Consider the following 57671-nt stretch of genomic DNA (forward strand, 5'->3'; position numbering starts at 1 on the left):
TATCTGTTTGAGTATCAACTAGCGGATAACAGTGTAATTCATAAAGTAGGGAGGACATCGAGAGTGCCAGAACAACGCTTAAAAGAAACTGTGCTCGATTTAGAAAAAGCTACAGGCAAAGTCGTAATAAAAAGTACTGTCTTGCGTAAAGTTGCTAATTGTGGTCATGTTGAAAAGTATGTTTTTCATCGTTACAACAATCAGTTGGCTAACGTTGACTCGCACACTGAATACCTGACACTAAATGACAAATCATTGAAGCGATTAAAAGCGGAATTTACCAAGCTAACTAACAACTTTGAGCCCTTTAACAAAGCGGAACGTTTCATTGTGACAGGTCGTTGGAGGTATGAAGAAAAACGCCTAGCCGCATCTAAGCGTGGCATCGAGCTAACCCAACGCGAAAGTGGTAAGTTTGGTCGGCCTAAAGGTTCGACGGTTAGCACTGAAGACTTTTTAACTAAATATTCTGATATTGTCACCAGTTTAGAACTTGGGCGCTCTATCAATCAGACAGCGGATTATACAGGTAAGGGACGGTCAACCGTTAAGCGCGTAAAAGCAGCCATGAACAAATAAGGGGGGAAGTAGATTCTGGTTACTTATCCACCGTTTCTGTAGATAAGTCAGGGATAAGAATTGCTCATTGATATTTTAGATCAGGCTCGATTTTGGTTGCTATAAGCGAGCTTGTAGAACCAAACTGAGCAAGCAAGTCGATAGACGCGGTAGCACATGAACTAAGTAATTCGAACTTTCCATCAACTCTCGCCAGTAATAAGGATTAATCTGATTTAGACTTTATCGCTTTAGCTATCGTTGAGCGACTGCAACCTAAAAGTTCTTGAACTTGTGTCCAGCTTTTACCTTCACCAATTAGTAATATAATGTTTTCTCTTAGTTTTATATTCGGTTTTCGGCCTTGGTATTTACCGGCGGCTTTAGCCTTTGCAATGCCTTGAGCTTGGCGCTTTCTTCTCGTTTCGTAATCGTCCCTGGACATGGCAGCGGCTAGATCTATCATAAACTCAGTGAGTACTTTTGCTATCATTGTATTTTCTGAGCTATGGCTAAGAACACTATGAGTCATTGGCTGATCTACAACAACAATATGGATGCCGGCATCAACAAGTTGGCTTTTTAGTATTTTCCATTGTTCGTATGGTAATCGAGAGAGCCTATCCACCTTTTCGATAAGCAGTATATCTCCTTTGTGTGAATCTTGGATTAACCGTCCCAATTCAGGTCTATCTACTTTTGCACCAGATTGGTTTTCAATATAGTAACTTGCTATTCGTACACCTTTTTTATCAACAAAATGCATTAACTCTTCTTTTGCTCGATTTGCATCTTGTTCATCTGTCGATGCACGAAGGTAAGCTCTTATGAACATAAATATCTTAATTGGTTTGTATAGGGTGTGGTTTTCGATATTAGTTCGCGTAGGGTATCAAGTCAACTATTAACGAACCATTTTAGGCTGTGAATGAAGTGGTTTATAATAAGTATACTCTAATCGAACCATTGAAAAGGTATATTGCCAAATAATTTTTGGAAGAGTAATTCAGAACAGAAATACTTCTTATTTAGATATTTTTCCGTATGGCTCAATATAGCGATCGGTAATGTGCTCGCGAAAATGTCCAAGTTCCTGGCTAACGATTAGTTTGGCTTGCGAATATGGGATATTAAGCAGCTCATGGTCCATTCTTTGTTGAGCGTAACTAAAGCGAAGACCGTGTGCACCATGTGACCACCCAAGAGTCTTATATGAAGCGTGTGAAAATGCCTCTGAAAATCGTTTTCCACCTAGTATGTCGTAATGAACAAGAAATGGTTCACCTCTGTCATAAACAGTTTGAGGGGTATCTAAACGTTGAGATTCTAATCTTTGCGCCAACTCTTTATCGAACATGACTTCCCGTCTGAGACCGTTTTTGCCAGTAACAATATATCTAGTGCCTTCTTCTCTTCCGAGAAAACGCTGATCACTCCATTTTCGAGTTGTTGACACTGTTGCTTCATTTAATCGTTTTATAGTGAGAAGTTCTTCAACGCGTAAACCTGCGTGATAAGCTAATAGAGTAGAAAACTCAGCTGCAGGGGAGAGGTGTGTGATTATCTCCCGGATTTGATCATTAGTGTAAGCTCGGTCTCTATCGGTTAATGGTACCCACTTTCTAGGTAGTGCTATTACGTTATCTAATTTTTTTTCAGGCTCTTTTAGATAAACCGTTCGCTCTAGTGATCTTTTTATTGATGACAAATATTTTTGAGACAAACCACGATCACGACAATGTATTAAATATTGTTGCGCCATAGTCGGTGTAATATGTTTAATACGATTAACACCTAAATCATAAGCGGCTTTTGCTACTATTCTTGCCTGCTCTTTTAAAGTTCGTCTACCGTGAATTAAACGTGATCCTTTATTCTTTTTTTGTCCTAATCCAGAGTAATGACTTTTAAAAAAGCGTTGAGATTGACTAGATAGTTTGTCTTTTGTTTTGTCTCGCATGATCATGATTCTCTCCATTAGAAGTATTGCGCCAATAAAGAATACGATTTTGTATAGTTTGCTCTGTTACATCAATATTATGCTTGCTGCTCAACCATTTTTTAATAACAAATAAGCTGCGGTTTAAATCAAATCTTAAAATCAAAATTTCGTGTCTCAACGGATCAAGTTGTGAGTTGTATCGCCTTTTGACTTTATAAATATTTTTATCATTACTTTTGGGGATCAATTTGTCTATTAAGTTCTTTGGTGTTCTGGTCTCGATCATGATGACTCCATTTTTTTACCATATGAATAATTCCTGCATCAGTTATAGATACTGATTTAGTATTCAGTAGCCAGCTTGATATCTTATTATAACTAAGCCCAACCTTTCTTAGTAATAATATTTCATCTTTGTATAAGTCAAGTTTAGAACGTTTGTTTATAGAGCAGGATTTTTGTGATGTCTCTTTTTCTAACTGTGCGATTAAACTATTCATAATATACCTTACGCTGATGATTTTTACTAAGTATTGTATCCAAGTGTTAATCTGAAATTTTGGTGGAAGATCCTTTGTTTATTTTACTACATCCTATGGCGCAAGGGAATGGTGGCCCTCATCAGGGTAGAGAGAAATCGAACGACCCTGAGGAGGGCTTGTAGGAGACTAGATATATCTCCCTAATAATTGATCTTATATTCGATGGATGTGTTGGTACTATTAATTAATTATTGGATCGAATGATGTTAAGTGGATACATATAAAATATCATTTGTCCTTATGTTGTGCCGTATTAAATGGTTTTAATCTTAGCGTTGTTTTCATTGATTGTATGTTTAATGCAGAGCTTTATTTAGTATAACAGAAATAAAATGAAAATTGTGAATTAGAAAAATTTTATTTTTAGGGGTTCTAAATAGGATTTTTAAAGAAAAGATTTGTTACTGTGTTAAAGCATGTCTTACACAGGAGAAAATAACATGGCGAAAGGTATTTTTATTTTTGACGGCAATATTGGTGCAGCTCCAGAGTTGACGTTTCAACCGGGTAATGAACGTTCTGAAGGCAAGCCAAGACCTTTATTAAAATTTAATGTTAAGTACGATCGTCTGGTTAAAACTAATAATCAAGAGAATCCATATGAAGATAAAGGTGGATTTTGGATCATGATAGATTATTGGAAAAACGATTCAGAAGCACTCAGTAAATTATTGCAAAAAGGAATGCGTGTTCGTATTGAAGGAGAGTTACGATTAGATACATGGCCAGATAAAGAATATCCAGATCAAATAAATTCAGGCATGGCTCTCACAGCTTCTCTGATTTCAATTATGCCGCATCGTTTGCAGTCTGTTTCTTTAAAAGAGCGCTTGCCACATTCTGAAAAAATAATGTGAATAGTGGATCAATACCTGAATAATATAGGGAATATTGATTTGGAAGATATTAATTTAAATAATGCTATTATCGCGCTTCGCGAACGGGTACGTGCGCGGCATTGCGGTGACAGATGTGCACTTGCGAAGGCAGAGCGAGATATAAAAGCACAAGAGCCTTTTAGTTCTCAGGTTCAAAAAGCGTTAATCGGAAATAGTGAAGGGATAACGCTTGGTACTGTCACACCTGATTGGGTAAAAGAGCGTCTACAAGAGAAAAGTGGTCGATACAAAGCGTATCATCTGTTCAACCCTCTAGAATCAATCCACGAAGAAACGTTGATTATTCGTAATCGGGCGCAAGCGGTATCACATCCTATAAAGCCTGTCGTTTATATTCAAAACCAAGCTAAAACTCTTTTCGGCGTGCGTCTTAGCGCTCGTCGTATTGGCGAGCTTTTGGTGCAATTCTATGGCTTTGAAAGAGCGCAATGCCTCCGTGATGTTGAAAAAGTTGATTTGTATTCCGCCTTTCAAAAAGCAGATATCGAAAATATTGATCAAGATGAATCCCTAACTCGACCTGATCTCGTCAATGCTATTCGGCGATCTATACCTAGTGACGTTGTCACTATATCGGAAATGTTAGCAAGAGAGGGTGAGTAATGCGGCTATTCTTATGTGAAAAACCATCTCAAGGTCGCGATTTAGCGGCATTTCTGGGGTGTAACGAGAAGCTTGATGGTGCATTGAGAGGAGGGAATGATGTTGTCACCTGGGCGATTGGTCATCTCCTTTCTCAAGCTGATCCAGATGTTTATGATGATAAGTTAAAGGTCTGGTCAATGGATGCATTGCCCATTATTCCTGATGTTTGGAAGATGGTGGTACCGGCAGAAAAGAAAAAGCAATTTAACATTATTAAAAAATTATTGAATGAAGCGGATGAGGTCGTGATCGCTACCGATGCGGATCGAGAAGGAGAAGTTATTGCCCGAGAAATTTTAGAGTACGTTAATTATCAAGGACAGATACATCGACTGTGGTTGAGCGCTCTTGATGATGAGAGTATCCGTAAAGGATTTGAGTCACTTAAAACGGGTAGTGAAACGGAATCTTTGTATTTTGCAGGGCTTGCGCGAGGTCAGGCTGACTGGCTGCTCGGTATGAACTTGACGAGGCTCTGCTCCATTATTGGGCAAGATGCCGGTTACCGTGGCCTGATGTCTGTTGGACGTGTTCAAACGCCAACTCTTCGTCTTGTTGTTGAGCGTGATATTGCTATTTCATGTTTTGTCTCTAAACCGTTTTACGATGTAGTGGTAAACATAAATGATCAGTTTGATGCAAAGTGGCAGGTTCCTGATGATATTTCTGATGAATCAGGACGTTGTTTAAATAGAGAGCATACTGATCGAGTCATTCAGCAATGTCAGGGACAAGCCGCTTGCGTTACGGTATTTGAAAGAAAACGTCAGAAAGTAAAGCATCCTCAATTGTTTTATCTTGGTTATCTGCAAAAGAAAATGTCGTCGAAATACGGTTATACGGCGCAGCAAACGCTCGATACTGCGCAGTCACTCTATGAGAAACATAAAATAACAACATATCCCAGAAGTGATGGTTGTTATCTTCCTGAGAGCCAGCATTCTGAGGTTCGTCATATTGTTCAAACCTTATCGGTCATTGATGAATGTGCAAGCTGGTGCGGTGGTGTTGATCTTTCAATAAAAAGTGCTTGTTGGAATGATAAAAAAGTCGCTGAGAGTTCGCACCATGCGATCATTCCCACGAGTAAGAAAGTGGATTTTCAGGCGTTGAGTGAACGAGAACGACGGGTCTATCTTGCGATTGTTCAGCGCTATTTGGCTCAGTTTTATCCATGCGCGGAAGACGATGCCACTTTGGTTGAACTTCAGTGTGATTCACATCGTTTTAAGGTCAGCGGAAAAGTCGAACGAGTAAAGGGTTGGCGTATTGTAGTGAAAGATGAAGGGGATGATAAGAAAGAAGAAAAACTGGCTCTTCCTGTTTTGTCTGTTGGTCAGACAATGATGATTTGTCGGGGGACGATATTAACAAAGAAGACGACACCGCCTGCTCATTATAGTGAAGGCTCGCTCCTTGATGCGATGGCAAATATTGCACGAAACGACAATATTCCCGATCAATTTAAAAAAATTTTGAAAGAAACCGCAGGTCTTGGTACACAGGCTACGCGCGCTTCTATTTTGGAAGCGTTGAAAAAACGAGGATTTATCGAGAGCAGAGGTAAAAAGTTGCTAAGTACTGAGTCGGGAAAAGCGCTTATTGCTGCGCTACCGGATGAAATAAGTAATCCTGTGATGACAGCAATTTGGGAGCAAGCATTGGATGGTATTGAGAAAGGAACATACAGCCTGAGTGAGTTTATGTCTAAACAGGAAGGCTTTGTTCGGACAATCGTCGCTAAAGTAAAATCAGGAGACATGGAAATTCGGTTACCTGAGTTTGTTGAACCTTCTTTTCCTTGCCCATTGTGCAAAAAACGCATGTATTTACGTAAAGGCAAAACGCTTTTCTGGGCCTGTGAAAACAAAGAACAATGTGGCCTTATTTTGGATAATGTTAGAGGAAAGCCGGCAAAGTTTTTTCCTTGCTCTTGTCACCGAGGGGTTCTTGTCAGAAAAAAGGCGAAAGAAAAAGGAAGGTATTGGTGGGGATGCTCGGCATGGAAATCTGGCTGCAAAATACGCTGTTTTGATGATAAAGGAAAGCCTGGAAAAGAGATGAAAAATGAGAGATAAACAGGCTATAAAAAACACTTTACAAGCATAATTGAACTGTTAACCTAAGGCGGTCAAAAGTTGTACACTAACTTTATAGTGTAAAGCACACGAGACCTCTCTTAAATGGCTTTCTGAAACGTGTCGCGGCTTATCGAAGATAAGTGGGAAGCGTCTTAATCACTACTCAACAGTTATGTTGATGTCACCTACTTTTTACCACCCACACGGGAAAATTATTTCCCAGTGGGATGTGATTTTTTTCCGTGCCAATTTTTTGTCAGGAGAATAATTATGACTGGTAATAACAAAGCTCAATACTTCGATTTACACACAAATGGTTTTGGTTTTTTTAATCGAATTCGTCAGGTAACACCAAGAAAAGGTCACCCTTTTTGGTCTGTTACTGTTGCGGCTTGTCGCGGCGATGACAATGAAAAAACGTTCTTTGACTGCAACGTTGTTGGAAAAGAAGCGATCGCGCTTTTTGAACAACATCTTACCGATATAGGTAAAGATGACGTTGTAACTGCAAGTGTGGTCATGAGTGATCAGTATGTCGATACTTTTACTTATCCAAGCGATCATACGAAAGCAGGCCAGCAGGGGTATTCTCTAAAGGCGCGCTTAATTCGTATTAAGTATCTAAAGATCAATGATTCTGTTGTTTATAAAACAGAGCCTAAGTCTTTGGAAGCTGCTTGATAATTTACCGCCCTTACTTTACGTGAGGGCTCTTTTGTTACATTTATATACATTTCTACCTATCCGGCAGGAGATCCGTTTCCTGTCCGGGATTGGGGTCTCTTGTTTTTTTTGATAGTATAGAAACAGGAGATAAAGGACATGAACATGACTGATTCAAATGAATTTACTCAAAAAGATTTGATGGAACATTTGCTTCATAGGGCGATGCACACAGCAACGCATGAAAATCTGCAAGCAGTGGAATCTAACCTGAATCAAAGAATTGATCGGGTTGAGTCTAAAATCGATAAAGTTGAATCTAAAATCGATAGAATGCAATGGATTATTATTGCGGGAACTATCACTCTATTGCTTAAAGAGTACTTGCCTGCTGCTTTGTTTTAATTGCCTCCTTAAACCCAATACATATTAAAGCCTTGGTTCATTAGAACTGAGGCTTTTTCTTTTTAAGGGACACGATATTTCAACCAGCTCAACGCACTTTATCGATAATAAATATTTACATATCAAATCTTACACGGACGACCAGTTAGGGTAAGTTTATTACGTTGTGAATATCGAACAGCTGTCATTATTGTGGATGAGAAGGGTACCTGTCGATTAATAAATTCTTGGCTCGATTGAGGGGAGAATTTTGTTATATCGATAAGGTATGAAAGAGGTGAACATGACTGATTCAAATGAGTTTACTCAAAAAAATTTGATGGAACATCTGCTTGATACCGTGACACACATAGCTACGCGTGAAAATCTGCAAGCAGTGGAATCTAACCTAAATCAAAAAATTGATCGGGTTGAGTCTAAAATCGATAGAATGCAATGGGTTATTATTGCGGGAATTATAACTCTATTGCTTAAAGAGTACTTGCCCGCCGCTTTGTTTTAATTGCTTCCTTAAACCCAATACATATTAAAGCCTTGGTTCATTAGAACTGAGGCTTTTTCTTTTTAAGGGACACGATATTTCAACCAGCTCAACGCACTTTATCGATAATAAATATTTACATATCAAATCTTACACGGACGACCAGTTAGGGTAAGTTTATTACGTTGTGAATATCGAACAGCTGTCATTATTGTGGATGAGAAGGGTACCTGTCGATTAATAAATTCTTGGCTCGATTGAGAGGAGAATTTTGTTATATCGATAAGGTATGAAAGAGGTGAACATGACTGAATCAAATGAATTTACTCAAAAAGATTTGATTAAATTTTTGCTTGAGAGGGCAGAACAGAGTGTGACATGGGAAGAGTTGCGAGTAATGGAGTTAAGATTAGAGGAAAAGATGGCAGATTTGAATAAACGAATGGATAAGATTGATAAAAAGTAATTGGTTGTTTGTAGCACAATTGTCACGGGAGCTATGATTATATTGATTAAAGCGAACTTCTCGGCCGCTCTGCTTTAATTGCCTTCTTAACTAAAGCCTTGGTTCGTTAGAACTGAGGCTTTTTCTTTTTAAGAAACATGGTATTTCACCCTGCATGAACAATATTTATATCTCAACTTTAAAGTTGCTTTAACAAAAAAGTAATGTATGTAAACTAGCCAAAATAAAGTTAACGGTGCTAGGTTTTCTCAGTCAGGGCAATGAAGCACAATCACTTTACATTAATCAGGTACCTGATGGTTAAAGTATGATGTGTCACATGCTAGGTCTAGCCGAAAACCTTTACGACATTGAGCTAAAGTTCGATGCAAAAGGGGTCAATGAGGTCTTTATTGAACCAGTAACCATTTAAACAGAATTATAAGACATAAATAATGACGCAAGAACTACTCCCCTATTCTAAGTTAGTTAACAAACTTAGAATAGCTAACTTTGAAGAAGAAGGCTTTCGCTCTGAAGTATCATTTGCCCCGGAAGGCTTTGCCGAAACCATTGATTGGAACTGGCAACTTGAGAACCTCAAGCCAATAAACCTATTCATTGGCCCTAACAATTCAGGAAAAAGCCGTTTATTAAGATTTCTATTGGTTTCTGACTTATCTGAAATGGAGTTTGATGACTACCTATCTCATACGATAGTGGATAGTTTATTCCATCATGAATTTTCACCTAATCTATCTCAAGATTTAGTGTCGGGAGGTTTTAACAAAGGAATCAGTACATCGATTAGAACTGAGTTATACCGCAACCATGTATCGGGGTTAAGCTATAAAAACTTAGAGGTAATTATTCGCAACATCGCGTTAAAAGTTGTTCAAAATTCTAGACCCATTTTAAATAGTGAGCATGATCAACGATTCGCCAAAGAGATACTAGAGAATGCCTCAGACCCAGCCCTATTTTCTCAATTAGTTAGATATAGCGATACCACCTTTAAAAAAGTATATATTCCACTTCTGCGAGGCCTTCGTACACTTGCAGATGAAGATGTTTATCTGAATCGAACACTGCAAGATTACTTTAATAACAAAGGATTGAAACCTAACAATGGTGCAAATAAGCTTGATGAAGACGGCAAGGTAGATGACAAACTTGATGTGTTGAGCATATTCACCGGCCATACTCTTTATGAAGACTTAAAAAAGCACTGCTTGGAAATCACCAAGAGCGCCAAAGTGTTAAAGACTACGAAGATTTCCTTTCACAACACTTTTTTGATGCCCAAGAAATTGCTTTGGTACCAAGAATCTTAAAAGACCCGATTACCGGCCGAGAAAACAATGTTGTACATGTAAAGATCGGTGAACGAAATGAACGCCCAATCTATGATATGGGTGATGGCATTCAGACTATTGTTTTGTTGACTATCCAAGCCTTCTTGACCGAAGAGCCCACAATATTCTTCATCGAAGAACCTGAACAAAATGTGCATGCTGGCTTGCAACGAATCATTATTGATGCTTTTAGGCAACGACCTAAACACATGTACTTCATGACTACACACTCAAACCATTTTATCGACATGGCGCAAGAGTATGGTGATGTTTCACTTCAACGTGTTCATCAAGAAGTGGACAAAGATAGCGAAGTAACTGTTGTGGAAAGTTCTGATGCCAACATGCGTTTATTGCAAGGTTTAGGGGTAAGAGCTTCGTCAGTTTTAAATGCAAACTGTTCAATTTGGGTTGAGGGTATAACTGACAAATTATATCTAAAAGCTTATATGCAGAAGTACTTATCTCTAGACGAAACGCCCGCAGAGTACTTGCACTTTAAAGAAAACCTCCACTACATCTTTACCGAGTATCAAGGATCAAACATTACGCATTGGAACTTTGATGACCAGGAAACGAAGGATGAAACTCATGCCAAATCTTTAATAAGTAATATATTGCTCATCGCTGACAAAGATATTGACGCAAAAGGCACGCGTGTAGAAAGTCTGGAAAAAGCTTTAGGTGAAGGATTTGAACTTCTTGCTTATAAAGAAATTGAAAACTATTTACCGATTGAAGTATTGAAAGCTGCAGCTAAGAAAAGATGGGAATCTTTCAATAGTAAAGGAGAGTCGACAATAGACCTTACTTCGATTACTCAGGATAGCATTTCAGTTGAAGATGATGGTATTGGGAGCATCTTGGAACCTTGCATCACCCGAATCAATGCAAAAGAGGGACGTAAGTTTTATGAAGACAAATCCGGCACAATAAAGGACAAAGTTAAGTTTTGCGAAACTGCTGTTGAGTTGATGGCTTCTGAAGATGTCGAATGGGAACTTACCCAAGACCTAAAAGACCTATGTGAAAAAATATTCATGTTTATAAATATGCACAGTAACCTTTAGGGGAGCTTATGCATAAAATTATAGACCCTGAATTTACATCCAAAACCAAGGGGCTAATTACCTAATTCTGCATAGGATTTGCGTATACCGTTCTAGGTATCGAGATGAGTAGTTGGTGCGTCGCGTAGTCATTTTCAACTCTCCTTATTTTGTAGAGAGTTGATCTTATGATGATGTATGACTGATTAAAAGGCGAGGGTTATGACGCGCTTACGATAAAGCGTTAATCTCACACCTGTTTCTTAAATTCGAGTCAAGTGACCTAACTCAATAGAAAAAGGGGGGTATTTCCAAGCTGAAAATTGCCGATTTATAGCAAATACTCACTGACATACTAAGCCAGCTTGAATAACAAACTATTGTTTACATTTTTATACCAATAAACTCCGACAAGTGTCGGATTTCGCTGTATATTATTTATTATGAAACTTTATGACTACAATCATTGAATGAACCAATCAATATTGCTGCTTGATGTAAGTACTCACGCCTTATTGCACCTGCAATTTAAAGCACGAGAAAAGCGACTAACCGTGTCAGAAAGAAACCAACTGCTGGTTCATTTTTTAAAACGAAAAATAAAATCCAGTCGATATCGCAGTATAAAAAAACAGACGAAGCAATGGCTATTTCTAGCGCGCAAGCATGGTGTGAACTTTGAATCTATGCTTGCACAAGAGCAGAGCAAGCTCTTTCAACAATGTTCAACTGATATCCATCATTTTGTTGAATTGGTGAGTAAGATAGAGAGTAAACTTAGGACTAAGGTTCAGTACTCACTGGCGAAAGAACTGGATCTCAACTCTAGGTATGGGGATGTATTAATTTGCGTTATCGATAAAGATTTGTCATCAAGGTTTGACGAAGATGGTTTGATGCTAAAATCGACCCAGATACTATTAGTTGGTGATAGTGACCAACAAGCAGAGTTTTCTGACGTATTAGACTGTAGTGGTTATTTTCAGTCGGTAGTCGCGTATCAAGACGACTACCACCTACGCGTAGAAATGTTTCGGTTGTAGTTAATACTCTTTTCTTGTTTGACTATATGTTAAGTCGGTTTTGGACACAACTTTGTCAGTGATTTTACTAAGTTAGCTTTTAAGGGATTACCTGAAGTATTGCAAAATCTCCAGTCCGTTGGCCGAATTCACTATGCCATTACACTTTAAGCTTTACCTATGGGGCAAAGATCCAGACAGGTATCTATCACCGAATGGAATTTGATGTAGTGTGCGCACTCAATGAAGCCCTAGCTCATGTCGTGAGTTAGGACTTTCTTTTAAATTAAACATATTTAAACGGGGTTTAAGCATGGCATACTATTGGTTATCGATAAGGTTAATCAGTTTTTAGGCTATATGGAATTTGAGAAATATTTCAATCTAGGTGCTTTAGGGGAAGATACGTTAGCAAAATGGTGTCGCGAGGTTGGGATTGTCATAACTTCTTCTGCACATGAAGATGTAAATGGATGGGATAGCTTTCTTGAGTTTCCCTACCTGAAGACTGATTTACCGAGAGACCTACAAAGCACTCCTATTGAATGTAAAGTACAAGTAAAGTCCACACAGGGGAAAAGAGGAAAATGTGATATCAAGTTATCAGCACTCAAGCGACTCGTCAATTACAACTCTCCTGCCTTCATCCTTTTCCTAGAGTTCAGTGAAGATTCCCTACCACACCTAGAATCAGCCTATCTCGTTCATGTTGATGAATCACTGATCCATCGGGTGCTTAAAAAAGTCAGAAAAAATGACATATCAAAGGCTCCCAAAAAGCTAAACAAGCTAGTGATAACTGTCAATTATGATGAAAAAGTAAAGTTGAAAAACACCCATGCCAGTGAGTTTGTGGACAAAGTTCTAACACATATCCCGTCTGGTATGGAGAAATATCAAGAAAATAAAAAAGCCATTATTAAAACGACAGGCTACGGTAAGTCCGGATTCTTCTTTTCTTTTAAGGCTGAGCCATCAGAAATTCAGAACCATCTAAAAGATAGCTACCTTGGGTACCAACCTATCCCAATAAATGTCAGTGAAAGCATAACTAAAGATAACCGATTTGATTTATCAGAGGGGGCTGTAGTCATTGAAGAAAGTCAGAATGCACAAGTAACGATCACTCCCAACGTATCAGGCCAGTGCAACCTAAAAGTTCGAACTACACCATACTCACCGGCCATCACTTTCTTAACCGATATCGTACATAAGGTTTGCATCACTGCGCACGATACTGGTTTGTTCCTTCGTTCAGATCTGTTCTCAATAGAAATAAGCGTTAAAGAAGGCGAATTTCATATAATCCCTCATCTGACTACTGATAAGACAACTTCAATCCAAGGTGCTATCAATTTTTTAAGAGTATTTCACGCATCTCAGAGAAATAATGAGCAGTTGTGGGAAATGCACTTTCTCGAAGATGATAGAAAACTCAATGCAACTTGTACTGTTAGCCATCAAGACAATAAAGACGACTTAATTGATTCATTGATACTGATATACCAAAGCTACAATTTAGAACCTAGCAAATTAGTATCGCTAGATCAGTTAGCACGAGACGAAGAGCGCATTAACGTATTAGCAAAATTTTTGAGAAATGAGCCAGACGGAGTTTGTATCGAACCGCATCCAGACGACGTGATTGACGTATCTGACGACATACAAAATGTAATGCCTTTCGTTGTTCAAGTTGGTGAGTATGTGCTGGGCTCAGTGTTCCTAATGCACGCAAACGTTGAAGACTCAAAGTACGTAGTCCACACAATTGAAACTTTAGAACCATTTGTGTTTGAAAACCGCTCTCCCACTAACGACGAATTAGAAGAAATAACCCAAATACACATCAATAGATTAGAACAGTTAATTTCTCAGTCTTAATTAGACTCAACGAGTTAAGAAATGAGAGCCTTTACTAAAACTTCGGCTCTCACAAGGTGTAATCTTAGTCTGATTTGCTCAGATTTGGTCTACAGCCATGGGGTAGGTCTTGTCTTTTGCCTATCCATTAGATCATGTATGGCAACTGAGGGCTAACAAGGAATGGAGTTAGTGACGATACTACTAACTCGAAGATGGACAGAAATGAGTTTGTATCATTTCTGTAATACCGTTGCTATTGATTAAAATAAACAAGGCCATCTTCTAATTGATATGCTTCAGTATGTGTTAAATTGAGTATAAGTACCCACACACATCACGGAACCCTATGAGAACTGAGCAAGAAATTTTTGATGAACTAGAGGTAATTGCTGCCCAAGAAGGTTTCTGGGAAGTTATAGCTTTTTTCTGTTGGAAAGACACTTTTATTCATTTTTCTGGTGAAAAGTTGGACGCTGAAGCCTTCGCGCAGGCATTTGATAGAACTCGCTTATCCAGAACTGAGCTTTCAACACTCATTGGTTTAGCGTGTAAAAGCGGATTCAGCGATAAACAACTGAGCTTAGATGAATTAAAAGAAAGAGCGGAACATGTCTGGCATCTTCTCGATGAATTACATCATAGCTTTTATCCACCACTAGATTTTGCTGCCTTGTCTGAAAAATTTGGTTCCAAGGATGGTGATGATATCCCTAATTTTGGTGAGTTCATGAGAGAACTAGCCCCAACCAGAGATAAAAATCACTTTATGCGAGAAGCTATTTTTTACGGAGGGGATGGGGTTTTTAAACATCAATATAGAGATTTAGCCAAGCGTAGATATTCTCTTGATGAGGATTGGGTTGAGGCAAACAAAGGGTTCAAAATCCCTCAAGCAGTTGATGTTATTTCGGCTATAGAGCAAATTCAACTAGAAAAAGCCAATCAGTTAGCCTCTTCAGCAAAAAGCTGGCCATTGCCGTACCACCTACCTATGTTCATTATTACTATCTCTGAAGTTGTAACACGAAGTGGTTTAGGCGAAGAGGTTGTCGAAGCTGTGATCGCAGCTTTATCAGCCAAACCCGAAGAAGGAATGAAATGCTTTAAATCTGTGGATGATTTTAATCATAAGAATGCGTTCCCTATAATAAAAATTGATGAAGACACCTTCGTCAGTTTTCAAGCCTACAGTTTATGGGAGGCTCTTTATGAAAGTCCATTCTTTTGGTTTAACGAAGACAAAGCTTACAAGTCTATTGCAAGCCAACACAGAGGTGCTTTTACTGAGAATTTTACCGCTGAACGCCTAGCATTAGTATTTGGTAAAGAGAATGTATTAACCAATATCGATATCTTCGATGGTAAAGGCAAAGCTGGCGAAATTGACGTTTTAGTCACATTTGGTCGTTTCGCGATAGTAGTGCAAGCCAAGTCCAAGAAGCTCACTATTGAAGCTCGTAAAGGTAACAGTCAGCAGCTTGAAGGTGATTTTAAGAAAGCGATTCAAGATGCCTATGACCAAGCTGACTTGTGTAGCCAACTGTTGCAAAAAGAAGGTTATATTTTCAAAGACGAATTTGGCAAAGAAGTTAATATTCAATCAGATTTCAAGACGATATTTCCTGTTTGTATCGTATCAGATCACTTCCCAGCTCTTGCTGCCCAAGCTCGGCACTTTTTGAAATATAAAACAACCAATGTAATAAGACACCCTTATGTAATGGATGTGTTTTTAATGGATATGATTACAGAAATGTTGCCATCTCCTCTTTGGGTTATCGATTATCTTAATAAACGGAGTGATTATGGTGATTCAATTCTTTCTAATCATGAACTAGTAATTCTTTCAACTTACATCAAGCAAAACTTATACTTTGAGGAAGATCCAACGCTAGTTATGCTTGACGATGATATTTCCACAGATCTTGAATTAGCCATGTTAGCCAGAAGAGATGGTCATGATGGCCCCAAAACTCCTGAAGGTTTTCTCACATTTTCTAGAAAGTCTCATGTTGGAAGAATTATCGATGATATTGAGTTTTCGGCAGACTATTGTCTTCAGAAGCTAGGACTACACCTTCTATCTATGAGTGGTAATAGTATCGATCTACTCAATAAAGCAATTTCAAAGATGATTACTCAATTTAAAAAAGATCATCAGCACCATGATATATCTCTTCCCTTGTTAGAGGAAAAAACTGGCTTAACTATCCATTGTAATGAAGATGACAATGATACTGCCTATAAGAGACTGGTTACACATTGTGAGAAACGAAAATACACATGCAAAGCAGAATCTTGGGTTGGATGTTGTTTTAGCCCAACTAAAGATAAATTTCGATTTGCTTCATACCACGAAAGCAAGTGGAGCCAATCAGATGAAATGGATAGTTTAGTTGCGGATCTAAAGCCTATTTCACCAGAGCATCACATAGAAGACGTAAGAAAAATTTCCTTTGGTAAGCACCCGCAGATAGAAAGTAAAAAAGTTGGAAGAAATGAACCTTGCCCATGCGGCAGTGGTAAGAAATATAAACGATGCTGTATACCATAATTCTGATTTAGTGGGAAAAATCCAGTCGCTTGTGAGCCTCGCATTCATCGCGAGGCTTATTCGTATTAGAATTGCTTATTGATTAAAATAGTATTTAAAACTCATTTTGGGGCATAAACTTCTTAGACCTAGTTTACTTTCTTTGCTATTTTCTTTGTCTTCTTCTTGTCTCTAACCCACAGCACGGAACCATTCGTCTTTTTCTAATCAGGAAAGGAGTATAAGCGAGACAGAGTACTTGCTAGCAGCTCTGATATTGACTGAAAACTGAAATACCATCACTTAATTAAATGCATTGGTTTACTAGAACTGAGGCGTTTTTATTAAATGAAGCGTCAAATGTTCATATTTCTTATAAAACAAAATCCCCGTAAGGATATCATTATTTTCACCAAAAGTGTGAAACAGAAATATTTTATTTTGGGGGGTTCTAATTAGGACTTTTACTTACCCTTTTTGTTAGCGTGAAACACATGTTTTTTAACGGGAACTGTGTTTATGCGTATTCTCGCTTTGGTTGTTGCCAGTTTTTTGGTGGGGTGTGTTGCTAATGAACCGTCACCACAACCGCCTAATTTTACGGAATCTCTTAATGTACATGTTGCGCCTCCTCTAGGTGAGGCTTCTTCGGTACAAACTTCTCGCTATGTCTTCGAAAGAAGAGCGCCTGCTGAAGAGCTGACCAACATATTGAGTGTGCCTGTTGATGTTCGTTTGCCTGTTATGAGCAATATGACTATCAAAGAGAGCATGAATTTTATGTTGAATGGCAGTGGCGTTCGTCTTCGAGCCCCTGCTTCCTATGGAGAAGCTCAACTTTTCAATCAACCCCTTCCTCTTATTCAAACTGATATGGGGAATATGCCATTGCGTCAAGCTCTACAAATCATGGCAGGGCCGGCTTTTGTGCTGGAAGAAGATATTGTGAAACGGGAAGTCGGATTTAGCCTTAAAAAAGGCTACACCTGGATACCTCCTAAATACGACGAAGTGCTGATGTCGCCACGTTTGAAGGCGTCTTTATCTAACACAATCAAAACAGCGCCGCGTAATGCCAATGTGGTTGCTGCAGCAGAAATAAAAGAGGTAAAGAAGAAACCTAAACCTTCGATTTCTAGAGATGATGATTCGATAGAGCAGAAAAATAATGAGCGGTTTAGCGCATCATCTGCTGCCAATGCTTTGCTCACTTCTCCCTTGTCGAAGTCTATCATTCCAAAAACTAAACGTTTGGCATTTCGAGTGCATTCTGGAGAACGTTATCGAAGCGCATTATTACGCTGGGTACATCGTAGCGGTGCCGATAACGTTGCGATTGCTCAAGAGCCCGATTTTTTGAGGGCTCTCGACAACCTAGCCACGCGTGATTTTGCAATATCTGGATCCCTTGCACAAGCCGTAGCTGCGTTGTCATTGCATGATCCGACGTTATCTGAGTTGACCCTATATTCTTTGTCCAAAAAAGGCATGGTGGCTTTGCATCCTTATAAAAATGAAGCCGTTACATTATTTAATGTGCAGGGAAAAACGCTGAAATCGGCCGTTAAAGGAGTGGTTAAACACTATCGCTGGTACTGGGATGACAATGATTCTTGGTCCGTAGATGACTACCCGTTCCCTGCAAGCTATCCGTTAGTCACTCGTATCGGGGATATCAGTAAAGCGTTAGCTATCGTATTGAAACAATACCCATTAGAAGCTCGTCGTCTCGATGCCACTAAAACTATCTATATTAGGGAGGCGACACCACTATGATGATCCGTTTTATGATAATAGCGTCGGCAGTGGCCTCCCTTATGGGATGTGAGTCATTAGGTTTTGATGAATATGCAAAACGAAACCATGAATCAGAAAAGATTCTGGCACGTATTGAGGCTCAGCGTTTAATCAATACCAGAACGGATAAAGTTGTCCGTATAGAACAGCCTCCAGTGTTATTGACTCCTATAAAAGCCAAGATCGATATGGCGTACCTGTCTGTTCCGGTTTCCGTTAATGCATCTGGCTTATCCCTTTCGACGGTAATGGAAGACTTGCTACAAAACGTAAACGTTATGCCTTGGTATGGAAGCGGAGTTAGGTTAGATGAGCCTGTATCACTGAACTATCAAGGATCATTATTGGGCGCACTAAATGCCATAGAGAGCCAGCTATCAATTGGTTTTACCCCTTCTGAAGATAGTCTGAAAATTGAACGTTTTGTTTCGCGTACTTTTGAACTTGAGCTGCCACCCGGGATGATAAGTGATCAAATTGGCGCTTCAGAAAGCAGCACCAGTGGCGGTGAGGAAGAAGGTACGATTCAAATTGAAGGTCAATACGTCAAATTGTCTAGTACGAACGTGGATGTATTTAGCGAGGTTGCCGAGGGGATCAAGTCATTGTTAGCTTTTGACCCCAATCCTGATGAAAAGGCCGATGATGTAGAAGATCGATTGATGGGAAGTGTACGTTCAATCCCTTCTTTGTCTCGTTTGGTTGTGCGAACGACACCGGCAAGAATGAAAGAAGTTGATGTACTGGTAACGAAAGCAAAAGACGCATTAAAACGGCAGGTTGTGCTTGAAATACAAGTCTTAGAGTTTCGTTCTAACCTTGGTCATGAAAGAGGGATCGATTGGAATTTGGTTCGTGATATTGGCTCAGAAAGTAGTCTTAACTTCTTTATTCCAGGAACAAGTCTCTTATTCAAGGGAGCCAGTCCTGGCTTGGCCTTTACTGGGGGAGGGAAGTGGGATGGGACAACCGCTCTAATAAATGCACTCAATAAACAAGGTCAGGTGTCCACAGAAACGCCTATTTCAATTCTGGTTCAAAATCATCAGACCAATCACATTACCCAAGGCAATACGATTGAGTTTTTAGAAAACGTCGGCTCTAACAGTGATGAGGGAGTTGTGGCTACGCAAACTGAGCGTGGCGTGCGCCGAGAAGGGGTGGACTTCATTGTAGTGCCAAACATTCAGCGAGATCATGTTTATCTAAGAACATCCGGTATGCTGACTAAAATTGAGTCTTTACCAACCCAAGAGGTTGCGGGTGAGATCCTCACGTTTCCCAAAATACGTGACTCAAAAATCAACTTTGCCAATAAACTCAAGTATGGCCAGACCATCGTTATCGCATCTGTGTCTCAAATGGACAGTACGACCGATGCCAATTCCTTTTTGGGGATACCGTTTTTAGGGGGTAACAGCGCCATCAAACAGCGGGTTGAAACCTTAGTTCTCTTAACACCTAGGAGAGCAGACGGATGATGCTCATTCCTGAGTTGGTCAGTCTTCCGCATCATGGCCATGTAAAGAAGACCCTGAAAAAACTAAAAAAGGCATATCCTGCCCGGTTTTCGAAAGTGTTTGTTCGAGAAGAGATGGTTTGTCTGTATACCGCCGATGAAATGTGCTCGGTGCGCAGTGAACTGTGGCGAGATGTTTTACAGGCCAGAGGTGAAGATTTGGCTCACTTGGCGCTTGTTGAGGTCATTCGCGATGATGCTGAAAATGATGAATATCTATTTTGTGTTTTGATAGAAGATGGTGTGGTGACACAACAATGGTCACAAACGTCATTAGATATTGATGAACATGTTGCGCTTATGGGGTGCCAAGACATCTTATGGGTTGGACACTCTCAGGTAACGTCTCCTATCAGGGTTATTGACGGTTTGTCAAAGAGTGAACGGGCCATGCTCTCCTCTTATGCGCTGGAAGAGGAAAAAAATCAACGTCCTTGGTTGCTCTTTGGTATCGGGGTTACTCTTATGATCTGTAGTGCCACTTTATGGTACGTCACTCGTGATCCCCTCCCTGTTCAATCTCAAGTTACCCAACCTGTTGTTGTTGATCCGTATGCCGGATATCGACGTGCCATGATTTCAGGCGTGTCTGCCGCGCAAAGCTTAAAGCAGTTGCAAACGCTGGCGGTTATCTCTCGGCATCTTCCTCCTCATTGGAATGGTCATGAGCTGTCGTATTCTGGAAGCTCTTCTGTGTTGACTGTCACTCGTCACCCTAGAGGAAAGGTTGCCGTCTTTCAACAATGGTTAAACGAGTACGGCTCTATTCAGTCCTACGTGACATTTGATCATCACAACGCATCAATAACTACGCTCAGTACTGTGGATATGACGCAATGGGCTGAAAAAATGATGCCATTGAATACCACATTAGCAGGGTTGCAAGATGCACTGGCTGTATTTGGGTTCTTGGTGAAGGGGGAAACCCGTACCGGTACTTCCTGGCAAAGCGTCACTCTTACTCTGGATGTTGCCCTTTCTTTGTCGGACTTTGATGCACTGCATGCGTTGTTTATTTCTTTGCCGATCACCCTCGGTCCCGGCAATTTTGTTTTTGAGCAGGGTCTTTGGCAAGGAACTATCCAGTTAACACTTTACGGAGGATAAATCGTGAAGGAAAAATACAAACTGATCTTGATTATCATCGGGGTGATATTTTTGATGGGTGTGATTGGCCGAATCATCTTTATACCGGCGACATCAACGCTTCAGCAGCAAAGCCCCTTAGAAGAAAACATGTTTCTTCCGGAGCCTGAGGTTCAAACAAGTCGTATTGATACTGCGGATGTTCAACCAAAACAGAGAGTGAATGAGGCAGAGTCGACGGCTTCTTTGTCACAACAGGAAGTCAAACCTTTGGTGTTGCCACTGGACATGCAGTCATATCTAGATAAGCACCTTGAGCTCAAGACAGAGACGTTAAACGCGGATATTGCTGAGCAAAAAGCCAGAGCCTGGAATGCAGAGCAAGCACAGAAGCTTCATGACACGATGAATAGTATTGGTATCAATGACTCTCCTGTTCGTATTGAGCGAGATAAAACACCCGTGTCATCGGTGAGTATTCAATCGTCATCCGATATTGAGGCGATATCTGTCCGAAGTATTGTTGAGGTCAATGGGCAATATACTGCTCGGATCTATTGGAAAGGGCGATTGAAAAAGGTGATTCCTGGCGATCGCCTCGGAGGTATTCGAATCCATAAAATCACTCGTGACAGCGTTGTTGCGAGGGACAGCTCTGGTATTTACGCCTTTGGTGTAAGGAGTAACCAGTGAGCGGAATACTCAATGATAAGCAACTGCTCTTTCTGTGTATTGATGATGGCCATACCTTTGTCGATGAAGAAGGGGTTGTGCATACCGATGATCTGAATGCGCCAAAGTTACCTGCCATCAAAGAGTATTTGCGTGAGCAAGAATCATTGTTAGATGGAAAACTCTTTGCGAAAACGCCATTGGTGCGTTTAGCCAGTAAAGACACGGTAAAGACGATGTTGGAGTTGGTGCAAACGTTAATGCAAGAAGAGAGCAACAGTGATGAGCAGTCAGAAATTGGCGTTAAGCTCATTGAACTGTGTCAGGCCGCTATTGACGCTCGTGCATCCGATATTCATGTGGAGGTTCATCGCCAAGAGAGTCACTTTTATTTGAGGGTTGATGGCAAACGCGAGGAGCTCATTACGTTTGCCAATGGCGAGTGCGCTCTGCGTCAAAACAGAGATCTTGGTCTTAATTTAGCCGCGTATGTGTTTCAAATGAAGGGAAGCCACAACTTTTCTGGACGTATTCCTATCAATGATCGTTTTGAGTTGCCTTTGTTATTAAAAGAAGCAGAAAAGATGGTTGAGTGGCGAATTGCGTTAATGCCGCTTGTGCGGGGGATCAAGTTGGTTTTTCGTTGTTTAACGCCACTTGGTGAGCCGCTTACGCTTGATGCGATGGATTTATTGCCCACTCAGATACGTATTTTGAAAAGTACGATGAAACGTCGGAGCGGCATTATTGTGTTAACTGGCCCGATGGGCTCAGGTAAGTCATCCATGGTTTACGCTCTGCTCGATACGGTTGATCGCGTTGCTCGATGTTGTCATGCACTGGAAGACCCTGTGGAATTTGAGCAAGTTGGCGTGACAAAAACCTTAGTGGAACCTAGGCGTGAGCTTAAAGAAGGCAGTGGTGTTTATTTAGATTACACCTTCTATGCGTTAGAGCAGCTTCGACAAGATATTGATATCACCTCTTTTGGTGAGCTTAGAAGCCACAATACGACAAAAGAGTTTACCCGCAAAGGTGAAACCGGGGGACTTGCCTTATCGACTCTCCATGCGAACAGCGCCATTGGGGTGCCTGCCATTTTTATTGAACAGTTAAACATTGCGCCTTCGATAGTTTCTGCCCCTGAGCTGATGCAACTTTTTTCGCATCAAAAGCTGATCAGAAAGTTGTGTCAACACTGTGCTTTATCGCTTCAAGAGGCGGCACCTGTCTATCACAGTGCCTGTCAAGATGAGCTGTATCGACGTAAGAATGAACAGCTTAGTACGTTATTGCCCGATGCTTTAGACACCGTCCGGTTGAAACACCCCCACGGCTGTACACATTGCTCAGGAAAAGGGGAAAAAGAGCGCCTTATCGTGTTAGAGATCATTGCCTTGGAAGATGATGATAGAGCCTTTATTAAAGCGAAGGATTACTTAGGCTGGAAATATCATTTAGAAAGTAAAGGTTGGCCAGACATACGTGTTCATACCTTGCATCGCATCCGTCTTGGACAGATTGATATTGAATCTGCTTCGGAGCAGGTTGATGGTCTGATGCCGGAATTAAGCCGTGAAATATACCAAAAAATACACCAAGAAATGATGACGCTTCAAAGTCGTGCAGCTTCGAGTGATCCCGCTGAAAACAGAGACGTTTTGGAGGGGATATGAATTTTTCAAAATGGATGTTTACCAGAGCCGAACAACGTGATCTTCTTGAGCAGTGGTTGATGTGTGAAGAAGATGGTCTCACGGTCATGCAGTTTTGCGAGCTGTTGGTGAAGTTTGGTACGGACTCTTCGAAAAAAATTGGTCAGGAAGGATTGGCAGCCCCCGGTCAGGGGAAAACGTTCTCCGATGTTTTAACCAAGTGGTGTGATCCTGTCGTTGTGCAGATCATTGCCATTACCCAGCACTCTGGCCACTTAAAGTTGGGTATTGTGTCTGCAATTAATGAGCTTAGCGGCGGGCAAAATGTCATGAGTCGTGTGGCCATGATATGCGTTATGCCATTGACCATGTTATGTGTCATGGGGGGACTGAGTGTTTATGTGTCAGGAGAAATACTAGGCGCGATTGATATCCAATATGGCTTTGCTTTTGATATGAGAGCGTTTTTGAAAAGCTCCGGGCTTGTATTATTGATTGGATCCGTTGGCTTGTTTCTTTTAATGAACTTGTCTATGCCATATTGGAAAGGCCCCATCAGAGCGCTCTTTGACGACTTGCCTTTGTATTCTCATTATCGTATTGGGGTGGCTTCGGGGTTTCTCGGTACGTTATCCAACTTGTCTAATGCCGGGATGAACATTAATGACGCGTTAACCGTGATGTCTGAGCACAGTTCGCGATATTTGCGCTGGCACATTGCAACAATGCGAGATCGCTTGGAACGTGAAAGTAATATTGGACGTGTGCTGCATACCGGTCTTTTGCTTCCTCGAAGTCAATCCAATCTTGAAGTGCTAGGAGATACCAGCGAGCTTACCCGCTTATTAACCCGAGCGGCCACTTATCATCACAATGAAGTCACCAAACGGTTAAACCGTATTGAGAGCATCTTACCCAAAATCATTCTTATATTGGCCATTCTTCTGCTTGTTTTAACCGTTGGTGGTGCAATGGCGCAGCTACTTGGCGCTGTCCGAATGTAACGAATAAGGAACATTAACAATGAAGATCAGAAAATTATTAGTCTGTCGTAGTAAAAAAAGCGGGTTCACCCTGTACGACTTTATGTTGTGGCTAGTTGCCGCGGCCATCACGTTAGTTGGTGTGATCGCGCTTTACAACACCGCGAGTGCCTGGAGTAAAGAGTCACAAACCGTTCAGGCGGTTACCGCGCTTAAAGCGGGCGCTGAAAAAGTGAAGGTAGGGAATCATGCCAGTACAACATTAGCAAAAGTGTGTGATGTTAGACGCAATGCGGTTTCTATGAATATTTGCGGCACTAGCCGTAATGGTGTTGCTATGAATCCCTATGGGGGAAATTACACGTTAACCCCAAACAGCGCCAACTTGTCCCAAGTGATTATTGGGGTGACCAGAGTGGACACGAAATACATAGATAATTTGGCTGATGCATTGGCCAAATTATCGGTTGGGAACTGTATTGAAGCTTCTGGCTGTACTGCGATAACTGTGTCGGGCAGCACCATCACGGTGATCATGTAATGAATATGATGAGCTTTGTATTGGCAGGAGCATTGGCGGTAGCCTCTACGGCGTCTGTCGTTGCTTTTCTTGCTCATCAACATGTCCAAACGACTTGGTCATTGAACGCATTGCAAAACCGCGTTTTTGACGCCATGCGTCTTAAATTGTCAGAAGATCTGGATACATCAAATTGCCTGAGTGTGCCGGCCGACAATACCATTGAGGATTTAATTGCAAATACCCTTTTACCTCGTCATATCTTAGTGTCTGTGCCATGGTCACTGCGCATTTCATATCAGAGACCCACTACTTTAGGTGATGCGGTTATTTTGACGCTTACCGTTGTGGCGGATAGTGAGGATGAAGGTGAGCGGTTGAGGCAATCTGCTGCTCCCAATCTGTTGTGGACGTATGATCCTAATACCTATTCGCTCACAATACGTCGAACTCTTACATTTCTTACTCACCAATATGATGAGCTGGCGTTTGATTTTGATGCCGGATGTTTCAATGAGTAGGAGAGCTGATATGAAACGGATAAGAAGAGCTCGTGGGTTTGGCTTGTTTGAACTGACATTAACATTGACGATATTGTCCGTCGTTTTGTCGTTCGCTATCCCTGCAGCTATGAGTGTGTGGCGAAGTCATCAAGTTGAAAAATTTGTTACGCATTTAAAGACGCTTTCAACTCAAATTCTTCAGTATCAATATCATCGAGTCAAAACGGAGGGGATCGATCCTACGCAAACGAACATTGATTCTCTGCAGAGCTGGCCTGCCGACATCGACGCGTTAATGACGGATTATGACAGCATATTCTGGATAGAATGCCGTCTCGCCGATGAAGCCAATGAATTGTGTCTCCGTCCAGATCGTATCCCTTTTACCAATACTCGACTCAGGGTGGAGCCGTTTTGGGATACCACGTCAGGGTATGGGTTATCACGATTTTACATCACGGTTCCAACAGGTGAGCTGCCAAACGATGGTAGCTGGGCTCGCTGGGCTCTCCCTTTGTTGACTATTCATGGTGCGCGGCAACGTGCCAATGGTGATATTCAAATATCGTTAACGCCGCTGACTAAAACCACTCAATATCGAGAGTATCTTAAAAAAGATGGTTCAACACCGTTAACCGGTGATTGGGATGTGGGCGGGAATAGTGCTCTTACCAATGTGAGAGACATGACCATTAATAATAGCGATGGCACGCAAAAGTCCGTCGTGAATAAATTAACGGAAATCTATACCGTTTCACATGGACAGGCGATTACAAAACCGAAATGCCCATCAGGAATGACGGTTGATTATAATTTATCGGTATCAGAAATAACGCCTATTTCTGGGTATGAAAATAGTGGTGAATTTAAAGCGTATATATTAAGTGAAACATCAATGAAATTTATAATTGGCTTGGATGTTATGTCAAAAATTAATTACGGAGTGAATTCTGGAAGGTTGATAATAACGCACAACGGTTTTGTGACCGTTTTTCTTCAATGTAAATAAGTAGGTGATGATATGAATATAAAGTATAAAGTTTCTTTTATAATACTTGCGTTACTTAGTACGTTTAATGCATTGGCAAAAGTGACGTATGATGAAGCGATAGAAGAGGAGAGAGCTTACAGTAAAGATAATAAAAGTGTGGTGCAAAACCATGGGTTTACTGAAGAGGATTTAAGGAATGCGAGGGGGGGGAATACTCCGAACAATCTCGAGTATATTGGAAGAGGGAGCATGAGATTGCCTGATCCCGGGATGTATTTTGTCGATACTTCCGGGGGGACAAGCACTGTTTACGTACCATCATTGTCTGGAAGCTACTATGGCACGAGCTCTGTTATTTCTAATTCCGCTTATGGCGTTATCGTTCGAAATGGCGTTGTTATTCCGCACTCTAGATATGGTTCTCCTAGTATTAGAGGAATATATAAAGTTAAATAACACCAACGATATTATTGGTTGGTAATATTATGTGAGATGACTCGTAATTAAATATTCGGCTCGTATTATATTTGTTCTGTAATACGGGCTGCGTAGTAAACTGTGTTTGGTATTCATTACATCTTTAATTATTTATCCGGTCAATTTATTTAGAGAGAAAACCAAAATGAAAAATATTAGAATATTATTGTTGTTGGTTATGTTGTCGTGTTCATATTCTGTTGTGGCGACGCAACAGGGTACGGCGGTTGATTGGCGTAATGATTATTCTAATATGGTGAAGCCTCTTAATTGTTCCGGTACGATCATTGCGGGCAAGTTTGTTCTTTCAGCGGCTCATTGTATTCCTGTTAATGCTAATCAACATTATATTCTATTTTCAAATCTAGAGAGAACTTCGTTTGTTAATCAATTTGTGCACCCTTTATGGTCTGGGGGACCAACTAAGAATGATGTGGTTATTTGGGAGCTGGGGAATGTGCCCCCAACGGATGATATTACCTTTTTTGCCAACTTAAATGTAGAGACGGTCAGTGATGATGACCTGATTGGACTGTATGGATTTGGTTACCATGCGTCTAATGCCTCCGATTTAAATATGGCGCGAATTAGAACGGTTAACTATGACGCCATTGATGTTGATAATCAATTTGTAAAAGCAGTTGATATCGGTCAGGGGCAAATGGTTAGTGGGGACTCAGGTGGCCCCTGGCTCAATACTAGTGGAGAGATAGTATCTATCAGCAGTGCAACCCAACCGTCTTCTGGGGGAGGGAGTGATTCAATGATTGGTATCAATCTGACTAAATCAAGAGACTTTATTTTAGATACGGTTGATGGTTGGCATTACCCCACGTTGGCCAATGGCAATAACCTAACGATCACCGTGCAATCTTTGCATCAAAATGTCGTCAGTGATGTGGCTTATACGGATGGAAATGTTGTCATCACGGGTGGTTCGTGTGTAGGTAAAGCGGTGATCACGGCTTATGAAAAATGTACCTATGAAGTTCAGGCAACGGGGGAGGGTAAATTGTATTTAACGGCGGATGAGGTTATTTCTATTAACAAACCTGCACCTACGCCTAGCAGCGATAGTGGTGGTGGGAGCGGTGGCGGCTCAATAGGTTGGTTGGCGCTGGTTATGTTGCTGGGTGTTAAGTTTCAGCGAGAATTGGGCGCTACGCGTCATGCGTGATGTGATTTTTTGACATGTTATTTGTGAGGCCGCCGTTGGCGGTCTTTTTGGTTGGTGTCTTATAACGATAACGAGTCTGTTTTAGTTTTTACAAGTAAAATGAGTAGAGTACATTTAGGGAAAGCAGGAGTATTGTAGGATAGAAATAATTTAATTGTATGGTTACATATGGAAAAATTTCCGAACAGATTGAATGAGTTTATGTCTGAATCTAGGCATACAAAAGGTAGAGAATCTTTGTTGATGAAAAAACTCACATACGATTTGCAGTTGGCTGTGTGTAGAGATGACATCAAAGCCACCATGGATAATGACTGTTGTCATTATCGGGGCTTGGGTTTGAATGCTGAAGAATCCCCACATAACTTCTATCCACATCAAGCACTTAAAAGTATTCGCGCACCTTGTTTTGTGATCTAATTTTATCGACCAAAACAAAAAAAGATATGGAGAACAAGATGCGCGAATTTCAGATTATATCTCAATCCTTACACCAACACTGTCCTGAATTACATGCTAAGCGTCTCAAAACACTTATTACTGCCAGCGAGGCTTTATTTAATAGCAATACTTTAACTCTTACCCAGCTTGGCCGTCATATCGGAGGAAAGACTCATACCAAACACAATATCAAGCGCATCGACAGATTGCTTGGCAATCATCACCTTCATTACGAACGCGTTGCCGTCTACCGTTGGCAGGCTTCTATGATTTGTCACTTTACTATGCCCGCTATCCTTGTTGATTGGGCGGATATCCGCGAAATTCAGCGCCTTATGGTATTGCGAGCTTCTGTCGCATTATCTGGCCGCTCTGTCACCGTTTATGAGCGAACATTCACTCTTGAGGAGCACAATACAGATAAGGTTCATAAAAGATTTTTGAAAGAACTGGCCTCTGTCCTTCCACGAGGCTGTATCCCGCTGATAGTCACTGATGCCGGATTTAAAAACCCTTGGTTCAGAGCTGTTGAGCAGCAAGGTTGGTTCTGGCTTTCAAGAGTCAGGGGAGTTATCCATTATACTGATACAAAGTGTGATAACTGGAAACCAATCAGTACGTTACAGAAAAAAGCCACTTCGCGAAGTCGGTATTTCGGTCCTTGTCGCCTGACTTCCTCTAACCCCATTACATGCGGTATTTATCTTTATCGTGCAAAGATAAAAGGACGAAAAAACCAGCGTTCAACCGGAACCAATAGTAAGCATCAGGGGTCGGCCTTCTATAGTCAGGCAGCAAAAGAGGGCTGGATATTAGCGACAAATTTACCCGCTTCAAGGTTTACACCTGCTCAAATGGTCAAGTTATACAGTAAACGAATGCAGATAGAAGAAACTTTCCGAGATCTGAAAAGTCCGGCTTATGGGTTTGGTCTGAGGCAAAGTCGAAGTCGGTGCCCGAAACGGTTTGATATTATGCTGCTCATCGCACTCATACTCCAACTTGTGCTCTGGTGGGTAGGTTTAGTCGCAAAAGAGAAAGGTTGGCATAGATATTTTCAGGCTAATACCGTTCAAACCCGAAATGTTCTTTCAGCTATCCGGTTGGGCAGTGAGGTAGTCAGGCATGATCGATATCACTTGAGAAAACAGGATTTACTCAGAGGTGCTTTGTTGTTTCTTCAAGAGATCAGGAAAAATGGTGATGTATTAGTGTTTTTATGAGGGGATCCGCTAGGTTTGAATGAGAATGATGTCGAGAATTAAGCGCTTACAAATGTACCTTTGTCGAGTTAGCGACCTAATGGAACGTATATTCATAATACAAAGTGTGAGTCAAATCGTAACTCTAATGTTATTTACATTTTACATAATAAATATGTATACGTTAATCTGTGTATTCTTAATAAAAATTTCAATAACATTTAAAAAGGGCTTCTTGAATGGGAAAATATATCTGTCTCATATGTTCATTTTTACTAACAACCTCTGCCTTCTCAGAAGAGGTATCTTGGGATGAATTAACTCAAAAATATATTGTTGACCTCTCTCTGAGTAATAACAATGATTATGTAAATTCTTACATGCAACACTATAATCAAGACGAATGGGCAAAATATCGTAATAACGAATTTGAATTTGATGATAAGTTAAAGGAAACAAGTAAGAAAATGAACGCACTTTCCGATGAGACCATTGGAAAAGTATATGATTCAGAAGTGTATTATTTTTTATCTAAGTATGATTTTAATCAAGAAGAGTTTCCAGCTAGACTTATCGACTCGTTGATGATATCCAATGTGAACCATTGGGGTAACTTTCCAAGCATATATAATGTTAATTTGTCAAATGCAGCTGTATATGAAAAATTTCGTATTGATAAAGAACACGCAAAGAAACTTGTGTCATATGAGTTTCTGGAGTCAAATGGAACTAGAAATGTCCCAGCTAAGATTTTCTATAAGATATCCAGTATATCAAAAGATGGGGAGGTTGAGGCTGAAATCGTTGACTTAGTTTTATATCAAAGTAATCGACGAGAAAAAAATATAGTTAAAAGTGTAACTCCTAGTCAAGATATCGTATCTGGTCATCCTTCGCAGAAAAAAATAAAAACTTTAGTACGTAATTATTACGATAAGCAAAGTGAGTGGGCGGGAAAATATCGTATTGATTTATTAACTGAAATGAGGATAGAAAAAGTTAATTCTTCAAACTTCAACATTCATGTTAAGTACAAATATGATTCATTAGGTAGTGGATACGGTGGAAGAGATAAAAGAGTATTTCATTTGAAAAAATCTGATAGTAAATGGATGATAGTAGGTATGGGGTCTCATAACTCAGCTACATTTAATTAGTTAAATAGATGATTTCAATTCTCTAAGTTGTACTAGCTCAAGGGCAGCTTGTAACCTCCGTCATCCTTCCCAGGGCGTCTTTACTGACGCTCTTCTATTTTTACTGCCAAGCCTTGTGATATGTTCAAAGCCCATTTTACAGTTGGAACCTCCCCCCTTCTAGCAGGATAGTTAACACTGTTAATTTTTAACCAGTTAGGGCGTAAAGAGAATGAATGTCACGTTACTCAACAGCGACCCTAAAGAGATTGCTGCCGCCGCATAATTTAAGTGTTGCACAAGTTTCAAAAGAAGAAGGCATTAACGTTGCAACTCTTTATAGTTGGCGCAGTAAATTACGAGAAACAGGATCTGTTGTGCTAGGTAATCAATCTTTTACTGGCGCGATATCGACTCAGGCTTATGCCATAATTCGTAACGATGCCTACAATAGTTCGAGCACCTGCTGAACCATTGCTCGTGTTGTGAGCCTTTTGGACAAGCGCTCTTATTCGAACTTCATGCGCAGAAATAGTTTTTGGTCGTGTTTTCCAATATTTATAACTGCTGCGATGAACATCGAATATGCTACACAGTTTGAAAATACTGTAGCTCTGTTTGAGTCTCTCGATTATCGTGAATTTTTCAGTGAGTCTGACATCAACAGATCTGTAGCCTTTTTTATGCTCTTCCAGTTCGGCAATCCGCTTTTTAAGCTCTCGGATCTCTATTTGTTCTGGCGTCAGCGGTGATGCTTTGGGGGTAATACCCGGCCTCTCTTGTTTAAGCTGTCTTATCCACTTATCCATAGCAGATTTACTCACATTCATAGTTTCACCTGTTGTGTACGAGGTGCGTTCTAACACCTCTAATCAGGTGGTCAAATTAACTATACCACTACAATATGGCCTAAGAGTTTAAATATTTGAGTGTCACTTTGCTTTGTTTGGATTTCCATAGGAGTCCCTTATTGATTGATGCATATCCTTACCCCATTTACTTTTCGGATACAAAAAAGAACTAATTTTGTGATTTTATATGAAGATGAATAAAGCTAGAACTTAGGCATCATCTAGCACCAATGTAAACGTATTTACATTGAAAGTGGCAATATCATAGTAATAAATTGTAATGCACTGCTGCCTATTTAGTTTAAAAGCTTCAATAAAGTTAGTTAGTTATTTCTAGGTGTGGGTATAAAATTTCGTCTGGACAATTAGCCAGAGATTAATGCCAGATAGTTATGATGAACATCACATATATAAAACCACTGTCATATTCACGTAGATGATTTATGTTTTAATCTTGGAAACAATACATTAAGTCGCTAGCTGAAAATTAAAAACACAGAAATATGGCCTTCCCGCAAAGAATCTAGATGAACATATCATAGATATCAAGGGAGTCAAAAAATGAACAGTTTTACAAAACAAATCAAAACCGTTGCGTTTTATCTTTTTAGCATAGCTTTTTGGGGCGGAATTGCGTTAACCGTCATCTATTATATATCACCGGTAACTATGGCAAGAATTACTGCGTTTTACGATGATAATGTTTCTGTTTGGGATGAAACTGCTTGTGAAGCCAATCAAGAACGTTGCTTAGAGGCCAAATTACGCGAGTTAGAATCTTTAAGAGTAGACTTGGATGGAGGAATACAGAAGTTGAATGAGCAAATAGTCTCTCAAGGTGAAATAATAAGCCATCATATATTATTACAAAAAGCCAACAGCCAACTTATTACTGCAGGTCAAGCACAAGTCAGCACTCTATCTAATCCTCCCTCAGAGCAACCAATAGATATATGGTTTTCAGGCCAGCACTTTAGCAATATAAATGTATTGAAAAGTCAGTTATCACTACTCGAAAGAGAAAAAAGAGTCCTAGCTTCTCAAGTGAAGCAAGCTGATAACATCAAGTCACAACTCGTCACTACTAGAGAGAAACTAATCATCAATCGAGGAGAGCTGAACTTAGAAATAAAAATGATTCCATCTAAGTTGATATTATTGCGCTCTAGTCAGTTCCTACAAGATTTTGACCAAAGTGTTATTCGAATCGATGATCTGCTCAATAATGGTTACAGCGAACTTAAGCAAGTATCTGATGTGATACTTAATACTGAAGAATTTGTTCGTCAATACTCCAATAATCAATAAGGTAAAAAACGTGAACTATAGTGCTTTAACCACCCACTGGCAGAAAGTTAGGAAAGTTGTAGTGAACGACTTAATCGCCTGCCTGCCAGATGGGCTAGCCAAAGATCTATCCGACGATAAATATAACACTTGGTTTAATCAATTTGATCAAAATTTTGCAAAAGCAAAACATCTTGAAAATCTACTAGAGTCCTTGAACTGTGTAGATTCGGTAAGTGATATTTGGGAAATTACAGAAAATGCTAAGTCTAGTATCAAAGATAGAATAAAAAATATTGGTACTGACGTTTTAACGTCCTCTAAAGCAAATGGAAGTATATATAACTGCAGTAAACAAGCACTGGATTCAAGTCGTAAAATATTTCTACTTGAACAAGGTGTTGATAAGCGATATCTCGATAATCTAGATCATTGGTACCGAATTTATCCAGTAGTCAAAGAAATACAACAAGAAATGGAAGGGCGCGATGTTCAAGTCACCGATGAAATATTTGTAAAACAAATTAGTCAGCGATTAAAAGACAAAGGCATCCACACAGTAACTAAAGAATCAAGATTACTGGACATTCTTTTTGATTTCTATCATCAACCCGTTCATACGAACCACGAACAACTATCAATTGAAGAAGAATACTCATTGGATGATATAGAAGCCATTGAAATGCAATTAACGCGTCTTGAATTATGTTTCAATAAATTAAAAGCATTTTCTAGTGAGACATATCAGATACTGCATCAACATGTTATCGAACAAGTAAGTGCAAAATCTATTTTTGAGTCTATGGGAATTTCTAATACCAAGTTCAGAGCCAGAAAAGAAAAAGGACTTGAGCTACTCCATAGATGTTTAGAAGGACAGAGTCAGGACGCGCTCTCAGTTTATGAGGAGGATAACTAATGGCTCAACAAAAAATTCAAAAATTATTAAATGAAGTATTAAAAAAGCAACAAGATCAAGGGATGTATCACCTGTCTTATGAAAGAATTTTACAAGCTTTGAGTAGTGGTCCTGCACTCAGTGAAAGTGAAAAAGAAATCTTGTGGTTGTCACCATCTGCGAGGGCAAAATATATCCATGCAAAGAAAATTCTTCAAACAGAGTCAGTAAACCGATGGCAGAACAAATCTTGGTGTCAGCCGCAACAGAAATTAGCAGCATCGGCTGAAAGTGATATATATACGCTCGAGTTCGATGATTATAAAGTGATTATTGAACGTGAAACAGACGGCTTTGTAATTAGCTTGATTTTACACGAGGAGCTAAGAGATTCGTTAACAATGTCCGATTATATTGAACTTATAGATGATAAGGGCGAGATATGGATTGGCGGAACTCCAAGTGGTGAACCATTTATTATGAATGACTGGCCATATAGTAATGAGATAGGCGATTACATTACCAGAGCTGTAAAACTGGTATTGAAACGTTAGAATTCTAGGAGACTAATATGCCGTTGATTAGAGCATTTTCTGATACAAATAGAACACATGAAAACATTCAATTTCGTGAGTTTGTAGATCAAATATATCAGTTTGAACTTAATAAAGAAAAAAGTATACCTGATTACCAACCACAATGGATTATCATAATTCAAGGTTATGAATTTAGAGGGTGGTATCCTGAGAATCGTAGGTCAGAGAAAGCAGAAACAGACATACTAGTTATAAGAGAAAATGGTATAGCCTTTGTCGAAACCAAATCCTACACTTCTGCGAAAGCTATTTCTGCTTATGAACTAGAACCTTGGACGGTAGTTAATTCAGATGGAAGTGAACAAACACTAACAAGTGGTGGAAAAGTAAAAAGAAATCCTTTTCAACAGGTATTGCGCACTCGAGCAATACTTTTCAATCACTTAAGACGCTCAGCACCTATGTTCACTTCTGAAGTATTAGAGCCATGCTGGGAGAAGAAAAATTTCATCTCGACGATGGTATGGTTTAACAAGGATATTGATTTAAAAAACAATATTTCAGCTAAATATAACTGCTATTTTAAAGTGGTAACGACAAAAAAAATTGTTGATACAATTAACGATCTCAATGACGGCATTACTGTAATATCGCCAGAACATATTGGTCTATTGCTTAGTGAGCTTAATGTTCGCAAAGAGTACCACACTAGCCGTATGCTAGATGAGAATTGTCGCCCCTTAATCCCTGGGTATATACGAGATCAAGAAAATACACTCGGCCAAAAATCAAACACCTCTAATTCCGAAAGTAATGATAAGTTGAAATCAGCTAGTAACATAAAAGACTTCGGGACTGATCATTTTCATCAGCAACAAATCTCAGGAGTAAGTGGAGAAGTACTATTCCCGACAGCTTCCAAATCAACGGTTCAACTACATATGATGAGAGTCATTGTTAGAGATGGGCATGTTGATCCAGCGATGCATTTTACTTGCCGTTCAAAGGGAGATAAATTTCCCCCATCAGCAATTCGAGATGTACTTGAGCCCGCCCGTTCATATGAAAGCAATGATTGTCCAGCGGTGAGAGTAGATCCTAGTAACAGCAATTTTCAAGGACGGAGCCATGAACTTTCACTAGCCCTTGCAGACCAACTTGCAAGACATAGTTCTTTATTAAATAAAAACGAAACGGTACTGGGGACGGGGCAAATTGAAGAGCATGGTCTAATTGCACCAGTTACTTTTATCCAAGAAAAACTTGAAGCTGTGCTCTACTTTGCAGCGGAACATAAAATTCGACACCTAGTAATAAGTGTTAAAAATAAAAAAGACATAACACCAGAGATACAAAAGAATTTAATTGCAGCTGGTGTTACCTTACATGCAATAAAACGAATTTCTGATCTAAACGGAACCCTTTGGAATGTTGACAACTTAAAATACAAATCAAAAGAAAACTCACAAACTAAACCTAAAAATGCAAAAAAGTTTATCGCTATCGGTGCAGTGACGATGATTACCTTAGTTTGTGTATTGGCTTTTAGTGATAATCTGAAAAGTGTAACCAAAGCCGTGTTACCCCAAAGTATTACAGAACAAATAACGTTACAAAATAATACTTATCTTACAGATCCTAATAATTGGCAGGAATTACAAAACTTACTATTACTCGTCAATCAAGCAACACCAAAAGAATTCAATTCTCTATCAGACATAACTCGTGAAAGAATAGAACAAGCTCTTACTACTTCTACAATCAGTGATAGTCACCTTAACCAACTTACCACCGAGTTAAAGCGAGCAAATAAAAGTGATATAAGTGATTACGACAGCGTAGATAAAGCGTTTTCAAATCTAAACGCCCTTGATTTACAACGTCTGGAGACAACTAATCACGATATTCTGTCACAAGCGACTGATAAAGTAGCTATCTATCGCTCTTGGCTGTTAGCCAAAAAAATTAATAACAATCAATCTCTTAACACTATCGAACAGCATTATCAACAATATCAAAAGCTAAATAAAAATATCCAAACTACTTTTAAAACTAACCACCCTGAAAAGTATAAATTAATTGCTAATTACCCACTGATACGTCAACAAAGCAATGAGCGACTATCCAAAGTAAAAAAGGCATTACCTAACTATCGAGATCAACTAAAAACTAAAGTCCCAAACCCAGAGGTGTGGTCTGAGCTAATCACTGCTTGGCAACAATTAGCAGCAATAGATAAACCTATGCTTGTAGGGGATTTCTCCGCTACTGAACAATACTCTAAGAAAGCGATCCAAGAATGGGAGAGTAGTACTAAGCATATAGAGAACTTGAATTATAGTATTCGAGATGCAGGTGAAGATATTTCACAATTCGTGAATGTAAAGCGAGCAATTTCAGTTCTTCAACCTTTAGATAAGGCTCGTCTGTTAAGCAGCTCTCCAGAAGTTCTTTCTTTAGCTAAACAAATGGAATGGCAATACGATCTATATAGTTTTGCAAATCAAATTTCATCACAACAAGATCTAAGGCATTTAGAGATAAAGCTAAAAGATTTTTTAAAGTTTAATCAGAAAACCCAGCTAGCTTTTCAGCAAAAATACCCAAAACAGTACAATAAATTAATGACCTTTATAAAGATGAAAGAACAAAGTTCTACTCGTATAAGAGAGCTACTAAGTAGAGCAACAAGTTATAGAGGTGAGCGATATGCTAGCAGTCCCAATCCCGCGGCCTGGCAGTTATTAATTGAAATTGAAGAGAAACTTACTGAATTTGACCTCATGCGTCAGAATTTAGAAATTAATCAAGCAATCCAATATGCTAAACGAGCTAAAAGTGAACTAAAACAAAGTAAGATCAGAGTTAACAACCTATTTCATGCTGCTTCTGCTTATCAAAAGTTAATTAACAAAAAGCAATACGGCAAATTGCTTGATCAAGCTGAACTAAAAGCTGAATCAGCTGTAAGCAAGATTACCTGTCTTGACTACGCAACTCTGACAAAAAGAGAGAGTGAAATATTTGACTCTTTTAGAAAAAAATTTCGCCTAGAAGAACCAAAACCATTTTAAAAACATTTTTGTGCTTATTTCCTCAAAAGAAAAAGGATGAATATGAAAAATTATGCAAGTAAGGAATAACAAAATGAACAAAAATACTTTAACTCTATGCTTAACAGTTTTACTAGCAACACCTCTAGTAGCTAATGCTTTAGAGATGGAAAAAAACCATGAAGAACAAAGATTAGCTGAACTAGAAAACAAAGTAGTTAATCTGCAAAATGAGTTGACTGCCATGTCCGGCAGCTTAGAGAAAGTACTCATACTTTTACAAGCGAAACCATCAGTTGAAACAATTACTACTGACAAAGTTTTAACAAGTACTAATTCTACTGAGTCTTCACTTCTAACGTCAGAGAATGATAACTATGATCTAACTGTATTTGAAGAAGCAAAAAATAATGTCCCACAAAAAGAGGGACTATTATTAGATGTATACGTCTACGACGATTATGAAAAATTACCTTCAAATCCCACAGGTATCCCGATGGCCACATTAGATTATAAACGAGACGGAAAATTTAACTTTTCAGAACATTTAGATAATGATGAAACAAAATCATTTTCTTTTACAAAACCAGTAGGATTATATTTTCATGGGTATATTCAAACCCCAAAAAAAGGCCCCCATATTTTTTCAAATATGATTAGAAATACTTATAATAACGACTCTGCACATTGGGAAGCGAGTAGTAGAGGAAAATGTATTACATCTACTTTTATTAACGACAAAAAAATAATGACAGCTGAGTTGGATAATATGTATTACATACAAAGCTCTTCAGACCAAGCGATGGTTGAACTGCAAGGTGGTTTTGTAAAATTTGGCTACTGGATTACATGTGTTAAACATAATTTAGCGACAATAAATGCTGAAAAACTATTTAGAAGCATTGATAGCAACGTAAAAATAAGAACACCAGTTAATAGCAATATAGTCACCATGCCAAAAGGGATTTTTTATCACTATTAGTACATGATATAAATTAGAGATAATAACCATCGAATAACCTATTGATAAGGATTAAATAATGAAGAACAAGACTATTATAGTTTTTTTTAGTTCAATAATTACCTCACCCCCGATTTCAGATAATAACTGCGACACTCATGGGAAGGTGTAGAAGAGGAAGCCAACTGCCGAAAGTGGTACGCTCTTCTCGCCAAAGAAACAAGCAGTACTACCATGAATTATCAGCAGTTGACCGAGGGGAGAAGATATCAGATTTCTGCCCTTTTGGAGCGGGGAATTTCAGTATCAGAGATTGCCAAAACAGTTAAGTGTCATCGCTCAACCATTTATCGAGAGTTGAAGCGAAGTGGTAAGAAAGAGCAATATCTACCAGACAAAGCGCACCAGCAATCAGTAGCGAAAAGGCAGCAAGCTCAAAAGTATCGAATACCTCAGCCACGCATAGATTTTATAGAACTGTTGCTGTCCATTGATTGGAGTCCAGAGCAAATATCTAATGTCCTAACTCATGCTGGAGCTAAAGTAAGCCATGAGTGGATATACCGTTACGTTGCTCGCAATAAACGACAGGGCGGCAAGCTATTTCGCCACTTGCGTCAAGGGCACAAGCGGTATCGGCGAGGCAAGAAAGAGAAAGCGCCTGCTATCAAAAATGCAATTTCGATAGACAAAAGGCCTGAGATTGTTGATAGCCGAGAACGTATTGGCGACTGGGAGAATGATACTGTTTTGGGCAAGCATGGGACAGGAGCAATGGTCACTATTTTAGAGCGTAAAACGCGTTTTTATCTGACAAAGAAAGCTCCCTCAAAGTCAGCGAAAGATGTGACGAAAGCGACCATAGATATGTTACTGCCTTACAAAGAATTCGTTCATACAATTACAGCAGATAATGGTCGCGAGTTTGCAGGTCATGAAGAAATAGCTGAGGCGTTGGAAGCAAAGGTGTACTTTGCTCATCCTTACAGTTCGTGGGAGCGAGGAGCCAATGAAAACGCTAATGGGTTATTGAGACAATACGTTAAAAAAGGAACAGACCTAAGAACTGTCAGTGATGACGATATTGAAAGGGCGCAACAACGGATTAATTATCGTCCGAAAAAATGTTTAGGGTTCAAGCAACCCGCTGTCGTTTTTAAAGAAATGATGAAGGCTGCTTGAAAATTAAGAATGTCGCAGTTCGGAGTTGAATTCGGGAGTAATAAAAAAACACAGATATATGCATTCCCCTTGAAGATACTTAATGAAAGTATGAAATATACTTTTAATTAAATTGTCGATACTAAAATGGAGAGAACGTGACATGACATATAAAAAAATTAATAGAATTAACAAAATATGGCTAGATCAGAGAATGTGTAAACGCTGCGGTCATAAGTATGACGGATCAGAACATAGATGCTGTCCAAATTGTCATTGGAGTTAAAATACGAGTGATAAATTAAATAAGAGTCAAAGGTGGTTATCTATAATAGCCACCTTTGAAACATTAACAATATAGGTTCTAATTATGATTGGAAAATTAAAATTTATTTTTTTATTAGTTTTTACATGTGGAATTTCAACTAATGTTAGCGCGTATGCGAATGGGGACTATTTTAGTTTCTCAGAAACTAAAATAGATGGGACAATGATATCTAGCAGTAATAATATAATCAGTAATGCCATCGAAAATGATAATTCTATCAATTTAAAATTTACTCCCAAGTTTCAAAAATTAACAAAGCAGCTATTTCCTTCCAAGTATATTGACAGCTATATAGCACAAAAATTGAATAATGCTGATTTTGTTAAAGGTATGGATGGGTTAATTGCAAAATTTGCCTGTACAGAATATCGTTTTCGACATCGTCAACCAGAGTCTAACGAATGTGATGGGTATATTATCAGTTCAAACAACTTAGAAAAAATGCCGTTTGTTAGTGGCACCTATAAAAATTCAAGAATGGAATATCATATTGATAGTAAAATAAATAATGTTGGATATTACTTTTACCTTGAAAGTAGTGATGTTGTTCCCTTAGACAGGTTTTCCGGCTCTGTACATCAGCTTGGGACTTTCTTTGGCCGAAAGTTTAATCGCAAGCAACTTCAATTATCAATAAGGTTAATAATGTACAATTTAGATGATAGTGGTTCTCGTAAGGCCCAACCTATATATACTAATCCACTGATTTATTTTGTTATTTTACCTACCTCCACACAAATCTATAAGCAAAGTAACCAGCTGTTAGCAGGTAATTATGCGTCTAGAAACGCTAAATTGCTAGTTTTAAGCAACTAAAACTCTTCATTTATTGATTTGATTGTCAATCATCCTTCATTCGTCGAGCTTATACATAAAAACTAGACCACTCAAGATATGGTGGTCTTTTTGTCATATATTAAAGCTATCGTTCATTGGCGGTAGCTTTACCTTTAACTAAGTCAAAATTTCTGAATGATATTTACCTTTTCCGTTGAAATATCGATTTAAAACCTTAGGATTTCTATCCATCTGAAGTGCGCTTACTAATTATTTTCCTAACTAGATAACTACGTTTGTTTCCACATTAGACATTACAGCTTTTAATAAATAGTTCGAACGTACATCACTATTGTCAGATTATTTTATATGCATATGATCTTTCTACATAAAATAGGACCAAGCACTCGAATATATTTTTGATTATCTTAAAAAGGCATAGATGTCGATATGTGCGATATGAATAAAAGTTATACAAAAGAGCAAATCATTCATGCAATCAAATAACTTTAGTCAGGGGTATTGTGAGCAACTTCTCGTCAATAGAGAGTGTCTGAGTAAACAATATCAGTGGGATGGTCTAAGAAGCATTATTAAAGTCACTTCTGAGGTTGAACATTCAATGACAGGAAAGGTGAGCAAAGAGACTCGTTGGTATATTAGCTCATTAGATTTATGATTTAGATGCAGAGCAAGCACAAAAAGCCGTCCGTGGACACTGGCAAGTAGAGACTATGCATTGGATTTTAGATATGACTTTCAGAGAAGATGAGTGCCGCATTCGGAAAGGAAATGGAGCCTTGGTTTTCAAAGCGCTAAGAAGGATAGCTCTCAACTTATTTAAGTTCGATACGACGAAGAAGATAAGCATGTCGAGGAAGAAATAGAACGTGGCACTGAACGATGAATACCGCTCAGTGCTTTTAGATGTGTGATTCATTGAGATGGTTTTCAACTTTCTTAGCCGAAGATCGAGTTTGTAATTCTGCTCTTGGAACCTCTCTTTCCATATCTGATAATGCTGATTTACCTCTTCAGATAAAGGCGTCTGATCTGATAGTTCTGTCACTTTTTCTATCGGTGTTAGACCTTTTAGAGAGCTATGCGGCCGCTCCCAGTTATAGTAGTGTTGCCATTCAGATAACAGCACATCCAGCTCTTCCAGCCCAGCTCCAAGATCTATAGTCGGATAAAATTCGCATTTATCTGTTTTCTGGGAACGCTCAACTTTTCCATTTAAATGAGGGGATGCAGGTTTGTTAGGGCGGAACTTGATTCCATAAATCATAAGCTGCTTCTGGACTTTTTCTGCAAAGAATTCACGTCCTCTGTCCGTTTGAATCCGTTGAATAGGAAATGGCATCTCATCCACTACACATTCGATAAAGTTGACTGTATTTGCCGCAGTGCGCCGAGAATAGCACCTTAGAACTCGATAGCGAGAGCAGTCGTCAATGGCCGTATACTGGTAAATTCCTGCCGCTATTTTACAAGTATCCATTTGGATTCTATCGCCAGGAATCGGGCGCTCGTATCTTTGGAAATCCTTTTTGCGTCGGTAAGTTACTATCGGCTTTACAGAAGCTGCTGATAATATTTTATGGATAGTCGCAGTACTTAGGTGTACTTGGTGAAGTCGACTTAATTTTGTTTGTAAGCGACGCGCCCCTAGATTACGCTTCTTGCGCATATCGAGAATCAGCGCTCTTATTTCAGCAGTGATCTTAGCGCCTGGGGAAGAATGAGGGCGTTTGCTCTGGCTTTCCAAACCTGAGAGCCCATCCTGCTTGTATCGGTTTGCCCACTTCCGCAATGTTGGTCTAGAAATCCCACAACGACGGCATACGAAGCCTGCATTACCAGATTCTTCATACATCTTTACCCACAGTAGTCTTTGTTGAATTTCTCTGTCCATAGACATCCAGTATAGTTGAAAGGATGTCTATGAATCACACATTTTAGAGTCTGCAATTAAAATGCGCTAGCCTTACCTTTCCTCTCAACAAATATACAGTTAATAGTTAAGAGGAAAACCATTAACTGTATATTTACTAACTTAATTTTCTTTAAGAAAATTAAGTGCAGCATTGAACCCACGACCAGAGTAAGCACCTATTTCCCCTTTTTGCCCTTCTACGTAAACATATATCATTTTTTCGGTCATAAATTCATCAATAGCTACCTGAGAGGTTTTATTGTCAATAGCATGAATTAGCATGCGATCTTTATCTGAACAGCGAGTTAACATTTCTATCTTAGTGTTATTTAAACGATGCTCACGACGATTTAACCAATCTGTAGGCTCCTTACAGTTTGGGTTATAAAACTCTAGAAAAAAAGTTCGATGCTCGTATTCAGGAGAGTTCTGGACTACTGCTATAGAACTTCCACCCAACATATCTCTAACATAAACATAGTCTGTACCGCCTATACTCCACGCCATACTATCCTTTTCCATTATTGCAAAAGCTTTTCCATAAAGAAAAAACATAGCTATCAATAAAAATATAATAAGTTTTCTCATATTAACCCCTGTATTAATAGTACACAAAAATGCAAAACATCAACAAAAGACTACAATTGCTATTGTATGATGCTTGCTAATAAAGCATTAATTTCAAAAGCATATCGATTAGAAGAAGCTTTTGATTATCTTAAACTAACTCCCTACTTAAAAGCATTGCTGTGTTGACTCTTTCAGGGGAAGTACCTTTGGTATGTTTTTATTTTGTTGCTAATCCGTTTACTCACTCAACTTTCTCATAGACCAACTAATTTGAAACAATAAAACGATCGAAATGCATATATAGTCAAACGCGGCCCCTGGCTCGTCATTAATACAAACCAACAAATAGTGTTTAGGACTGTAGCTTTCGAGTTTGTCATGGTGAAAACTGTCAATCTGAATGAGATAGCCAAAACAATCTCAGTTTGCAAGACTGATAAGCACGCGGTTTGCGCTGTGAGTGTGCTACTCATAACCCATCGATTGACGTAAGGTAAGGTTTCATTGAAAATAGGCAATTATGAAGTCTTGATAGATTTTCCTGGGCTTACCTCGATAGCTATGATTTATGTCTGCTACGCTAAATTGTCATAATCCGTTAATGATTCGTTGGACTTTCTACTTTCTCAAAATAAGAATTTCAGCGGCATCAACACGAAGTAAACGAAACTCTTTGAGAATAAGAGGACATTTTAAAATTGTTCAAACCGGACATTACAACTTTGCTTTTACATGTCAAATGCGCATTACGTTATTTATGTTAAATAAGGTTAATTTGTTGGCGTATCGGGGAGGTCGTTACTGGCGAGTAAAAAGTGCCTTGTGTTCTGATGGTATTTTATACTTGATTATGTACAATTTTAATGCGTACAAAATAGGAGGGGTGACTATGCCTCAGATCCCAGTAGAAACGAATGACCGTATGTCACTACGTATATCTTCAAAAGAAAAGTTACTATTAATGCGTGCAGCTGCTATACAGCACACTAACTTAACTGAGTTTGTACTCCGAAATGTAATATCAGCGGCACAAAAGATTATCGATGAAAATGAACGACTGGAGCTGACTGAAAAAGACAGCCTGCATGTTCTGGATCTTTTAGATAATCCGCCAACACCTAATTATAAATTAATGGCTGCGGCATTTGCTATGCCGAAACAATCATGACTCTTCCTCTTATCCTTATTGCTACCATTTAAAACGATCCATGCAGCGCTGACAGCTGCTGGGAAGTTATAAAGGAACTTGATTCCCCATAACTTTCAGCTAAAAGTTTTAATAATAATTAAAGCGCAGGTCTTTCTATGAGCTAGAGTTTGAGGCTGAGCGATGTTTTATTTTGATGAGAATAAAGCCTTAGCAAATCTTCTGCGGCAATGGTGTAACTTCAACAGACATTTACAGATGTAACTCCTTATGGGCTATTTTTGCCCATCCCCCGAAATGGTAAAAAGTTTTTCTTCTCCGCTAATTAGATTTTTCGCAGAGCCGTCATCGGTACAAATAGCCGCATAGGATCACTAGTAAAAGCATGAAAAAAATCAAATCGGCGGTAAAACTCTAAAGCATCTTTATCTAACACATCCAAAACTAAACCTAGTGCTGGTAGCCCTTCATCACACAACCTAACCGCATGACGTAATGCATATACTAGTGATTTTTCACCTAAGCGATTGCCCTGGAAATTAATATCAACAGCCAATCTAGCAAGTAACGCAACTGGCACCGGATAGCGTGGAAGGCTCTGTGTAGCAGGAACATCATAACGAGATACGGTGGACGCAGCTAATGTATAGTAGGCTGCAATCGGAACTTTATTTGCTTTAGGCGCATCAAGCGGAAGAACAAATGTCCTGCTTAATCCTAACTTTGTGTGTTTCTCGGCAAACCTAGATAAGAAGAAATTCATATCTGGTTTACCGCAATCAAAGGTTTTTAATAAATGCTTTGTTTTGTCAACCGGAACAAACGACTGGCAGAGTTTCAATTAAAAACCCTCTTTATCTAGACGTTTCGCTGCATCCAGGATCGCTTTACTCGGCTCTTGTTCAGACTCACATATTGCTATGAAATTATCAAACTGCTGATTAGTTAGTTGAATTTCTGAGTAGGTCTTCAGTGTTTTAGGAGCGTCTTCTCGAACTAGCCTTGCCAAATAATCAGTAAGTGTAACGCCACTGGCTAGCGCCGCTCTCTCTGCTAGATGCTTTATCTCAGGCATAAATCTTGCCTCGATACGTTCAGTTTTGGTGGCCATAATATAATCCTCAGTAGACTATCCAATACCACTTAACTATACGTCTATTAGACGTACATGTAAAGTTTGTAAACCTAAGGAGCTCCCCTTTACCTATACAGAAAACCCTTCCAATTTTTGTATTCACAAAACCTTTATTTTAGCGACCTTAGTTCCTTCATTACAGCTATACATTAAACACCTGACTGATGTATAGATGTTACATACAGTTAATATATATTTTTTGTGCATTTTGTTATTAACCATGACCAGAACAGTTGCCATTTATCTGCGGGTATCTACCGGCGAACAATCAACAGAACCCCAGTTGCTGGAGTTAATGGGTGTCGTTAAACAGGCCAACTGGCAAATATATCGAGTGTATGAAGATGCCGGTGTATCTGGTAGCAAAGGCAGGGATAAACGACCTGATTTTGACCAAATGCAAAAAGATGCAGTCCGGCGTAAATTTAACCTGGTACTAGCCTGGTCAGTTGATCGCTTAGGTCGTAGCTTACAAGATCTTATTTCCTTCCTGAATGAATTGCATGGTGTCGGATGCGACCTTTACCTCCATCAACAAGGCTTGGATACGACTACACCCGCTGGTAAAGCCATGTTTCAAATATTGGGGGGTGTTCGCAGAGTTTGAACGCTCCATGATCCAAGAGAGTGTTAAAGCAGGCTTGGCACGAGCCAGAACAAAAGGGAAAACACTTGGTCGTGCCAAAGTAGCCGAAGATGTTGAAGCAAAAATCCGGGAACTTAGAACCAGTACCAATCCGCCAATGGGAATGATTAAAATAGCTAAAACGCTGGGAGTGGGTACCGGTACGGTACAGAGAGTTGTTAAGGCCATGTCAGAACAATAAAAATCAAAGGAAGCTGGTCGTAGGTACTATAATTTCGTCACAAGCATGTACCAAAAAGAGGGGCAAGACCCAGAGGTTAAATGGAAAGCTAACGACCTCTTGATATGGGAGAGAATACCACCTACCATAAAAGCAGATAGGTAATCCCTCACACCAAGCAATCAGAGCTGAAATGTCATATTATCTATCGCAACTTCTCAAAAGCCGCTCATTGTAGCGGCTTTTTTGTGCCATTTTTCAAAGAGTTATGTTTTTTACTAAAGTTTCTCTGGTAATTTAAGCAACCTATCAGGCATCGGTGGTGTCCTCATTGATGAACTGAGCAAAGCATCCAGATCCATAGCACCATCCTTTACAACCCTATCGTGCTGCATATTGGTGCTTGATAGTCTCTCAAAACATGACTTCCCTTCTTAATTCACTACAATTTTTTTAAAACAAAATCCCCGTGAGGATACCATAAATTTTTGTAAAAGTGTGCCATAGAAATATTTTATTTTAAGGGGTTCTAAATAGGATTTTAGATGCCTCTTTTTGCTAGGGTCAGAAGCAAAGTTTTGTTCTCTGGAGACTCTTGTGAAAATTGGCCTAAAACAAGCAATTAAATTCACTCTATTAAGCATATGGTGTGCCGGCTTATCTATTGGGGTCTTAGCATTACATCAATCTATATTTCCTCCCATCTCTGACATTGAATTAAATAAGTTAGAACAAACGTTTAATCTAGCTCTGCAACATGAGGAGTCAACTCGCTCCGAATCCATTGAGCTGTTATTCAATGCTCAAGAGAGCATTAAGTCTCAACTGAACTCCGACCAACTCGTACTTCAAGCGATTAAAGAGCGTCAAAATAATCTTGAAAATGCGTTAGATGAGAATGAATCCAGTATAAATCATTCATTTTCGCAAAAGTTTGAAGCCATTGAACAGCGCCTAAACAAGAAGCTATCTAAAATGCAAAATGATAGGAGTCTTATCGTAAAAAAACAAAAGCCAAAAGTAGTGCAGGTATCGACTTCTAAACCTGTTATTACTCCTCCCTTTATCTTGTTTGATGTTCAGAAACGCGGATCAATTTATCTCGCAATTATTGGAAAACCTTCTGCTAAAACACTCTCCGATCTTTTACCTCTGCGAGTTGGTCAGTCGTATTTAGGTTGGAGAATTGTTCAGATCAGATCCAATTCTATTGTCGCAAACTTTCAAGGTGAACTGATTGATATAGAGGTGCGCTCATGAAAAATAGCATTTTTGCTGTTGTGATAGCTCTGTTATCAACCACCGTTTGTTTCACTTCTTTTGCCGCTGAAGAAAAAGAGTTAGAACGCTCAAATATCCGTGTCGCTCAAGCTGAACATTGGGGGCTCAATCCAGAACAATGGCAGCGTTATATTAACATTTTAAATCAACCAGACGGATTTGATATGTATGATTCAAATCCATTGATTGTGCTTGGGCGCTTTGCCAGAACACCGGAAGAACGTAAGCACTATGCCGAGATGCTCGTTAAGTTTGATAAAAATCGAACCGATGGATTATTAGCATTCGACAGAGCTTATCGAGATGCGTGGCAACGTCTCTACCCTACTCTCAAACCCATTGCACAACAATTACCAGAACGTATTAGCCTATTTGTAAAATCGAGCTGTGCTCCCTGTATTGATGCCTTAAAAGCGTGGAGAAGCCGAGGTGTTTCTGTTGATGTGTTTATGGTTGATGGGGCTGGGAATGACCAAAAGCTAAGGCAATGGGCCGGAAATGCTGGGATCCGACAATCGGATGTTAACTCAAAACGTATCACTCTCAATCACGACACTCGAGGTTTGTGGTTTAACGTCGCAAGAGGACATCAAATACCGACAGCAATCGCGAAGCAAGGTGACACATGGTCCGTTATTTCATTGCCTTAATATTGCTTACAGCATCATTTCATTTGCGAGCACAGGTTCCACTTCTCTATAAAGAGGTAGCCAAAGCGCGGCAAGTTCCCGAAGCCATACTGTACACCCTCGCTTTCGGAGAAAGCAAAATCCAACTTCAAAGTGGAACGATTCGACCGTGGCCATGGACACTCAATGTAAAAGGTCAACCTTACTACTATGCAACACGAACGGAAGCTTGTCAGGCGCTGAAAAGAAAGTTACAGCATACTGAATTAATTGATATTGGATTAACTCAGCTTAATTGGTATTGGCAAAAATCCCACTTCTCATCTCCTTGTGAGGTCTTTGAACCCATAGTAAACCTCAATCATGCAGCAAAAATACTCCTCGAAGGAAAAGCTAAATATGGCTCTTGGGTCAAAGCTGCTGGGTATTTTCATCGACCGGCAGGAGGTTTACCCGCTAGGCGTTATGAAGCGACTTTCGCTACGCATCTTGAACAATTGAGAAGGGCGACATTATGAAATCATGGTTTCTAATTTTACTATCTCTATTGAGCAATACTGCTCTGGCTAACCAGGAGCCTTTAACTCAAATGCTACCGGTCATCACACCTGAGCTATCGCCTGGAAAAGTGTCAAATCGGCACATAAGCCAACAAGTGAATAAACCGTTTTTTATAGTCGGTGACGATCCTTTATCTCATCAGTGGTTAAAGCTTCGTTTAAATCATCTTAAATCAATTAAAGCAGTTGGCATCGTGGTTAACGTAAAAACTGACACCGGATTCTATCGAATGCAAAGTTATGGTCTGCCTATGTACCCGGTCAGGGGGAAAGATTTTGCAAGCGCGTTTAAGCTCACTCACTACCCGGTACTCATTACGCAAGGTGAAATAAAACAGTAAGGAGGGAGGATGTCATACACACCATTTTCCGAACGAATACTTCCTGAAAATGACTCTACTAAGAGCAGGCAAAATGATATCAAACAAAGTGACAAAGATAAGGCTAAGACCCGTCGCCGTATTGAGATCATCCATGAGCAAATAGCATTGGAAAAAGAGTATATGCTGCCTGATCATCAAGGAGATAACGATGTGGATCAATCTAAGTGATAATACCAATAAGGCAATCCATTGAGCGGGTTTGTTGAAGGCTTACTTCGGCCTGCAGAAGAGCTGCTTAGCGCGGCGATGTTTGGGTTAGCCATCACCATGATACTGATGATGCCCGAACTCTTTCTGATGCCCAGCATGCTTCGGATTTTAGTTATCATGGTACTTTTCGTTTGCTTGATGGTTAGACTGAAACAAGGGATGGATGTTCTTGCTTACCGCCAAGGGCTTCTCAAGCTGCCTTTCTGGTCAATGTCATCAACTGAGATCCCCGTTTATAAGAACAAGTTATTTCTTGGACGTGGTTTTCAAGTTTTTCCTCGTCATGTCCAACGGCTTTATGATTCTCGTCAGATCTGGGCAGAGCGCTTTGTTATTCCATCCAAACTCTATTATTTTGCACGAAAAATGGAAGCTAAATATGAAGATAAGTGGATAGAACGTTTTTGGGCGGGTAAGCGCGTGATCTTAAAAACGGGGTTATTATTTGGCATAGTAAATACGTTCTTAAAAGCCATCAACCCTGTACCTTTATTGCCACCGGTAGGTGGTGATAGCCGGATGCACGGTGTTGGTCTCGATGATGAAGTCGATTGTTTACTGGTCGCGTCAGCCAGAGCCGGTCATATGTTAGTACTCGGAACAACCGGTGTCGGAAAAACAAGATTAGCAGAGCTTATCGTTACACAAGATATTCGCCGAGGAGATGTTGTGTTAGTTTTTGACCCTAAGGGTGACGCCGACATGTTATTGCGAATGTATATTGAGTGTTTACGTTCAAATCGGCTTGATGAATTTTACGTTCTTCATCTTGGCTACCCTGATCAAAGTAGTCGTTACTCTCCTGTAGGCCGTTTTGGTCGCATTACCGAAGTGGCTACCCGGGTATCGGGACAACTAGAAGGGAGTGGAAACAGTGCGGCATTTAAACAGTTTGCTTGGCGATTTGTAAACATTATTGCTCGTGCATTAGATGCCTTAGGACGAAAACCAGATATGGCATCAATACAGCGTTACGTGACAGCGATAGATGAGCTATACGTCGATTATTGTCTTAAAAAACTACCCGATTATCATCCCAACGCTATTGAGCTTGTCACCGCACTAGAAAATCATGTAACGGATAAGAACACACCACGCCATCTCCAAGGGCGCAGTAAACGAGTTGTCGCGCTGGAAGCCTATTTTGGGGAATATCCTGCACCAGATGATGTTTTAGCCGGTCTTCGTAGCGCGATTCAATATGACAAAACCTATTTTGATAAGATTGTTGCCTCTTTGCTTCCTTTACTCGAAAAGTTAGGAACAGGGAAAGCTGCTGAGATCATCTCTCCTAAACACACACCAACTGATGAACGACCGGTCATTGATTGGAGAGAGGTGATCATGCAAGGCGGCGTCGTTTACGTTGGGCTTGATGCTCTGTCCGATACCACCGTTGCTGCTGCTTTTGGTAACAGTATGTTTGCTGATTTGTGCTCGCTTGCAGGCGAAATATATAAGTTTGGAAACGCGCCAGGTTTTTGTCACGTCAAACCTCGCAATATCATGATACATGCTGATGAGTTTAATGAGTTAATCGGTGATGAGTTCATTCCTATTCTAAATAAAGCACGCGGAGCAAAATTTGTCGTCACTGCCTACACACAAACAGAATCGGATATCGAGGCTCGCCTAGGCTCTGCAGCAAAAGCCGCTCAAACTAAGGGCAATTTTAATAGCTTAATATGCCTTCGTGTCCGAGAACAAAAAACTGCGCAAATACTGACATCTCGCATGGCCAATGTAACGATTAAAGAAGTGCTCCCTGATACAGGAGCTATCGATCAACCAGGAAGCGACACTGGTTTTCGTTCTTCTAATAAAGATATTTTGCAAAACAAAGAAGTATTGCTGGTTAACGATAGTGATATTACAAACCTCCCCATCGGGCAAGCTTATGCAGAATTAGAGGGGTCAAAAATCTGGAAGCTTCGGTTCCCACTACCAGATAACAAAGGAGATGAAGCCATTCCAAAGAACATTCAGAGTCTTGTCGATGGGATGATGGAAAAAACGGAATCCGTAATAAACACCAATGATTGGTTGCATGAAACAGAGCAGTTTAATGCTTGGATACATCAAGCAGAGGCGTCATTTGAGGACAATGAGAAAGCGGTGCTTTACGGTGCTTTTAATACCCTTGTATCTCATGAGACTAACACTTCTTCAAATCAACAAACCGCTTTACATTAATGAGAAGCGGCCATGGTGCAAAATAAACAAGATACTCAACCAAAGAAAACACCTACCCCGTTAAAATGGTACCAATGGCCATTCGCCGCAATTGGTCATCTTTTGGGTATTTGGTGTTTATTGATACTCTTTGAATGGACTGTATTTTTATGGGGCGCATCTGTCGGTGAACATGCTAAGGAGATCTTATTTACTCAATTAAGTCTAATGCAGAATGATTATCCCGGAATATTAAATCGTTTTCTACCTCATCTTGCTTGGATTATTGAACAATGTAACTCATTACTCGCACTAGAATTTCATGGTTTTTTCTCTGTATTAACCCCTTATTGGCATGGCGTCGTTTATGTCACACTAGCACTCCTTGCCCGTATCGCGTTACTCATTTATGCCTACCCACTTTTCATACTCGCTATGTTTCTAGGCATGTTTGATGGTTTAGTTGTTCGTCAAAGACGAACGGCCTTTGTCGCCCGGGAAACGGAAACTGTTCACTTTTACGTTAAAAAAACATTGCCATGGGTGGTAATGGGATCGGGATATCTATGGTTGTTCATTCCTGGCATTATCGCCGTTCCCCCTTCCCTACTTTTGTTACCTGGTGCGATACTAACCGGGCTATTGGTGCAGAACATGTTTGCCAGTTATAAGAAGTTTTTGTGATTTCTCATTTTTGTTCCGAAAGGAGGCTATTAGTATATCGTAACTCGAAATTGCCCCGGGACGTTTTAGAGTACATGTTTTTTACGATAGAAAATCGTTAATGCATTGCTTCAGATAGAAAAAAGCCCGCATATAGCGGGCTTTTTTCTCAATTTTCACGACAACACGATGGGTGCCGTTTCTCTTTGTATATAATATTAATGCCAATCTAAAAAAACGTCAATAGTTTCAAGTATAATTTACTAATTACCCACTACAGCATGACAAGATTAGGCAAAGTTCCTCTCAGCGACTATACCAGTCTACAGCATCATCGTTTTTATTGTATCTAAATAATTTAGATAGAAAAAAACCCGCATATAGCGGGCTTTTTTCTCAATTTTACGGCAACACGATGGGTACCGTTTCTCTTTGTGTTTTATAATAGCGCCAGTTCAATAAAACTTCAATAATGTTAGATATGATTAATTACTTATCCCAGCCTCGAGCTGATGCAGTACAAGACTTCTTCAAAACAACTTCAGATAAAGCTCTTCTTGGTTGTTATCGCTGGTGTCAGTCTACAGCATCATCTTTATTGTCGTCTTTAAATGATTTTGAAATCTGTCTGAGAAACTCACTTCACTTCTCTTTAAGCGATTATTATGGCACACATGATTGGTTAGGAATTGCGCTGCTCAATGGTGGAATTCATAGCTACTCTAATGTCTGGATAAATCCGGGACCCGCATCATCTCTTCTCAATCATGCACCTCATTCGATGGGCACCGGTTTAAAGAAAGATATAGTTAGGGCATACCTTTCCGCAAAAAACAAAACTCCTGATGGTGTGATCGCTGAATTAAGCTTTGGCTTTTGGGAGAAACTGCTACAGGGCTTGAGCCACTCATCACATGCATCAAATGGAAATGGTGATGTACTAATAAAAACGTTGGAAAAAGCTTTTCCTTACTATGAAATAGCAATGACTGCCCACTCAACCACTCCGACATATGGCCCTTGGAATCAGGCGCTAAGAGATAGATTAGTCAGCTTAATCAAGCAAATAAGAGGTGTTAGGAATCGAATAGGACATCATGATTCTATTCGTCAAATTCCAGAGTTTGATGAGCATGGTGTCAAAGGTTATGTACCAAGAAAACCTAGGCATACGATTAATAGTTTAACCTTGTTACTTCAACGATTGGTGATGATCGCTAGTTGGATAGAACCCTCCTTACTTCAAAAAGTAACAGATACTGATTACTGGCATAAACTTGCCAATCTTTTGTCTAAGGACGCATTAGGTGTTTACAGGTACAACGGAGGAGCTGGCGATTGCTACTTAAAGTCTATCGAATATAAAACGGTAGTGAGGAAAAACAAGTACAAAGATAGTAAATACAAGAAAATGAATGTTAGAAAACCAGATGAGTTCTTGTTTATAAAGAAAATGTATTTCTAGTTGCAAAAATTATGGGGGTTACATGAGAGCATATATATAGCCTTCAATTGTGTGATTCATAGACATCCTTTCAACTATACTGGATGTCTATGGACAGAGAAATTCAACAAAGACTACAGTGGGTAAAGATGTATGAGGAATCTGGTGATGCAGGCTTCGTATGTCGCCGTTGTGGTATTTCCAGACCAACATTACGGAAGTGGGCAAACCGATATAAGCAGGATGGAATTGCTGGTTTGGAAAGCCAAAGCAGGCGACCTCATTCTTCACCAGATAGCAAAATTACTAATGAATTGAGAGCATTGATCCTTGGAATGCGCGTGAAGCGTAATTTAGGGGCGAGACGCTTGCAAACAGAACTAATTCGGCTTCACCAAATACACCTAAGCACAGCAACTATCCATAAAGTACTATCAGCAGCTTCCGTGAAGCCGATAGTAACTTACCGACGCAAGAAAGACTTTCAAAGATACGAACGCCCTATTCCTGGTGATAGAGTCCAAATGGATACTTGCAAAATAGCGCCAGGGATCTTCCAGTGCACTGCCATTGAGCGCCGTTAGGAGAGGCACTAATCTCTTTAGAAATCATCATTTGCGTTTCTCCTTAAATAAAGTTCTTCAAATTTTCTCGCAGCGAAAGACCAGTCGGAAGTAGGCTCACCTTCGTGACCAGACACGAGTCTGTATCTGCATCGTTACAATGCAGCCTTCGCTTTCTCCGACTTCCTTTACCCGCATCGCTATCGGCCACAAAGGCTTTCCCATAGGGAGCGATACAGGCTTACCCTGTTCTGTATGTTACGTAAAATGTCAACTTAGATGCCCACTCTAGTGCGGAGAGTACTCTGATCACGAAAGGCCAATGTCCAACCTCTTTCCGACTCTCGGTGCCATTTTGGCCACAGCGTATTAACCACTTCCGCTGCTTCATCGTATAACGCACCTTTAATGGATTCACATACGTTCATCATATTGACTCCCTAGCACTCACCCGACCCGTGGTTATCAGGAGGATCGTCTTCTCACGATTTCGATCCCGATTGGTCTATAACCAATCTTCGTTACATTGTCAGACTCGCTACTTTATTCAGAGTCTTAGGCTCATCTGGTGATACAGATGGTTCACTCAGCAGTGAACAGCGCTTCATACGACTTCACGTCGCACGCCCCTTTCTTTGTTAGACCTTTGAGTCATTTATATCTTGTTACCCTGAGTTTGCCCTCGCCAAACTTATACGGTTGAACTAATAGAGTAGCATTCCTGTTATTAAGCGGCGTCGTGTAATCTAAATTCCCTTCTCATGACATAACTTATTGATTATCATTTGAATTATTATGAAAAAGGCTGCATTATTTAGGAATAAAAGACGGTAAATTGTCTAAGAGGTAATAATGAAAAAAGGCACAGATTTCGAGCTTCTAGTGAAGGCTATTTATGAGGAAATTCTGTCGTTAGATAGTATAGAAAACACTGTTATTGAACATGATCTCAAAATTTTGGGTAAGTCTGGTGTCTCACATCAAATAGATGTTTATTGGGAGTTTGTACGCGCTGGAATTACTCACCGAGTCGCAGTTGAGTGCAAAGATTACAAGGGTAAAGTGTCAATTGGCAAAATTCGAGATTTTAATGGTGCTCTGAATGATATCGGAAATGTAAATGGTATTTTCGTTACTAGCAGTGCTTACCAATCAGGGGCCATTAAGTATGCTAAGCATTGTGGTATTTCTTTAATGTGTGTAAGCGAGCCGTCTGAACATGATTTGAAAACAATTGATGGAGTTAGAACTCTGGTTGTAAATGGCAACGCACTCTGCATATCAAATATCCAAATGCAACCCTATCTAGATGCTGAATGGGTGTTAAATAATACGGACATTACCGAAGATACTTTGCTTACTTTTGATGGTATGACGGATGCTATGAAGGTAGTAGACAAAGATTATAACTTGCTAGGAACTATACTGGATTTCGAAAACAAGCTACCTAGAAAACCCGAAAATACGAAGCGCTTAAGCTATGAATATAATTTTGATGATGCGTATTTTCATGTTCCTGATTGTGGATTCCCACCGTTGAAACTTAAAAAGTTGAAGTTTGGCTATGACACTATTACTTATACGACAAGAAGTGAAACTTATTTTGAGCATATTGCACAAGCTATTATTAAAAATGTAGTGACTGGAGAGCATCACATTTATAATCACGGTGTCGAAGTTACTGAACGTAAATAACTATTAGTACGCATACAAGCAATTAAGCCTTCAAGGTACTTTTTCTGATCCAAGATTAGCACGCTAGAATCGTTACTCTAACGTGTTTTTGTCCAGAAGTGAGTCAGATTGGTGCTTGGTAACAAATTTTGATTGAACTACAACAGCTGGCATTTTCAAACACGAAAATGCCCCTTTCCTTGTTTCGATTGATTAAACACATACTTCACCAGAGCTTCATCTGATTTACTTTTTCTAATGTGACTATGTGACCAAATTTACTAATCCACTACACCTCGCTGTTCGAAGGACATTGTGCGGCCAAGTGTACTTTCTATGTACACGGTAGAAGTGGTATCTTTTCTTTAAATTTCAACTGGTTATGCATGCATGAGTTGCAGCTTGGCACATCAAATTATGCTATATGGAAAAATTCAGTATTTTTTGAGGGGACAGAAAAGTCTGGTGCTTAACTTACTGTTATTTTTGACAAAAAAGGCGTACCATTTACGTCATTTTGAATCTTACATACTATTGTATACAGTAGTGAACAGTAACCGTATTTCATTCTAGAGGTCTCCATGACAGATAATTTTAACCTGTACGAAGAAGTAAACAAAGCTGTTGAAAATGCCCTAAAAAGTCGAGGTGTTGCAAATATTATGCTCGCTGGAAAAACAGGCGTTGGCAAAAGTACTCTTCTAAATTCAGTGTTTCAAGGAAACTTTGCAGAAACGGGTCAAGGTCGACCAATAACAAAATCTACACGAAAGTTTACGAAAGAGGGTGTTCCCGTGAGTATCTATGATACTCGAGGACTAGAGATTAAGGATTATAAAGAAACCCTCAATGAACTTGAAAATCTAATAATTAAGTTGAACAGCTCAGACGATGCATTAGAGCATATTCATGCTTGTTGGCTATGTATTTCTGAGGGTGGAAGACGTATTGAAGAAGCTGAGATTGAGTTAGCAAATCTCCTATCACGACATAATATCCCTGTAATTGTTGTAATCACTAAAGCAATGTCAGATGACGGCTTTAGAAACAAAGCTATTGAGTTGATCCCTAGTGCTAGAAATCATGTTCGTGTGAATTCCATTCCGTTGAAGCTTGATGGTGGTATTAGTATTCCAGCTATTGGTTTGGATAACCTTGTAGCATTGACTATGGAGGTTATTCCTGATAGCCAAAAAAACGCATTTGCGGCGGCTCAAAAAGTTCTTTTAGATGCCAAAGTTTCAAGGTCGCATAAGGTCGTAGCTGGTAGTGCAGCATCAGCGGCTACTGCAGCAGCGGTTCCAGTTCCTTTTTCTGATTTTATAGCAATTATTCCTATTCAAATTGGAATGCTTGCAGGTATCAGTGCCAGCTTTGGTCTTAATCTTGATAAAGCTTTCATGGGGACTTTGGTCTCTGGAACGTTTTCAAGTGTTGCTGGCTCAATGGGAGGACGTGCTTTAGTTGGAAGTCTATTAAAAATGTTCCCAGGTATAGGTTCAGCAGGTGGTGCTGCTGTTTCAGCCACTGTTGCCTCTTCTGTAACTACTTTGTTTGGAGAAGCATATATTGCAACTTTATATGCACTATTAAAGGAAGATCCGACGAAAGACCTTTCTGCCGATGAAGTAACGAGAGCTTTTAAAAACAAGTTAAGTTCGTAACTATAACAAGCGTTTAAAGTTTCAAGACACTTATTCTAATCTATATCGAGCGCGTTAGACCTTAAACTCTAACGCGTTTCTGTCCAATTACGTGTTAAAAAAACACATTGTCTTAGATAAGGGAACGAAACAGCGAACATTTCACAACTCGTGAGATAAGAAAATATTGCCAGTAAATGCGGAATAAAGTTGTGAAGCATTATCCAAGGGTAATATTCTTACATTGCTTTAGAAACTCGAAAGCAGTCTCTTAGTAAATCTCGTTCCCCTTTATCTATTCCAGCCTGTTTGGCCAGTTCTTCCCACTTTGAAACCGAATTAACCATTTTTTGGTAAATAC

55 protein-coding genes and 4 pseudogenes (1 of these 59 running past the window's edge) are annotated in these 57671 nt (G+C 39.6%); 49 read left to right on the forward strand and 10 right to left on the reverse strand.

Annotated elements, in window-relative coordinates; all coding sequences use genetic code 11:
* Window positions 1–579: GIY-YIG nuclease family protein (locus tag CHJ_RS23075; protein WP_317919239.1), on the forward strand; the 579-nt coding region annotated here is incomplete at its 5' end.
* A gap of 205 nt (window positions 580–784) precedes the next feature.
* Here the strand turns inward: CHJ_RS23075 and CHJ_RS23080 are convergent.
* The 3 genes from CHJ_RS23080 to CHJ_RS23090 all read right to left on the reverse strand — a co-directional run bounded on the left by CHJ_RS23080 (window position 785) and on the right by CHJ_RS23090 (window position 3000).
* Window positions 785–1393 (reverse strand): recombinase family protein, encoded by a 609-nt coding sequence (locus CHJ_RS23080; protein WP_317919240.1) that lies wholly within the window; start codon window positions 1391–1393, stop codon window positions 785–787.
* Between the two features lie 189 nt (window positions 1394–1582).
* Window positions 1583–2524 (reverse strand): integrase, encoded by a 942-nt coding sequence (locus CHJ_RS23085; RefSeq protein WP_317919241.1) that lies wholly within the window; start codon window positions 2522–2524, stop codon window positions 1583–1585.
* A gap of 206 nt (window positions 2525–2730) precedes the next feature.
* Entirely contained in the window at window positions 2731–3000 is a 270-nt protein-coding gene (locus CHJ_RS23090) for a hypothetical protein (protein WP_317919242.1), read from the reverse strand.
* Between the two features lie 482 nt (window positions 3001–3482).
* On the opposite strand from CHJ_RS23090, the gene CHJ_RS23095 reads away from it, so the two are divergent.
* The 26 genes from CHJ_RS23095 (at window position 3483) to CHJ_RS23220 (ending at window position 30663) form a co-directional block, all read left to right on the forward strand.
* Window positions 3483–3899, forward strand: a complete 417-nt coding sequence (locus tag CHJ_RS23095) for a single-stranded DNA-binding protein (RefSeq protein WP_317919243.1) — start codon at window positions 3483–3485, stop codon at window positions 3897–3899.
* Between the two features lie 39 nt (window positions 3900–3938).
* Window positions 3939–4544, forward strand: a complete 606-nt coding sequence (locus tag CHJ_RS23100; protein ID WP_317919244.1) for a hypothetical protein — start codon at window positions 3939–3941, stop codon at window positions 4542–4544.
* The gene (locus tag CHJ_RS23105; RefSeq protein WP_317919245.1) at window positions 4544–6664 is read left to right on the forward strand and encodes a DNA topoisomerase III; all 2121 of its coding nucleotides are present in this window, start codon (window positions 4544–4546) and stop codon (window positions 6662–6664) included. The genes CHJ_RS23100 and CHJ_RS23105 overlap by 1 nt, the downstream gene beginning before the upstream one ends.
* Before the next feature lie 273 nt (window positions 6665–6937).
* Entirely contained in the window at window positions 6938–7348 is a 411-nt protein-coding gene (locus CHJ_RS23110; RefSeq protein ID WP_317919246.1) for a DUF3577 domain-containing protein, read from the forward strand.
* A gap of 141 nt (window positions 7349–7489) precedes the next feature.
* On the forward strand, window positions 7490–7735 hold the full coding sequence (locus CHJ_RS23115; RefSeq protein ID WP_317919247.1) for a hypothetical protein: 246 nt from the start codon (window positions 7490–7492) through the stop codon (window positions 7733–7735).
* Between the two features lie 283 nt (window positions 7736–8018).
* Window positions 8019–8237, forward strand: a complete 219-nt coding sequence (locus CHJ_RS23120; protein WP_317919248.1) for a hypothetical protein — start codon at window positions 8019–8021, stop codon at window positions 8235–8237.
* A gap of 283 nt (window positions 8238–8520) precedes the next feature.
* Window positions 8521–8682: a hypothetical protein gene (locus CHJ_RS23125; protein ID WP_317919249.1), complete on the forward strand. Its 162-nt coding sequence runs from the start codon at window positions 8521–8523 to the stop codon at window positions 8680–8682.
* A gap of 434 nt (window positions 8683–9116) precedes the next feature.
* On the forward strand, window positions 9117–9995 hold the full coding sequence (locus tag CHJ_RS23130) for a hypothetical protein (RefSeq protein ID WP_317919250.1): 879 nt from the start codon (window positions 9117–9119) through the stop codon (window positions 9993–9995).
* Window positions 9977–11086 carry an ATP-dependent nuclease gene (locus CHJ_RS23135; RefSeq protein WP_317919251.1) on the forward strand — a complete coding sequence of 370 codons (1110 nt, stop codon included), beginning with the start codon at window positions 9977–9979 and terminating at the stop codon, window positions 11084–11086. The genes CHJ_RS23130 and CHJ_RS23135 overlap by 19 nt, the downstream gene beginning before the upstream one ends.
* Before the next feature lie 449 nt (window positions 11087–11535).
* Window positions 11536–12108, forward strand: coding sequence for a DUF2913 family protein (locus tag CHJ_RS23140; protein WP_317919252.1), 573 nt, complete (start codon window positions 11536–11538; stop codon window positions 12106–12108).
* Window positions 12109–12411: 303 nt separating this feature from the next.
* Entirely contained in the window at window positions 12412–13968 is a 1557-nt protein-coding gene (locus CHJ_RS23145; protein WP_317919253.1) for a hypothetical protein, read from the forward strand.
* 328 nt (window positions 13969–14296) lie between these two features.
* Window positions 14297–16504 carry an SEC-C metal-binding domain-containing protein gene (locus CHJ_RS23150; RefSeq protein WP_317919254.1) on the forward strand — a complete coding sequence of 736 codons (2208 nt, stop codon included), beginning with the start codon at window positions 14297–14299 and terminating at the stop codon, window positions 16502–16504.
* Window positions 16505–17002: 498 nt separating this feature from the next.
* The gene (locus tag CHJ_RS23155) at window positions 17003–18259 is read left to right on the forward strand and encodes a hypothetical protein (RefSeq protein WP_317919255.1); all 1257 of its coding nucleotides are present in this window, start codon (window positions 17003–17005) and stop codon (window positions 18257–18259) included.
* A complete protein-coding gene (locus CHJ_RS23160) occupies window positions 18256–19761 on the forward strand; it encodes a type II secretion system protein GspD (protein WP_317919256.1) in 1506 nt (501 codons plus the stop codon). The genes CHJ_RS23155 and CHJ_RS23160 overlap by 4 nt, the downstream gene beginning before the upstream one ends.
* Window positions 19758–20906 (forward strand): hypothetical protein, encoded by a 1149-nt coding sequence (locus tag CHJ_RS23165; protein ID WP_317919257.1) that lies wholly within the window; start codon window positions 19758–19760, stop codon window positions 20904–20906. Before CHJ_RS23160 ends, CHJ_RS23165 begins: the two co-directional genes overlap by 4 nt.
* Before the next feature lie 3 nt (window positions 20907–20909).
* Window positions 20910–21578 (forward strand): hypothetical protein, encoded by a 669-nt coding sequence (locus tag CHJ_RS23170; protein ID WP_317919258.1) that lies wholly within the window; start codon window positions 20910–20912, stop codon window positions 21576–21578.
* Complete coding sequence (locus tag CHJ_RS23175; protein ID WP_317919259.1) at window positions 21575–23233, forward strand: ATPase, T2SS/T4P/T4SS family; 1659 nt, start codon at window positions 21575–21577, stop codon at window positions 23231–23233. Before CHJ_RS23170 ends, CHJ_RS23175 begins: the two co-directional genes overlap by 4 nt.
* Complete coding sequence (locus CHJ_RS23180) at window positions 23230–24216, forward strand: type II secretion system F family protein (RefSeq protein ID WP_317919260.1); 987 nt, start codon at window positions 23230–23232, stop codon at window positions 24214–24216. The genes CHJ_RS23175 and CHJ_RS23180 overlap by 4 nt, the downstream gene beginning before the upstream one ends.
* Window positions 24217–24235: 19 nt before the next feature.
* Window positions 24236–24736, forward strand: coding sequence for a hypothetical protein (locus tag CHJ_RS23185; protein WP_317919261.1), 501 nt, complete (start codon window positions 24236–24238; stop codon window positions 24734–24736).
* On the forward strand, window positions 24736–25236 hold the full coding sequence (locus CHJ_RS23190; RefSeq protein WP_317919262.1) for a hypothetical protein: 501 nt from the start codon (window positions 24736–24738) through the stop codon (window positions 25234–25236). The genes CHJ_RS23185 and CHJ_RS23190 overlap by 1 nt, the downstream gene beginning before the upstream one ends.
* 10 nt (window positions 25237–25246) lie before the next feature.
* Window positions 25247–26227, forward strand: a complete 981-nt coding sequence (locus tag CHJ_RS23195; protein ID WP_317919263.1) for a Tfp pilus assembly protein FimT/FimU — start codon at window positions 25247–25249, stop codon at window positions 26225–26227.
* Window positions 26228–26239: 12 nt separating this feature from the next.
* Complete coding sequence (locus CHJ_RS23200) at window positions 26240–26665, forward strand: hypothetical protein (protein WP_317919264.1); 426 nt, start codon at window positions 26240–26242, stop codon at window positions 26663–26665.
* Window positions 26666–26831: 166 nt separating this feature from the next.
* Window positions 26832–27863 (forward strand): trypsin-like serine protease, encoded by a 1032-nt coding sequence (locus tag CHJ_RS23205; protein ID WP_317919265.1) that lies wholly within the window; start codon window positions 26832–26834, stop codon window positions 27861–27863.
* Window positions 27864–28106: 243 nt separating this feature from the next.
* Window positions 28107–28283: a hypothetical protein gene (locus tag CHJ_RS23210; RefSeq protein ID WP_317919266.1), complete on the forward strand. Its 177-nt coding sequence runs from the start codon at window positions 28107–28109 to the stop codon at window positions 28281–28283.
* 38 nt (window positions 28284–28321) lie between these two features.
* Window positions 28322–29527, forward strand: a complete 1206-nt coding sequence (locus CHJ_RS23215) for an IS4 family transposase (RefSeq protein ID WP_317919267.1) — start codon at window positions 28322–28324, stop codon at window positions 29525–29527.
* 218 nt (window positions 29528–29745) lie between these two features.
* The gene (locus CHJ_RS23220) at window positions 29746–30663 is read left to right on the forward strand and encodes a DUF4852 domain-containing protein (protein WP_317919268.1); all 918 of its coding nucleotides are present in this window, start codon (window positions 29746–29748) and stop codon (window positions 30661–30663) included.
* Between the two features lie 374 nt (window positions 30664–31037).
* Here the strand turns inward: CHJ_RS23220 and CHJ_RS23225 are convergent.
* A pseudogene (locus CHJ_RS23225) lies at window positions 31038–31478 on the reverse strand (IS3 family transposase); the annotation flags it as partial.
* Between the two features lie 576 nt (window positions 31479–32054).
* Here CHJ_RS23225 and CHJ_RS23230 point away from each other — a divergent pair.
* The 8 genes and pseudogenes from CHJ_RS23230 to CHJ_RS23265 all read left to right on the forward strand — a co-directional run.
* Complete coding sequence (locus CHJ_RS23230) at window positions 32055–32801, forward strand: hypothetical protein (protein ID WP_317919269.1); 747 nt, start codon at window positions 32055–32057, stop codon at window positions 32799–32801.
* 61 nt (window positions 32802–32862) lie between these two features.
* Window positions 32863–33699: a hypothetical protein gene (locus CHJ_RS23235; protein WP_317919270.1), complete on the forward strand. Its 837-nt coding sequence runs from the start codon at window positions 32863–32865 to the stop codon at window positions 33697–33699.
* Window positions 33699–34232, forward strand: a complete 534-nt coding sequence (locus CHJ_RS23240; RefSeq protein WP_317919271.1) for a hypothetical protein — start codon at window positions 33699–33701, stop codon at window positions 34230–34232. The genes CHJ_RS23235 and CHJ_RS23240 overlap by 1 nt, the downstream gene beginning before the upstream one ends.
* Before the next feature lie 17 nt (window positions 34233–34249).
* Window positions 34250–37288, forward strand: a complete 3039-nt coding sequence (locus CHJ_RS23245) for a nuclease-related domain-containing protein (protein WP_317919272.1) — start codon at window positions 34250–34252, stop codon at window positions 37286–37288.
* A gap of 73 nt (window positions 37289–37361) precedes the next feature.
* Window positions 37362–38249, forward strand: coding sequence for a hypothetical protein (locus CHJ_RS23250; RefSeq protein WP_317919273.1), 888 nt, complete (start codon window positions 37362–37364; stop codon window positions 38247–38249).
* Window positions 38250–38462: 213 nt separating this feature from the next.
* Window positions 38463–39410: an IS30 family transposase gene (locus tag CHJ_RS23255; RefSeq protein ID WP_317919274.1), complete on the forward strand. Its 948-nt coding sequence runs from the start codon at window positions 38463–38465 to the stop codon at window positions 39408–39410.
* Window positions 39411–39759: 349 nt separating this feature from the next.
* Window positions 39760–40533 carry a hypothetical protein gene (locus tag CHJ_RS23260; protein WP_317919275.1) on the forward strand — a complete coding sequence of 258 codons (774 nt, stop codon included), beginning with the start codon at window positions 39760–39762 and terminating at the stop codon, window positions 40531–40533.
* 442 nt (window positions 40534–40975) lie between these two features.
* Window positions 40976–41378: pseudogene (locus tag CHJ_RS23265) on the forward strand (ISAs1 family transposase); the annotation flags it as partial.
* Window positions 41379–41443: 65 nt separating this feature from the next.
* Here CHJ_RS23265 and CHJ_RS23270 read toward each other — a convergent pair.
* Window positions 41444–42409, reverse strand: a pseudogene (locus CHJ_RS23270) (IS481 family transposase); the annotation flags it as partial.
* Window positions 42410–42550: 141 nt separating this feature from the next.
* A complete protein-coding gene (locus CHJ_RS23275) occupies window positions 42551–43018 on the reverse strand; it encodes a hypothetical protein (RefSeq protein ID WP_317919276.1) in 468 nt (155 codons plus the stop codon).
* Window positions 43019–43889: 871 nt separating this feature from the next.
* Here CHJ_RS23275 and CHJ_RS23280 point away from each other — a divergent pair.
* Window positions 43890–44168 carry a DUF1778 domain-containing protein gene (locus tag CHJ_RS23280; protein ID WP_317919277.1) on the forward strand — a complete coding sequence of 93 codons (279 nt, stop codon included), beginning with the start codon at window positions 43890–43892 and terminating at the stop codon, window positions 44166–44168.
* A 304-nt stretch (window positions 44169–44472) separates the two neighbouring features.
* On the opposite strand, the gene CHJ_RS23285 is transcribed toward CHJ_RS23280, so the two are convergent.
* Entirely contained in the window at window positions 44473–44910 is a 438-nt protein-coding gene (locus CHJ_RS23285; RefSeq protein ID WP_317919278.1) for a GNAT family N-acetyltransferase, read from the reverse strand.
* A gap of 78 nt (window positions 44911–44988) precedes the next feature.
* Complete coding sequence (locus tag CHJ_RS23290) at window positions 44989–45258, reverse strand: DUF1778 domain-containing protein (RefSeq protein WP_317919279.1); 270 nt, start codon at window positions 45256–45258, stop codon at window positions 44989–44991.
* A gap of 244 nt (window positions 45259–45502) precedes the next feature.
* On the opposite strand from CHJ_RS23290, the gene CHJ_RS23295 reads away from it, so the two are divergent.
* From CHJ_RS23295 to CHJ_RS23345, 11 genes and pseudogenes are all read left to right on the forward strand, one after another.
* A complete protein-coding gene (locus CHJ_RS23295) occupies window positions 45503–45889 on the forward strand; it encodes a recombinase family protein (RefSeq protein ID WP_317919280.1) in 387 nt (128 codons plus the stop codon).
* 7 nt (window positions 45890–45896) lie between these two features.
* Window positions 45897–46109, forward strand: a complete 213-nt coding sequence (locus tag CHJ_RS23300; RefSeq protein ID WP_317919343.1) for a hypothetical protein — start codon at window positions 45897–45899, stop codon at window positions 46107–46109.
* A 576-nt stretch (window positions 46110–46685) separates the two neighbouring features.
* On the forward strand, window positions 46686–47348 hold the full coding sequence (locus CHJ_RS23305) for a hypothetical protein (RefSeq protein ID WP_317919281.1): 663 nt from the start codon (window positions 46686–46688) through the stop codon (window positions 47346–47348).
* Window positions 47345–48019, forward strand: a complete 675-nt coding sequence (locus CHJ_RS23310; RefSeq protein ID WP_317919282.1) for a TIGR03759 family integrating conjugative element protein — start codon at window positions 47345–47347, stop codon at window positions 48017–48019. The genes CHJ_RS23305 and CHJ_RS23310 overlap by 4 nt, the downstream gene beginning before the upstream one ends.
* A complete protein-coding gene (locus CHJ_RS23315; RefSeq protein WP_317919283.1) occupies window positions 47995–48516 on the forward strand; it encodes a hypothetical protein in 522 nt (173 codons plus the stop codon). Before CHJ_RS23310 ends, CHJ_RS23315 begins: the two co-directional genes overlap by 25 nt.
* A complete protein-coding gene (locus CHJ_RS23320; RefSeq protein WP_317919284.1) occupies window positions 48513–48899 on the forward strand; it encodes an integrating conjugative element protein in 387 nt (128 codons plus the stop codon). Before CHJ_RS23315 ends, CHJ_RS23320 begins: the two co-directional genes overlap by 4 nt.
* A gap of 9 nt (window positions 48900–48908) precedes the next feature.
* Window positions 48909–49109 carry a hypothetical protein gene (locus CHJ_RS23325; protein WP_317919285.1) on the forward strand — a complete coding sequence of 67 codons (201 nt, stop codon included), beginning with the start codon at window positions 48909–48911 and terminating at the stop codon, window positions 49107–49109.
* A gap of 21 nt (window positions 49110–49130) precedes the next feature.
* Window positions 49131–51344 carry a type IV conjugative transfer system coupling protein TraD gene (traD, locus tag CHJ_RS23330; RefSeq protein WP_317919286.1) on the forward strand — a complete coding sequence of 738 codons (2214 nt, stop codon included), beginning with the start codon at window positions 49131–49133 and terminating at the stop codon, window positions 51342–51344.
* A gap of 12 nt (window positions 51345–51356) precedes the next feature.
* Window positions 51357–52007 (forward strand): DUF4400 domain-containing protein, encoded by a 651-nt coding sequence (locus tag CHJ_RS23335; RefSeq protein WP_317919287.1) that lies wholly within the window; start codon window positions 51357–51359, stop codon window positions 52005–52007.
* Window positions 52008–52458: 451 nt separating this feature from the next.
* The gene (locus CHJ_RS23340; RefSeq protein WP_317919288.1) at window positions 52459–53451 is read left to right on the forward strand and encodes a hypothetical protein; all 993 of its coding nucleotides are present in this window, start codon (window positions 52459–52461) and stop codon (window positions 53449–53451) included.
* An 89-nt stretch (window positions 53452–53540) separates the two neighbouring features.
* A pseudogene (locus CHJ_RS23345) lies at window positions 53541–54005 on the forward strand (helix-turn-helix domain-containing protein); the annotation flags it as partial.
* A 263-nt stretch (window positions 54006–54268) separates the two neighbouring features.
* On the opposite strand, the gene CHJ_RS23350 reads toward CHJ_RS23345, so the two are convergent.
* Window positions 54269–54424: a hypothetical protein gene (locus tag CHJ_RS23350; protein WP_317919289.1), complete on the reverse strand. Its 156-nt coding sequence runs from the start codon at window positions 54422–54424 to the stop codon at window positions 54269–54271.
* Between the two features lie 421 nt (window positions 54425–54845).
* Between CHJ_RS23350 and CHJ_RS23355 the strand changes: the two genes are divergently transcribed.
* Window positions 54846–55688, forward strand: a complete 843-nt coding sequence (locus CHJ_RS23355) for a restriction endonuclease (RefSeq protein WP_317919290.1) — start codon at window positions 54846–54848, stop codon at window positions 55686–55688.
* Window positions 55689–56248: 560 nt separating this feature from the next.
* Window positions 56249–57331 carry a YcjF family protein gene (locus CHJ_RS23360; RefSeq protein WP_317919291.1) on the forward strand — a complete coding sequence of 361 codons (1083 nt, stop codon included), beginning with the start codon at window positions 56249–56251 and terminating at the stop codon, window positions 57329–57331.
* 218 nt (window positions 57332–57549) lie between these two features.
* Here CHJ_RS23360 and CHJ_RS23365 read toward each other — a convergent pair whose 3' ends face one another.
* Window positions 57550–57671 carry the end of a type II toxin-antitoxin system HipA family toxin gene (locus CHJ_RS23365; protein ID WP_317919292.1) on the reverse strand. The gene runs 1129 nt beyond the window's last position, so only the last 122 of its 1251 coding nucleotides appear in the window; its start codon lies beyond the right edge, outside the window; the stop codon is at window positions 57550–57552.

It is taken from the genome of Vibrio sp. MACH09, from assembly GCF_033238805.1.
Lineage (GTDB): Bacteria > Pseudomonadota > Gammaproteobacteria > Enterobacterales > Vibrionaceae > Vibrio.

Coding starts and splice junctions, on each gene's coding strand:
- CHJ_RS23275 (WP_317919276.1), bottom strand. CDS start 43,018: ATGAGAAAACTTATTATATTTTTATTGATAGCTATGTTTTTTCTTTAT.
- CHJ_RS23130 (WP_317919250.1), top strand. CDS start 9,117: ATGACGCAAGAACTACTCCCCTATTCTAAGTTAGTTAACAAACTTAGA.
- CHJ_RS23255 (WP_317919274.1), top strand. CDS start 38,463: ATGAATTATCAGCAGTTGACCGAGGGGAGAAGATATCAGATTTCTGCC.
- CHJ_RS23310 (WP_317919282.1), top strand. CDS start 47,345: ATGAAAAATAGCATTTTTGCTGTTGTGATAGCTCTGTTATCAACCACC.
- CHJ_RS23325 (WP_317919285.1), top strand. CDS start 48,909: ATGTCATACACACCATTTTCCGAACGAATACTTCCTGAAAATGACTCT.
- CHJ_RS23095 (WP_317919243.1), top strand. CDS start 3,483: ATGGCGAAAGGTATTTTTATTTTTGACGGCAATATTGGTGCAGCTCCA.
- CHJ_RS23320 (WP_317919284.1), top strand. CDS start 48,513: ATGAAATCATGGTTTCTAATTTTACTATCTCTATTGAGCAATACTGCT.
- CHJ_RS23350 (WP_317919289.1), bottom strand. CDS start 54,424: ATGATGAACGTATGTGAATCCATTAAAGGTGCGTTATACGATGAAGCA.
- CHJ_RS23260 (WP_317919275.1), top strand. CDS start 39,760: ATGATTGGAAAATTAAAATTTATTTTTTTATTAGTTTTTACATGTGGA.
- CHJ_RS23245 (WP_317919272.1), top strand. CDS start 34,250: ATGCCGTTGATTAGAGCATTTTCTGATACAAATAGAACACATGAAAAC.
- CHJ_RS23360 (WP_317919291.1), top strand. CDS start 56,249: ATGACAGATAATTTTAACCTGTACGAAGAAGTAAACAAAGCTGTTGAA.
- CHJ_RS23205 (WP_317919265.1), top strand. CDS start 26,832: ATGAAAAATATTAGAATATTATTGTTGTTGGTTATGTTGTCGTGTTCA.
- CHJ_RS23215 (WP_317919267.1), top strand. CDS start 28,322: ATGCGCGAATTTCAGATTATATCTCAATCCTTACACCAACACTGTCCT.
- CHJ_RS23280 (WP_317919277.1), top strand. CDS start 43,890: ATGCCTCAGATCCCAGTAGAAACGAATGACCGTATGTCACTACGTATA.
- CHJ_RS23340 (WP_317919288.1), top strand. CDS start 52,459: ATGTTAGATATGATTAATTACTTATCCCAGCCTCGAGCTGATGCAGTA.
- CHJ_RS23300 (WP_317919343.1), top strand. CDS start 45,897: ATGATCCAAGAGAGTGTTAAAGCAGGCTTGGCACGAGCCAGAACAAAA.
- CHJ_RS23285 (WP_317919278.1), bottom strand. CDS start 44,910: ATGAATTTCTTCTTATCTAGGTTTGCCGAGAAACACACAAAGTTAGGA.
- CHJ_RS23155 (WP_317919255.1), top strand. CDS start 17,003: ATGCGTATTCTCGCTTTGGTTGTTGCCAGTTTTTTGGTGGGGTGTGTT.
- CHJ_RS23140 (WP_317919252.1), top strand. CDS start 11,536: ATGAACCAATCAATATTGCTGCTTGATGTAAGTACTCACGCCTTATTG.
- CHJ_RS23105 (WP_317919245.1), top strand. CDS start 4,544: ATGCGGCTATTCTTATGTGAAAAACCATCTCAAGGTCGCGATTTAGCG.
- CHJ_RS23220 (WP_317919268.1), top strand. CDS start 29,746: ATGGGAAAATATATCTGTCTCATATGTTCATTTTTACTAACAACCTCT.
- CHJ_RS23185 (WP_317919261.1), top strand. CDS start 24,236: ATGAAGATCAGAAAATTATTAGTCTGTCGTAGTAAAAAAAGCGGGTTC.
- CHJ_RS23210 (WP_317919266.1), top strand. CDS start 28,107: ATGAAAAAACTCACATACGATTTGCAGTTGGCTGTGTGTAGAGATGAC.
- CHJ_RS23150 (WP_317919254.1), top strand. CDS start 14,297: ATGAGAACTGAGCAAGAAATTTTTGATGAACTAGAGGTAATTGCTGCC.
- CHJ_RS23195 (WP_317919263.1), top strand. CDS start 25,247: ATGAAACGGATAAGAAGAGCTCGTGGGTTTGGCTTGTTTGAACTGACA.
- CHJ_RS23085 (WP_317919241.1), bottom strand. CDS start 2,524: ATGATCATGCGAGACAAAACAAAAGACAAACTATCTAGTCAATCTCAA.
- CHJ_RS23230 (WP_317919269.1), top strand. CDS start 32,055: ATGAACAGTTTTACAAAACAAATCAAAACCGTTGCGTTTTATCTTTTT.
- CHJ_RS23295 (WP_317919280.1), top strand. CDS start 45,503: ATGACCAGAACAGTTGCCATTTATCTGCGGGTATCTACCGGCGAACAA.
- CHJ_RS23115 (WP_317919247.1), top strand. CDS start 7,490: ATGAACATGACTGATTCAAATGAATTTACTCAAAAAGATTTGATGGAA.
- CHJ_RS23315 (WP_317919283.1), top strand. CDS start 47,995: ATGGTCCGTTATTTCATTGCCTTAATATTGCTTACAGCATCATTTCAT.
- CHJ_RS23355 (WP_317919290.1), top strand. CDS start 54,846: ATGAAAAAAGGCACAGATTTCGAGCTTCTAGTGAAGGCTATTTATGAG.
- CHJ_RS23110 (WP_317919246.1), top strand. CDS start 6,938: ATGACTGGTAATAACAAAGCTCAATACTTCGATTTACACACAAATGGT.
- CHJ_RS23090 (WP_317919242.1), bottom strand. CDS start 3,000: ATGAATAGTTTAATCGCACAGTTAGAAAAAGAGACATCACAAAAATCC.
- CHJ_RS23125 (WP_317919249.1), top strand. CDS start 8,521: ATGACTGAATCAAATGAATTTACTCAAAAAGATTTGATTAAATTTTTG.
- CHJ_RS23250 (WP_317919273.1), top strand. CDS start 37,362: ATGAACAAAAATACTTTAACTCTATGCTTAACAGTTTTACTAGCAACA.
- CHJ_RS23165 (WP_317919257.1), top strand. CDS start 19,758: ATGATGCTCATTCCTGAGTTGGTCAGTCTTCCGCATCATGGCCATGTA.
- CHJ_RS23180 (WP_317919260.1), top strand. CDS start 23,230: ATGAATTTTTCAAAATGGATGTTTACCAGAGCCGAACAACGTGATCTT.
- CHJ_RS23080 (WP_317919240.1), bottom strand. CDS start 1,393: ATGTTCATAAGAGCTTACCTTCGTGCATCGACAGATGAACAAGATGCA.
- CHJ_RS23290 (WP_317919279.1), bottom strand. CDS start 45,258: ATGGCCACCAAAACTGAACGTATCGAGGCAAGATTTATGCCTGAGATA.
- CHJ_RS23240 (WP_317919271.1), top strand. CDS start 33,699: ATGGCTCAACAAAAAATTCAAAAATTATTAAATGAAGTATTAAAAAAG.
- CHJ_RS23160 (WP_317919256.1), top strand. CDS start 18,256: ATGATGATCCGTTTTATGATAATAGCGTCGGCAGTGGCCTCCCTTATG.
- CHJ_RS23120 (WP_317919248.1), top strand. CDS start 8,019: ATGACTGATTCAAATGAGTTTACTCAAAAAAATTTGATGGAACATCTG.
- CHJ_RS23190 (WP_317919262.1), top strand. CDS start 24,736: ATGAATATGATGAGCTTTGTATTGGCAGGAGCATTGGCGGTAGCCTCT.
- CHJ_RS23335 (WP_317919287.1), top strand. CDS start 51,357: ATGGTGCAAAATAAACAAGATACTCAACCAAAGAAAACACCTACCCCG.
- CHJ_RS23200 (WP_317919264.1), top strand. CDS start 26,240: ATGAATATAAAGTATAAAGTTTCTTTTATAATACTTGCGTTACTTAGT.